Source organism: Paenibacillus mesophilus, from assembly GCF_005938385.1.
Classification (GTDB): domain Bacteria; phylum Bacillota; class Bacilli; order Paenibacillales; family NBRC-103111; genus Paenibacillus_AB; species Paenibacillus_AB mesophilus.
On sequence record NZ_VCRA01000006.1, the window covers coordinates 168,873 to 226,543 of the forward strand.

Sequence of the window (57,671 nt, forward strand, 5' to 3'; positions counted from 1 at the left end):
CAAGCCGTACACGATCAATCCGACGGCGGTTCCGACGAATAAAGCGAGTCCCATTCTCGAATAAAGCATCTCCGGGCGATTCCGGAACGCCATGAAGGTCGCCGCATAGACGATCGGATTGACGATCGGGCCTACCAGTATAAAGACGACGCCGATATAAAGCGGCATTCCTTTGGCGACCAGCCTGCGGATGACCGGAATCATGCCGCATTCGCATATAGGGAACAAGAAGCCGAGTACACAGGCGAACAAGATGCCAAGCAGCGGGTTTTTCGGAGCAAACCGCCGGATCCAGTTTTCCGGAATGAATATTTGCACGAACGACGATACGAGCACTCCGAGCACGATAAACGGCAATGCTTCCAGAACGATGCTGACGAACATCGTCTTGAACGACTGTATATTTTGTACCGCCGGCATATTGAAATCCAAGCTGACAAGCACTCCCGGATTCATCGCCATAATGATCAGGAAGCTGATCAGCAGCAGGAAAAAACCGTGAAGCGCCATCTGGGAAATGACCGAACGCAAGCTGCAAGCCTCCCGTTCAAACCGGTTCACAAGAAACGGGTTATCGTTATGTACCACTCACCCCTTCATTCTATCAGTAATATTTACTATTATCCACCACAGAAATACGGCTTTCCGATGAATTGCGGACTTGTACCCTTTTCTGATATGTTTATGTCGTCCGTTCCGATCATGAATCAAGTGTATCATTAGCCATGCTGACGATTAGGGAGGTTGAATATGAACATGCTTGCTTGCGAGGTGCTGTCGGCGGGCTACTCTCATCATACGAAGCCGTTTTATATCCAATCGACCCGGGGCTTGCGCAACTATTTGATCCGGTTCCAAGTCGAAGGCTGCTGCCGGGCGCTCGTGGACGGAGAAGTGAAGCTGATCGTGCCGGGGGATCTGCTGCTGTACAAGCCGAAGGACCAATACGACCTGCGGGTCGAAGCCGAGCTGCAGCAGAACGGGGAGCTCGAAGTGTCGAGCGGGGACTACTATTTCTTCTGCCGCGGCTCCTGGCTGGAGGAATGGTGGGAACGGACGGCCAAGCGCCAGAAGCTGAAGCTGCCGATCAACGAAGACGTGCTGCACTTGTGCCGGCAAACGATTCTGGAGCAGCGCAGGGCGAAAGCGCCGGCCAAGGAGATGGCCGAATATTACTTGCGGCTGTTCTGCTTGACGATCGAACGGGCGAGCCATGAGCAGCAGACCGCATCGGGCAAAGGAAAATCGTTCCTCGCCTACGAGATGAAGCGATATATCGAGGAGCACGCGCTTTCTCCGCTGAAAATCGAGGATGTGGCCGCGTACGTCGACTTGAGCGTTTCCCGTGCCGTCCATCTGTTCAAGTCCGTGTTCAACCAGACGATCATGCAGTATGTGCAGCAAATCCGCCTGTCGGTCGCCCGGGAACGAATCCTGTTCAGCAAAATGTCGCTCGAGCAAATCGCCGAAATGTCCGGCTTCAACAGCTACACGTACTTCTTCCGCGTCTTCCGCGCGCGCTACGGCCTTAGTCCGAAGGAATATCGTGAAGGAGAGACGAACTTGATCGATTAGCCCTGTCCAAGAAACGGAGAAAAAAAAACGCTCCTCCGAACGAATCGGAGAAGCGATTGACTTACACCCACCACATTTGTCCGAGCGGCTCCCGCAGCAGCACCTGCTGCAGGTTGGCAACCGCCTTCGTAAAGCCTTCGTCGACCGACATGAGTCCGTCCTCGTGCTCGATGCTGACCACATAGTCGTAGCCGACAAGACGAAGCGCGCTCAAGATGTCCGCCCACGTCTTCAAATCGTGGCCGAAGCCGACCGTGCGGAACTGCCACGCCCGATCCAGCATCAGCGCGTACGACTGCATGTCGGTTACGCCGTGCTTGTTGACGTTGATCGGATCGATCGTCGTGTCCTTCGCGTGGAAGTGATGGATCGCGCCGGCGCGGCCCAAAATGTGAACCGCTTGAACCGGGTCGATTCCTTGCCACCACATATGGCTCGGATCGAGGTTCGCGCCGATCGCTTCGCCCGCCGCTTCGCGCAGACGGAGCAGCGTGCCCGGACTGTGCACGGAAAATCCGCCGTGCAGCTCGAGCCCGATCTTCACATTGCGGTCGGAAGCGTAACGCCCCCACTCGCTCCAGTACGGAATGACTTTCTGCTCCCACTGCCATTTCAATATTTCTTGATATTCGTTCGGCCATGGCGCAACCGGCCAGTTCGGATATTTGGCATCCTCGTGATCGCCCGGGCAGCCGGAGAACGTGTTGACTACCGGCACCTCAAGCCGCTCGGCCAAATCGACGGTTTTCACGAACGCATCGTGAAATTCCTTGGCGATTTGCTTCTGCGGATGAAGCGGATTGCCGTGGCAGCTCAAAGCGCTGATCGTCAGCCCGCGGGACTCGACCGCCTGCTTGAACGCCTTCAGCTTGGACGCGTCGCCAAGCAGCGTATCGGGGTCGCAGTGCGCGTTGCCCGGATATCCGCCCGTACCGATCTCGACCGCCTCCAGCCCTTTGGATGCGATGTAATCCAACGCTTCCTCGAGCGGACGACCGGCGAACAACACGGTAAATACACCCAGTTTCATGGCAATTTCCTCCTTCCGGATATAGGTTTTCTTTAAAGCGATTATTGTATTATTGATTCAAGTAAACCGTTTTACCGGTCCGGCCGGACTCGTACAGAGCCTCGAGAATTTCCGTTACGACAAGCGCTTGCTCTGGCTTGACGAGCGGATCGGTATCGTTCAGGATGGCGTCGACCCACAGGCGCGCTTCCATATCGCCGCTCGATTCTTTCTTGCCGGCATAGAAGTCCACGCCGCCCGAATCGGTTTTCACGGTCGTGTCGTACAGACGGCTGAATTGCTCGCCGTTCACGCGCAGACCGTTCTCCATGTCGGCTCCGCCCTCCGTACCGCACAGTACGGCTTTAGCTTCGCCCACTTGCAGCGTATTCAGCGCCCAGCTCGATTCCAGCACGATCGTCGCGCCGTCCTCCATTTTGATGAAGCCGAATGCGGAATCCTCCACCGTAAACTTTTTCGGGTCCCACGGTCCCCAGGCGTTAGCCGCATTTTCCCTCTTGCCGAGCTTATGGAATACGGAGCCCGTAACGCTGACCGGCTTGTAGTTGTCCATCATCCACAGCGTCAAATCGAGCGCATGCGTGCCGATATCGATGAGCGGTCCTCCGCCTTGCTTCTCTTCGTCAAGGAATACGCCCCATGTAGGAACAGCACGGCGTCGGATCGCGAGCGCCTTGGCATAGTAAACTTCGCCAAGCTGTCCGCTCTCGGCGACCTTCTTCATGTGCAGGCTGTCCGGACGGTAGCGGTTGTTGTAACCGATCGTCAGCTTCTTGCCGGTCCGTTTAGCCGTTTCGACCATCCGGCGGGCGTCGGCTGCCGTTTTCGCCATCGGCTTCTCGCACATGACATGCTTACCGGATTCCAGAGCGGCGATCGAGATTTCCGCATGGGAATCGTTCGGTGTACAAACGTGCACGACATCGAGCGTTTTGTCTTCAAGCAGCTCGAGATAGTTCGTGTACACTTTCGCCCCTTCTACGCCGTATTGCTTGGCGGCCTTGTTCGCGCGCTCTTCGTCGATGTCGCAGAATGCGACCATTTCTACTTGTGCGAGCTTGGCCAATGCCGGCATATGCTTGCCATTGGCGATACCGCCCGTTCCGATAATGCCGACTCTCAATTTTGCGTTTGCCATGGAAAAGAACCCTCCTACTATTTGCTTGCTCGAATGGGCATGACTGTATAACTTTCAGTTCTATGTAATCATAAAGCGTATTCTTTGAACATGAAGTATATGATAATAAAATGAACTATTTGGCTACGATTATTTCATCCAATTATTTCTATCCGAAGCGTAAAGCAGCCTGCGCAAGGAGTTCGGCGGTCCCGATGCTTGCTGGCTAGCGGCTGCAACGTCAAAATATTACGAAATTCGATACGAATTGCCGGCGTTCGATCCCGGATGGAGAACCCGTTTTCTCAATATGGGGATACTTTCCATTTGAATTCCATAAATAAACTATTATACCATATTTTTTTCGAGCAAACTGATACGATTCGACTGTTTATTTTTTACTTCATAGTTCTATCGGCATATAGTATAATGAAAGCAATTTCACAGTATGACTTCGATTGGGGATTTTTGTATGAATGTGTTGTTGTTTTTGTTCTTCTCTTCCTTAGAGTGGTTTTCTCTCATTATTTTATCTTTCGCTTTGTTCAAGTTCGAGATTCGATGGTACCGGGGACAGATCGTATTATCGGCGTTTTTGCTTTCCTTGCTATCATACATACTGTTCGAAGTGCTTAATTTGACTGCAATTGCATCGCTTCTGCAGCCGCCTATCGTCTTTTTATTCTTTTGGCAAATTTTCAGGGTAGCCTTGTTCTATGCCGGACTTATGGCAATCAACGGATACTTGGGATATGTAGTAGTCAATGCGCTTGTTTTCAATGTTTTCAGAATTTTCGACATCATGCTTGTACCGGGAACGCAGCATATGTACGAGGCCCAAGCGATATCGGCCTTTATTGCATTGGTACTCTCTTGGCTGGTTCACAAATACCGCATCGGCTTCACTTTCGTTCCTCACGGAGATCGTGCGAACGTCAAGTTGTCCGGCATAAATTTGAGGCTGTTGTTGTTTACGATAGTCGGTTACATAGTTATTTCCAGTGTAAATTACTTGTATTTTCTCGGAGACTATACGTTCTTGTTCCTGTTAGTTGCCATGGTCGCGCTAGCATTGTTACAATATTGGGTCTTCAGGAGGGAATATTCCGATGATCATTGAGGCATGGTCGGAGAAAATTGCCGTTTCCATCAAGAAGGTCAACGAGAATGAAACCGTCAGCGTCGGCGTTATGAAATTTGCCCTGATTATCGTATTCAACTTCACTATACCGTTCCTTATATCGCTATGTATCGGAGCGATTGGAGGAAAGTTTTCCGACACTTTGCTTGCCATAGCCGCTTTCGTCATGCTTCGCATGCTCTCGGGCGGCTACCACTTCAAATCCTCCACCGTCTGCATGCTGTCCATGATCGTGGTAGCCGTCATACCTCCCTACATCCACTTTTCCGAATTGTGGACCCTTATCTTCACTATTACCAGCATGGTTCTCGTTGCCCTGCTAGCGCCCTCCAATATGCGAGGTTATCATAGAATGCCGGAGAAATATTATCCGCTGATGAGAATCGCCTCCGTCCTATTGGTAGCCAGCAACTTGGTAGTAGCCTCCGAGATTATGGCGCTAGTGTATCTGCTCCAAGCCGTTTCGTTATTCGGGTGGAAGGAGGTGTAGTAGATGGCGACATTAGTGGCTAAACTTGCTTCATCGATCCTGAACGGAATTGCTCGTTTTTTTGTACAAACTGCTTCTCCGGTAGGTCACCAACCAGAAATTCCTGAAGAGCTGAAGAAGTAATGATTCAATAGGCTGTCAGGGTGTTCTGGCAGCCTTACCCTTTTTTGGAGTTGACTGAATCGTGAAATACCCCGTTACCCCCGATCCGGATAACTTTCAACAAGTCGTCATGTTGGATCTGCAAGACATTGTGAAAATAGAGGTGAACGATCGGAGCGTCACCTTTCATACACTGGAACAAGTTTACTATCCGCTTGTGTGGACAATTTCCACATTAGAACCACATTTGCAGCAATTCGGATTTCACCGGTTGGATCGAAACAACCTAGTGAACCTTAATAAGGTTACCTATTTCGATGAAGAGCGCGCGCTCGTTTTTTTTGACTCCGAAATTACAAATAATAGCAAATTTGCTACAATATCGAATCGGGAGAAGATAAAAGTTAAAAAGGAAATGAGTAGCCGGCTCGAACAAGCTAGGAAAGATGATAACGCTAAAATGTAACTAATTTATACGCAAATCCAGCCGCTCGCAGGAGTGACTTTCTTATAATTTATTACAAATAATTTTGATGCCATTTGAATCAATCTGTAGTATGATAGTCTTTACTATTACGGACTTCAGGAATTACGGAGAAGATTCATGAGCGTTTTAATTTTCCTTATATTTTCCATGTGGGAATGGTTTGCTCTCATCATGCTGGCTTTTGCACTATACAGATTCGAAATCCGCTATCATTTAGGCCAGATTGTATTTGCCTCATTTCTGCTAGCCTTGTTTTCCTATATGGTGTTTAATGTGTTTGAGCTGAAGTTATTCGCAACTCTCATTCAGCCTGTTGTCGTTTTTTTATTTTTTTGGCTTTTGTTTAAAATCCCTGTATTTTATGCGGGAATTGTTGTGGTAAACGGATACTTAGCCTATTGTTTGGTAACGTCGTTGATTTTTTATACAATTCATCAATTCGGAATTACCTCTTACCCTTCGACCCTTACGAGTTATATTACTCAAACGGTTAGCGGGCTGCTCGTTTTGCTGCTTGCGCGAGTAGCAGTCAAGTATCGAATAGGATTTTCATTCGTTCAGCACGGACGCGAAATTGTAATGAAAAACATTTCAGGGACAAACCTAAAGCTCCTTTTGTTAACCATTGTCGGGTATATAGCTCTTTCCAGCTTTAACATTTTATATTATGGAACCAACAATACCTTATTCATACTCATATCCGCGATCGTCGCCTTCAGTTTGTTGCAGTATTGGGCATTCAAGAAGGAGCATGAAGCCGCTTTTTGGCGAAGAAACAAGAAATATAAGATCGATGCATGAACAAACCCCCGACATTGTCCATTCCGGACATCATCGGGGGTTCTTCGTATCGCTAACCAATGATCAAAATCAGTCCTTCGGCAATCGAATCCAGTTGCCGCCAAGCCACGTATCGATTAGGTACCATTGCCCGGCCTTCTCGCGGGCTGTGACCGTCTGCGGCCCCAAATACGCTCCTGTCGGGATGAGCTTGCCGCCCGAGCGATCGTATAGATCGACGTTCCCTTTCAATGCAAACGTTTCGTGATGCGGTTGCGGATTCCATGCCGACTTGCCCGCAATTTCCGTAATATAGCGATTTACGCCATCCGCTATGCCTTCCGCCATCTTCTCCTGGTAATCATCCGTCGAGAGCAGCCGGTCTTCCTCGGGGTTCGTCATGAACCCCATCTCGATCAGCACATTCGGCACGGTTGACCAGTTGAACCCGGACAAATCGTCCCGGGCTACCGTTCCGCGAGATTTCACACCGGTCGCCGCGACCATATCCGCCAACACGATGCCTGCCGCCGATTTGCTCAGCCTGTACAACTCGGGCGTTGCCGAGACGGATTCCGCCGGGTACAGCACAGACGCTCCCCGCGTCTTGGACGACGTATCCCCGTCTGCATGAATCCGTACAAACAAGTCGGCGCCGGCGGCATTCGCGGCCTCGGCCCGCTCCTTGTTGCTGATATCGACATCGTTTCTTTCCCGGGTCATAACGACGGTATACCCTCTCGCCTCCAGTTTATCCTTGAGGCGCATGGACACTTCCAAAGTGAGTACGTATTCCGGTTTGCCCGTAGCGACGCCGCGCGTACCGGAAGCTACCTTCCGCTTCATCTCTTCGGAACCGGGCCCGACCGGCTCCAATTCGTTATTGCCTTTCTCCTGATGTCCGGGATCGATGCTGATCACAGGCGGGGCGTCCGCACGATGCACATCTGCGGCGGCAGGAGCTTTCACGGTTATGATCGATACGGCCAGCAATGCCGTCAATAACAGAGCGGCTGTTTTTCCTTGGCGGACCGCTTTGGCCCGCGATGCCGTTTGGTTCATGTTGTTAATCGTTTCCTTGCTGTCCATCTGCCATTCATCGTTCGCACCGGTCCTTTACGGGATTAATAAGTAACGGAAATATGCCCCATCTTCATCGATACGCGATCTACCATCTCGACCAGAATGGAGGCCAGTTCCCGCTCGCGTTCCGCCAAATTCATCTTCGACAGCGCGCCGGAGATGCTGATGCCCGCTACCACCTTGCCGGTCCGTCCGACGACGGGCGCAGCCAGACAAGCGCGGCCGAGGGCCAGCTCCTCCTCTTCCACCGCGTAGCCTTTCTTGCGTATCTGGTCGAATTGCTCGTACAGCTTCGCTTTGTCCGTAACCGTCCGGTCCGTATAGGCCTTCAAAGGCTCGTTCGACAGCAGCTCCTCAGTTTCCTCCGCATTGCCGTAAGCAAGGAGAACCTTGCCGATCGCCGTACAGTGGAGCGGATTGCGCCGACCTATGAACGTGTACATTCTGGGGGACGTGTAGCTGTCCACATGCGCCAAGTAAAACAAAGTGCCCCGGTCAAGTATCGCCAGGTTGGCGTCGAAGCCGGTTTTCTTCTCCGTTTCGTAAAGCTCGGGCAGCGCTTGCTTGCGGATTTCGTAATGATTCAGGGCGATGCCGCCCAGCGTAATGATCTCGTTGCCAAGCCGGTAGTAGCCGGTGGACTCATCCTTGATCACATAGCCGAGCGAGACCATCGTAGTCAGCAGACGGGATACGTTGCTTTGCGTCAAATTGAGCATTTTGGCAAAATCGATCACCCGCAGCTCGGGATATTCGTTCGTAAAGCAAGACAATATTCCTAACGCCCGCGTTACGCTTTGCGTCAGCATCGCGGTTGATTGTTCCGATTTCAAGAGGATCCTCCTCAAATAAAAATCCAATTTCATATTGCACATTTCCATTCTAAATGATTCACCCATTTATTTCTACACACCGTTGAATTGTGTTGTCAAAAACGCAAAGAAACCTTCGCGAATGCGAAGGTCAGAACACTTTTCCGAATCAAACGAACTCAATCCGCGTCTCGCGTGCGAACCGTCCTGCACCACGATACAAACGTTTCCGGCAAGAAATGCTTGTAACTCCCGTGCAGGCACGTCTCCCCGTCTTGATCGACCCGGATATCGTCCACGGCGATGCCACGAGCCCGAAGCAGCGCGGCATACTTGACCGCATGCTCCTCCATCGGCAGCACCTGATCCGTCGAAGACCAGACGAGCAGCGTCGGCGGCCACTTGCTAACGGCGTCGTCTTCCGTACCGGAGACCGGAGCGCGGCACGGATCGGCGTCCTCCGCTTTGGACTCGAATTCGGCGATATCGTCGGAGGCTATCCCAAACGCCCGCTTTATTCCTTCCCGGTGAGTGTGCATAAACGCATGGCGCAAATGGCAAAGCGGATACTGTCCGATTATGCCAAGCACCCGATCGGCTCCCAACGTCCGGACCGCTCCTACGGTCGTCATAAATCCGTTGGACGCCCCGAGTATGAAGCATTTCCGCTCCACCCGGTACGTCTCCACCATATGCTGATAAAAAGAAGCGCATGCGCGAGTGCAATTGTCGTTGCCGTAGAGCAGATCCCCATCATTTTGCGCACCGCATACGACATAGCCGGCACGCAAAAAAGCTTCGATCGTCGGGTTGGAATACCTCCGGTATCCGGGCGCATCCATGTGCAAATAAGCTCCGTCGTTTTGCGTATCGACGCCGTACTGCGTCTTCTCGGACCAATTCGCTTTACGCTCCGTCCCGTCCATCACCCATCCGTTGCCGTGGTTGCATAGGATCCATGGATGCGGCTTTCCGTCCGGATCGTATTGATACGGCAATCGCACGAAGCACCAGTCGTTACCCTCTCCTCCGAACCGGTAGACGAGCGCATCGCCGGCTTTCCCATGCGGTCGTACGGGCATCTCTGCGCATGCTGCCTGCAACCCTTCATCCGTCGACATGGGCCATATCCCCAAGCCGGCGCGTCAGCTCGGCCCAATCGTACTCCAGCCTGACGATGTCCGGCTTATGTCCGGTCGCATCGGGAGCATACGTAATGACGTTAAACATCGTCCGGCCGTTCTCGTTGATGAAATAAGGCTCGGGGTAGTAGGAGTCGCCCGCCTCATTATCATTCGTGTCCAATAGTACGTTCGACCGGAGCTCCAGACTGTCGGGGTCGAACCGGTACAGCTCGAGCGTACCGCATGACTGCCCGGCGGGAATATTGCGACAGAGCAGGTACGTTTCGCCGTCGTGCACGAACAGCTTCGGTCTGCCGACATATTCGATCGAATCGTAACGATCGGATAGAACGGCCGATGCCGTCATGTTGAACTGCAAATCGGTTCGAAATGCCATTGTCTTCTTATTATAGCCCCGCGCAATAAGAACGAAGCCTTCCTTATAAGGAAGCAGCGTGCTTTCGTTGAAGTCGAATTGAAATTCCGTATTCAAATTTTTCAAATACGTCCACGTTTGTCCCGAATCCGCCGTTCGAACGGCATGAACCGCCCTGATGCCTCCGGTTAGCTCGACGAACGACATGACGAGCATACACACCGATCCGTCGGGACCGGTCTCATCATCGAACGAGTAGCCATACCGATAGCCGCCGACTTCAGGAAAATCGCCTTCGTCCGCGAACGTCTCCCCTTCATCCACAGAGCGATATAGCCGCAGCCCCAGCCGTTCCTTGGAGCCTCCCTGCTGCACGTCCACATACATATGGATCGAGCCGTCCGGCATGCGCATCAGCTCCGGATTTTGGTTCACTTTGCCTGCTCCCTCGTCCACGATGTACGGCGACGACACTGTTTTCGTTACGGCGTCCAAAGTGACGACCTCGAGCGGCGCGCTCGCTTCCCGGAAATGCTTCTCCCCGTTTTTGTAGGCGATCAGAATGCGGCTCCCGTCTCCTTTCAGCTCCAGCATGGACGGAAATGCATAATACCGCTGTTGCTCGACGGGCCCTTCGCTGCCGACCAATACTTGCTTCCGCTTATGCTCAATCATCCGCGTTCTCGTCTCCTCTCATTTCGTATATAACCGCTAAACTGGCAGTCCTTGTTACGTAACGCTCGGCTCGCATTCCCGAACGTGCTTCATGATCTTCTCATAAATCTCGCGGATGGCCGGCCCGTCGGACAGTTTTGCGGCAGGCAGCGGCAAGCGCGGTGTGCCGCAGTCGATTCCGCGAAGCTTGACTAGCTCTTTGACGGCTGCGAACAAGCCGATCGCGCGAATATCGGTAATGATCTCGTTGATGACGAATTGCAGCCGCTGCGCTTCGTCCACGTTTCCGGCCCGGAATTCGCGCTCCAGCCGGACGAACAGCTCCGGCATCGCCCCGTACGTCCCGCCGATTCCCGCGCTCGCTCCCATAATTCTTCCGGCCAAATATTGCTGATCCGGACCATTGAACAAGAGGAACCGATCGCCGCCGATCGCTTTAAACTGCTGCAATTCGTAGACGTTGAACGTTGTCGTCTTCATGCCGAGCAGCTTCTCATTGCCGAGCATTTCCTTCAGCATGGTGTTAGACATATGGAAGCCGGTCGCGGCCGGGATGTTGTATATAATAAACGGCAGCGAGCAGCTATCCATCATCGAGTTCCAATACGCTTTAACCGCCTCTTCGGTATAGGAATAATAAAACGGCGGGATCGAGGAAACGGCGTCCGCTCCGGCTTGCTCGGCATGCCGGGCCAGCTGCACGCTGTCCTTCGTCGTATTGGCCCCGATATGAGCGGTTACGGTTACGCGTCCGTCGTTCGCTTCCAATACCGCCTCCAGCATCATTTTCCGTTCATCGACGCTCTGCAGAATGCCTTCCCCGGTTCCTCCTCCGACATAAAGCCCGTCGACGCCCTTCCCAATGAGGAAACGGGTCAGCTGTCCGGCCGCTGCAGGGCTGACCTCGCCCTTATCGTCATAGCAGGAATTCATCGCGACGTGTACGCCCGAGAATTTGTTCAAACTTAGGTGTGCCATGGAAAACCTCCAAGCTCATTTTGAATGAGATGATTGCAATGTGGTATTTTTTAAGCAAACAACATGTTTATGTATCAAATTATAGTATTTAATTTCATAATACACAATACAATTTTACACTAGGCTTTACATTTGCTTTGGATACCCGTCCTCAATAAGCTGTCATGACTGTTCAGGATCTCAATAAGCTCTACCCTGTAAAATCTCTCGAATTTGCAGTTATTCCGCATATAACGCGGACATAAGTATCTTATTAAAGCGCTTTCAATCGAAGCGTTTGTTATGAGGCTGTCGACGGTTTCAACATTCCCTTAAAAGGAGAGGAAACGCGTGCACGTACTCGATTGGGTTGTCATGGGACTCTATTTCCTTCTGATGATCGGCATCGGCGTCTGGTCATACCGCCAGGTAAAAGGAACCGGCGATTTTTTCACCGCGGGAGGCCGGATGCCGTGGTGGCTGTCCGGCATCTCGCACCATATGTCCGGATACAGTGCGGCCGTCTTCGTCGCATACGCGGGAGTCGCCTACAAGTACGGCTTCACGCTGTACATATGGTGGGCCGTTCCGGTGGCGGTCGCCGTCTTCGTCGGAGCGCGATGGATCGCTCCCCGCTGGTCCCGGCTGCGGCAGCGGTTGAACATCGAGTCGCCGACGGAATATTTGGCGAAACGGTATAACGTTCCGACCCAGCAAATTATGGCTTGGAGCGGTGTGCTGCTGAAGCTGTTCGACGTCGGCGCGAAATGGGCGGCGATCGCCGTCATTCTGAACGTATTCGCGGATGTGCCTCTGACGACCGGCATTATCGTCTCCGGCGCCTTGTCTCTGCTGTACATTACGATCGGCGGTCTGTGGGCGGACGCCTTGACCGACTTCGCGCAATTTGTCGTGCAATTGGTCGCCGGGCTCGCCATGTTCATTATCGTGCTCGTCAAGCTCGGCGGCATCGGCTCGATCTTCGACGTCTGGGACCGGCTGCCTCCGACCCATAACGATGCGCTTGCCGGGCCGTACACGCTCGGATTCGTGCTCGCCTATTTGCTGATCGATTTCCTCAGCTACAATGGCGGCACTTGGAATCTCGCCCAGCGGTACATCGCTTCGCCGAACGGCAAAGAAGCGCGCAAGGCCGCTTACTTGTCGTCCGCCCTTTATTTGGTTTGGCCGCTCATCTTATTTTTCCCGATGTGGGCCGCCCCCATCTTCTATCCGTCGCTCGCCGACCCGAACCAATCGTACTCGATGATGGCGATGGACTTGCTTCCGCCCGGATTGATCGGACTCGTCCTCGCCTCGATGTTCGCCCATACGATGGCGATGACGACGTCGGATGCGAACGCGATCACGTCCGTCGTCACCCGCGACATCCTGCCGAAGCTGTTCGTCCGGTTCCGCGCCATGAAGGGCAAAGGATCGCTGCTCGCCGCACGCGTCACGCTCGTCGTCTTCACCTCGCTTACGCTTCTCGTCGCGGTCAATCAGAGCAACTTCGGCGGCATCCTCGGCCTGCTCATCACCTGGTTCGGAGCGCTGATCGGACCGATCTCGATCCCGATGCTGCTCGGCCTGCTTCCCGCGTTCAAGCGCAGCGGATCGATGGCGGCTATCGTCTCCTGGGCGGGCGGGCTGCTCACCTTCGGCTACGTGAAATATATAATGGAGGCGGCCTCTACCGCCACGCTCGTCGCTTCGCCCGTCGTCGTATCGGCCGTTCTGTTCATCGGTATCGGGCTGGCGACGCACAAGCACAGCGTGCCGGCAGAAGTCGACGAGCTGGTCGATTCGCTCAATGAAGACTTGACTTGACGGCGCAGGCGGATAGGATAAAAAAGGGACGGTAACCGCATACTTATGCGGCGACCGTCCTTTTATTTGCCTGCAGGCGATCCGAAGATGGGAGAGGTCGTCGGTTGGTTGGCAGAGAAGCTGCGCCGACGCGTGCCGCCCAGCCTCCGGCTGTTGTATAATAAATAGATCCGAATCATCCGAAGGAGAATGTACCGATGCCGACCGATTTCCAACATTTGTCCGAACAATTGCCCGGCTGGGTGCAAGAATGCCGTGCCTATGCCGCAGAAGGCCGCGTCGCCACCTACATACCCGAGCTCGCCCACGCGCCGCAGCAAGCGCTCGGTATTATACTGCATCACAAGTCCGGCCGCACCGTGTCCGCAGGCGACTGCGGGATGCCTTTTACGCTGCAGAGCATATCGAAGGTGTTCACGCTGCTCCTCGCCCTGATGGACCGCGGCGAGCAAGCCGTATTCGAGAAAGTCGGCATGGAGCCTACGGGCGACGTATTCAACTCGATGCTGAAGCTGGAGCTCGTCCAGCCGGGAAAGCCGTTCAATCCGCTAATTAACGCCGGCGCGATCGTCATCTCCTCGCTCATACGCGGAGATACGCCCGAACGGAAGTCCGAGCGCATTTTAAGCTTTATCCGCGAGCTGGCCGGAGACGACACCCCTTCGTTCAACGATAGCGTCTACCGCTCCGAAGCGGCTACGGCGAACCGCAACCGTTCGCTCGCCTATTTTCTGAAGGACAACAAAGTCCTCGATGAAGACGTCGAGCCGACGCTCGAGGTGTACTTCAAGCAGTGCGCCATCGAGGTGACATGCGCCCACATCGCCCGCATGGGGCTCGTGCTGGCGAACGACGGGGTAGATCCGTCGAGCGGACGGGAATTGCTTCCGAAACGTTTCGTGCGCATCGCCAAATCGTTCATGGTCACCTGCGGCATGTACAACGCCTCCGGCGAGTTCGCCATCCAGGTCGGCATTCCCGCGAAGAGCGGCGTCGCCGGGGGCATATTGGCCGTCGTTCCCGGGGAGCTCGGCGTCGGCATCATCGGACCGGCATTGAATGACAAAGGCAACAGCACCGCCGGAGTCCATCTGCTGAAGCGGCTGTCCGAACAGTACGATTGGAGCATGTTCTAGCAGCCCTGCACACGCATGGAATCCGCAAATATCGTCCCCTCAAAGCGGCCGGCTTCCCTTAGATGGTCCATTGATCGTGAACGATGCCGACCAGAAGAAGCCGGCTTCCGTCTTTCTCGAAGACGAGTCTCAAGCTTTTCCAATCCATGCCTTCGAACTTTTTGTCGAACCCGCTGTAATGGTACTCGACGAAATCGTACCGTGCGGCCGGATACGCTTCGCTCATATTATTCGCCATATTGCCCTTGCCGATCGTCTTGTTGACCGAGGTCTGCGGCGCTTTGGCGAAATCGGCGTCATAGATAAACTTGGCATAGTATTCGGCGAATTTCAGCTTGATTGGTTCGCCGGAGCCGTCGTACGTTCCCCATTCGTATACGTTGTTATCTTCAAACAGCTTCCCGATGGCGGCCGGCTTGAACGTCAAATCTTTATCCGCATCCACATAGCCGTATGGCGAGAAGCGAATGCCTTTGTCCGGATGCACCATACGGGCCAGCTTGTTCATGTCTTTCTCCTTCAATGCCTGCACGACCGCTTTCCCCTGCTCCTCTGCGGAAGGGGCCGCCGGCTTCTCCGGCGTTTGCTCCGTCGGCGCCTTTCCGTCCGGCCGATCGGTCGGCGGCTTGTTTGCCGGGGCCGCACAACCGGCCAGGAAGACCAGCATCACGGCCACCCCTAATCCGAATAACGTGCTGGAACCGAACCTTCTCATGATCCATTCCTCCCGGATGCGGCAGCGTGCACTGCCGTTACTGTTCTTATAGACGTCTTCGGGCCGCCGAAAGTTGCCGGGCGCTCGCCCAATTGCCGCACCACACGCATCCGCTTGTATGTGCACTATAAAGAGAGCCGAATTGATTTCAGCTCCCGTCACCTCTATACCAGTCTTTACTCCGCATCAAAAGCCAGAGGCCGTTGATACCTACCGAACCGACACCCCATACTTCCACCTTTCTGATACGGCAATATTTATTGTTTCGGCACCCATATGTCGAAAGCCCGCATCGTCGGCTCAATCAGGTCCGGAATCCAAAAAATACTGCAATAATATAAACCGACATTACCTTCAAGTGCACCGCACAAAATGCGGCGGAAATTCGAAACATAATCACATTTTGCACAGCAGCGCCTGCTGATAAGATGGGGTTAATCCGAAGAACCTTTGTCGGATCGCTCACGAGCTTGGGAAGGAGGATAGCCGTAATGCTGCTGGAATGCCCGGCTGAACGAATAGGCATCGGGATAAGAGATCGTCAAGGCGATTTCCGTGAGCGTGAAGGACGTTTCCTTCAGGTAGTGCATTGCCTTTTCCATCCGCAGCTGCTGTAAATACGCCTTCGGGGAGCAGCCCCTTTGCTCGGTAAACACTCGGGTAAAATGGGAACGCGTCATACTCGCATGGCGAGCTACATCGCGAATGCGGATGCCATTGGAATAGTGGGTATTCATAAATTCGATGCTGTCCTGCAGCCAAGAGGTGTTAGGGGCGTTCTCGTAACCGAGCTGCCGGGACTGCGCAAGCAATTCGTCGAACAAGCCTACGAGCAGCAGCACAAAATGTAAGCGGTCCGTTTTTTCCTCGGATGCGAACACACGCTCCATGGATTTCATATGCGGAATAAGTCGCGTTTCGTCCCAACCGGTCAAACAAGGCTGCTCCATGGAAAAGCCGATCCGGTTCAGGAGCGGGAGCGACTGCTTCCCTTCAAATGTGATCCATGACGTTCGTGGCGGTGCGTCGGCCTCAGCGTAATAGTATTGATGAAGAATGCCGGGGATCAGGCAGAACATCGTATTTTTGCGCAAAAGCTGCTCGTTGCCTCGATGATCGATGAAATGGAGGGCGCCTTGCTCCAAATAAATAAGGGCGAAAGACGGAATAGCTCGTGATCCGTTCCGGTATTCCGGCTTCGCTATCGCGTATCCGGTACTGGTCGGCCAGATACCCCACATTTTCTCGAGAGGTGTCGGTCTGTGCAGCCAAAGCGCTTTCGTTTCTGTCGGATATTCGATCATAAGCTACCTCCAGGACATCATTCGCAGCAATCCGAAGTTTTTGAAGAGCGCTTTCATTGTAGCATACCGATTCCAATGGCAATAGAGAGAAGCGCAACAATAACGCTAATGCAATAACCAAGGGGGGATTGGCGCTATGGTCAAACAAAGGATAGTTTCACTAGGTTCGCTAGCATTGTCGATTATGCTAGTCGGCGCGTGCAGTAGCGGGGGTGGCGGAAGCCAGGCCATCGATGGCGAGAAATCGATTGAAGCCGGCAGCGTGGAAACGGCTTTGAAGGAACCGGTGCAAATCACGATTTATTATCCATGGAGCGGTTACCCGAAAGAAACGTTCATGGAGACGTACGGCAATTATATAGTGAAAAAATATCCAAATCTATCCATTAACTATATCCAGAGCGGAACCGGTACTACGATGGATGAATTGATAGCGTCCAAAACGGAGCTCGATTTGATCATGACTACCTCCAACGCTTACCAGAGTTTGCAAGACCGCGGCTTGATCGGGGATATTACAGAGCTGGCCAAGAAGTACAAGTACGATTTTAATAAACTGGACCCGATTGTATACGAATTGACTAAAGCGTTGGAACCGGGAAAGATGGCAGGATTGCCTTTTAAAGTGAATGCCCCCGGACTTTTCTACAACAAAGATTTATTCGACAAGTTCGGCGTAGCTTATGTCAAGGATGGCATGACTTGGGACGAAGTATACGAAACCGCCAAGAAGCTGACACGCGAGGACGGGGGAATGAAATATCGGGGATTTGGCATCCGTACGACCAATTTCATCACCTTTAACCAGCTGTCGCTGCCAAGACTGGATGCCGGCTCGAAAGCGGCGTTTTTTACCGCGGAATGGAAAAGCTTTCTTGAGAACTTCATCCGCTTCTCTCAGCTGCCCGGCTTCGCGCCAACGGAGAAAGGTACGGGGATCGGCGGGCCGTCGCTGGATATGTTTGTGAAGGACAGAACGCTCGCTATGCTTGTGCAAATGAACTCGGATTGGCCAAGGGAAGAGCAAGGAGTCAAAATGAATTGGGACGCGGTAACGTTCCCGGAGTTCAAGTCGCGCCCGGGTGTCGGCCCTCAGCCTGAAGCCGTCTATTTCGTCATGCCGAGTACGAGCAAAAAGAAGGATGCCGCCTTTTTGGCCATGGCCGCTTTGACCGACGAGGAGCTGCAGTTCCAGGCTGCCAAAAGCGGCGCGGCACCTGTGCTGAAGAACACGAAGTGGCGAGAAGTTTACGGTTCGGAAGAACGGAATCTCAAAGGAAGGAACGCGGCCGCGCTAGTACCGGTGAAATATGCGGCGACAAACGGGATCAACCCCTACAATGCGATCGCGGAAACGAATATCGCCGGAGCAGTGAACAGCGTCATATTAGGCACGACCGACATGAATTCCGCACTTCGCGTGGCGGAAGAGAAAACGAATAAGACGATCGAAGAGAAACTAAAGGCGAAGTAACCGTTCATTTCAAGAGAGAAATTTAAAGGAGTGTTTTCGGATGGAGAATATACAGCTTTCGTATCGATATGAATTTGAGCCAAGCGAGCTGCAAAACATTCGGGACTGCAAGGAAAAGCACGGCTTTGCGATCGTCAAACAAATGCTGTCCCGCCACAATGTAGAGCGGTTAAAGGACGAAGTGCGCCGGGTAATCGGGCCTATGTTTCAAGACGACACCACGTTGTCCATTACCGATCCGTCTTTTATCGAGAAAAGCCCGGTAATGGCCGAGCTGCTGGCCTACGAACCGCTTATGCACCTTGCAAGCTTCCTTAACGGCAATCAACCGATCACGTTGAATCGAAGCGCGGGCATCTACAAGAAACCGGGTGCGGCGGGGGATGCGGCGAGGTCGGGAGTACATGCCTGGCATACGGATTGGGACCCGCTCGAGCATCCTTATGGGGCAAATGCCGTATTAAACAACAGCGGCGCCCCTTCTCTCTGGTTTTATTTGACGGGCAGCACCCCGCAGAACGGCGGTCTGGCGATCGTGCCGGATTCGCATACGGACGATTGGTCCGGACCTGCCGGATTTGAATTTACACCGGGACGCAAGTCGTTTTACCCAACCGGGTCGGAGCCGGTTTCCTATTGCGGCATGGATGTTCCGGGGATGCTTCCTGTTGTAACCGAACCGGGAGACCTCGTCATATTTGCCGAGCGCACCTATCATGGCGTATATGCTCATCGAGGTTCGGAAGCCCGGTTAAGCTGCGGACTCAGCTTCCGTTCCTCGGCTCGCGAGCTAGGCCCGCGCTGGCCTGTGACCGAATCTGCGCGCCGTTTTATAGAAGTATGCTCTTGCGAGAGGAAACACCTAGTGGAAGGGTATACCGGTTTTGACGGATCGTGGCGTTCGAGCCCGACTTCGCAAGCTTGAGCCAGGAGCTGCACTTCATCTATCTGATAGCCCAGAAAAAGGGACGTCCCGAAAGTAGCTTTCAGCTACTGAGAGACAGCCCTTTTTTCTTCATATGTAGATGGCGATGCTCCTCACTTTGATCCGTGCAGATTCCGTAAACCGCATCGGCAAGCCGACCTTTACGGCAGCTCGCGCATTTCCAGATCGTCTACCCATGCCGAAAAGCGTCTTGTCTTTCAGGCCGGTCGGTCATGGTATCCCCACGATCCAGACGCCGATTCGTTCAGCCGGCATTCAGCCACACTACCACCCTCCCTTCCCAAGCCGGTGATTGATTCGCCAGATGTTTCTTCGGGGATTAACGCCTTACCGGAAGTTTGAGTTCCGCTATCGGACAAAATAACAGTATTTCTACTAAACCGGAGCGAATAACGGAACTGAAAGTTCCATGTACGATGCATTTACTCTCTTTCTGAACCTATAGAGGAAATAATAGTTCCGCCCCTCTCTCCATCAGGCCTTTCGCCTGAAGAGCGTAAACATAGAAGTGAAGATCTGCTTCGTATTCCTATTACTTCTGGGGGAGCCCCCGTTATCCACAGAAACTAGCTTCATATAATTTCCTATACAAAAAAAAGACGACCACACAAGGCGGACGTCCTTCTCCTTCCAGCTTCAGCTTGCCATTTCGCCCGGCTCGCTCTTCCCTCCGGCCGAATCGGGCGACCGCTTCAAGAGCGGGAGCATGATCACGATGCCGACGATGAACAGCGCCACCGCAATCTCGTAAATCGTGACGAGCGAGAACGCTTTTTTCAATGCTCCCGCTGTACTCATCGTTATGACCATGGCTCCCATAAACAGCGGGGTCAGCGTACCCGAGACGCGCCCTACGTAATCGGCTTCCGTATTGCGCAGAATCATCGTGTTGATTCCGATTTGGATGCAAGGCATGACGAGTCCGCTCACGAATTCCGCCGCGAGGGTCAGCCATAGGTTGGTGGACAAACCCATTACCAATATGCCTACCGCGCTGACGGACATTCCGAGGACGAGCAGGTTTTGAGGGGCCGCCTTTCTGGCCAGTGCCATGACAAGCCCGCCGCCGATAATCATGGCGATTCCGTTCGCCGCCATCAGCCATTGAAACTGCTCCTTCGGCAAGCCCAGCCGTTCGGTGACGAGAAACACCGCGAGCGGCTGAGTCAACCCGAGCGCGAGTCCGGCTGCCGCGAAGCATCCGCCGAGAGAAGTCAGCGAGCGGCTTCTCAGCACATAGCGGATCCCGTCCTTCATTTCCTGCCACACCGTAGTCTTCTCCTTGCGCGTATCCTCACGCCGGTCCGGCGGAAGCATGACGAGCACGACTGCCGACAATATAAAGGCGATGCCCATAATCGCGATCGAAGTATTAATGCCGAAATGCTGGTAAACGAACGTCCCGATAACCGGGCCCAGTATCATAAACAAGGCAAACAGCGTCTGATACACCGACATCCCCATCTGCATCAGTTCGTCCGATACGTGCAGCTTGAACAGCTTCATCCCCGAAGGCTGGGAAAACTGCGATAAGATCGACGAGACGAGCGTCGCGAAGAAGATCACTTTCCAGCTGCCCAGCATAAGCGTCAGCAGCACGACGAAGATCGAAGCGGCGCTGAGCAAATCGCACCATACCATCGTCAGCTTCGGCCGCCAGCGGTCGGCGAACGTCCCTCCTATAAAGGAGAACAGAAAAATCGGAGCGAATTCGGCCACCGAAATAAGCGATACGGCAACCGGATCTTCATTCGTTTGTTCCATCACATAAAGTAAAATCGAGTAATTGCGTACCCATATGCCGATCTGTAAAAACAAAGCCGACATGAGGATAGTACGGACGACCCGATTGCGGAATATATCCGCCATCGTAGTTTTTGGTACCGAAGTTGTCATCATATCCCCCATTTCGCGTAGATCCGTCTATGCGGAAAGTCACACTTTCCAGCATACCCGATCATTTCCGTATTGCGCAAATGAAGGTTCCGTTAAAATCAATTTATATGAAACGTCATAACCGACGTCGTTCGATCTCGTCATATACATGCTCTATAAGACTAGAAGCCTCTTACTAGCCCCCTCTATACCGTGGTTAGTTCCATGCTAATCGTTTATCGTTTCATTCGCCCTCCTATCCAGCCTTTACTGTTTCCGATTTTGGGGCTTCTGCCTCGGGATATGACTTAATTCCCATCTGCACCAGAATGACCCGAATATCAAGAAGCGCTTTACCCCCTGCTTCCCTCATTCCAAATAATCCCTCCATTCCCACGGCAAAAATTACCATGCATTAGTTATCGCATGAACCCGGTGTAAATACTGTAAAACCATGTCGAAGTCCAGTTTAAATTTTCATATAAAATTCCACTAAGAATTCATTAAATTTTGCGCTCCAAGCCCCATAGGATCGGAAATCGGAGGCGGGCGGAACTAGCGCCGCCAGATCGAATTACAACTAAAGAACTAGGATCATAGGGGGATATTTGTCTAATAGTAGCGGTTTCGCTCGTATTGCCTTCCTGGCGGCACCCGTATTCGACAACCCGTTCCGAATTGGAAATTCTCCACTTTCCAAGATCCAACGCAAAACGCAGGAATCACTCGATCCATGTCGAATATTCCCATTGTTGAAGATTCTTCAATATGCCGGAAACACCTCTGCACAGCGGGTGTCAAGATCGCCGACCGGTCCCTCGGAGTATTCGGATTCGACATTCCCGGTTTCCGTTACTGTCGAACTATTTTTTTGCAGGCCGAAATACATTGTCGGAAAATAGGCCCGGACCGTCGTAACTTGCACAGTCATGGAAGTTTTTTCCTATTTCTTATATTATTGAGGAAGAAGAGAGGGAGGATGGCCATGTCTCGTAAAACAGTGCTCGTAACCGGCGCCAATTCCGGAATGGGGCTTGCTGCCGCAACCGAGCTGGCGCGCCGGGGATATCGCGTCGTCATGGCATGCCGAAGCTTGGAGCGCGGCGAAGCGGCCCGCCGGGTAGCGATACGCCAAAGCGGAGCGGCGGATATCGAATTGATGCTTTGCGATCTAGGCTCGCTGCGCGGCGTCCGGCAATTTGCGGAGCAATTTCTCGCCCGGCACGACGCGCTTGACGTGCTGATCAATAACGCGGGAGTCATCACGATCAAGCGGCATACGACATCGGACAACTTCGAAGCGATGATGGGCGTCAACCATCTGGGCCATTTTCTGCTCACGAGTTTGCTTTTGCCGGCCATCCAACGTTCGCCGCAAGGTCGTATCGTCGTCGTGTCCTCCGGGGCTCACAAGGCCGGGAGAATTCATTTCGAAGACCCCCATCTTACGCGAGGGTTCAATGCGGTCAAAGGATACGCCCAATCGAAGCTCGCCAATGTGCTGTTCGTGCGCGAGCTGGCCGAGCGGCTGAGGGGCGGAGGCGGGACCGTGACGGTCAATGCGGTTCATCCGGGAGCCGTCGCCACCGATTTCGGTGTGGACCGCCGAACCGGATTCGGCCGGTCGGTTTACAGGCTGCTCCGTCCTTTTTTCCGGACCCCCGCCGAAGGTGCCGCGACCGCCGTATACTTGGCTACCGCGAACGAAGTCGCCGGAGTGACCGGGCAATATTTCTACGACAATAAGCCGGCTCCCGTATCGGCACTCGCCCAAGATGCCGTAACTGCCAAAAGGCTGTGGGAATGGAGCGAGCGCGAGGTCGGCCTTTAGGCCGAGACGAATGACGGGACCCTGGGTACAGGGTCCCGTCGACGCGTCGCTGAACGAACGCATTCGCGCTATGCTTTGCTTGTATGGCGATGAAGCAGGTTCATTTTCAATTCCCAGGCAGCTACGCTCAAATCGACCGGATACGTCTCCGGATTCAGCTTGCGCAGATGCTCCGGCCAGAACAGCTCCAGCTGCTTCGCGTGATGGTTGCGGATCTCGGCAAGCGTCGGCAGCTCCCGGACAAGCTCCCCACCTGCAAAAACAGGCTCCAGCAGCGGAATCGCGTCATAATCTTCCACATACTTGTGAATGTACGGATGGACCGGATCGAACAGCTTGATCCGTTTCCCCTGCGTTACGTCCTGTTCGCCGTGCAGCACGATATAATCGGCTTCGGCTTTGCCCGTCTGCCGGTTGATGATACGGTATACTTGCTTCAATCCCGGCGTAGTTACTTTCTCCGGGTTGCCGGATATTTTGATAACCGGAACGTATTCCCCGTCCTTTTCCCGTGCGACGAGCTTGTATACGCCGCCGAGGGCCGGCTCGCTGCCCCCCGTGATCAGTTGCGTGCCGACGCCCCACGTATCGATCTTCGCGGCTTGCGCCTTCAGGTTGAAGATGAGCGTTTCGTCGAGATCGTTGGAGGCGACAATTTTCACATACGGCAGTCCGGCAGCATCCAGCATTTCCCGCGCCCGCTTGGACAAGTAGGCGAGATCGCCGCTGTCGAGCCGGATCGCATTCATCCGTTTCCCCCGCTCCTCCAGCTTCTTCGCCGTGCGGATCGCGCTCGGAACGCCGCTCGCGAGCGTGTCGTACGTATCGACCAGCAGCGTTACTTGATCCGGCAGCGCCTCCGCGAACCGGTCGAACGCCTCCTGCTCCGTATCATGCCCCTGTACCCACGCATGGGCATGCGTTCCTTTCGTCGGAATGCCGAACTTCATCCCCGCGAGCAAGTTGGACGTAGCATCGAAGCCGGCGATGTAAGCCGCTCTCGCTCCCCACACCGCCGCGTCGGCTTCCTGCGCCCGCCGTGACCCGAACTCGAGCAGCACGTCGCCTTCGGCTACCCGCTTGATCCGGGCCGCTTTCGTCGCGATCAGCGTCTGGTAGTTCATGAAGTTGAGCAGCGCCGTCTCGATCAGCTGCACTTCGAATATGCGCCCTTCCACGCGGATAAGCGGCTCGTTCGGAAACACGATCGTGCCTTCGGGTACCGCGTACACATCCCCGGCAAACCGGAACCGGCACAGCTCCTCCAGAAATTCGGGCTTATATTGTTCCTCCTGCTCGCTCAGGTATGCAATCTCGGCATCTCCGAACGCCAGGCTCCGGATATAGTCCGCGATCCGCTCCAAGCCGGCGAATACCGCATAGCCGTTGCCGAAAGGCAGCTTGCGGAAGTAGACGTCGAATACCGCCCTTTCGTTCTGCGTCCCGTTCACCCAATGCGCGTACATCATATTGATCTGGTATTTATCCGTATGCAGCGTCAAATTGCCGTCAGCCATCGCTTTTCATCCTTTCTTCAAACGCGTACCGGTTGCCCTCCGCTCAACAGCTGGGCGCCAAGCGAGTTTTGGAAATGTCCCAACGCCCAATCATGTCCGGGAGGATTGAACGTCGCCACCGCATCCGTATGCAAGGCGATCCGGAATCCTTTGTTATAAGCGTCCACCGCCGTATGCAGCACGCAAATGTCGGTGCAGACTCCGACCAGGTGCACCTCGCCGATTCCCCGCTCCCTGAGCCGCAGCTCCAGATCGGTTCCGCAGAAGGCGCTGTACCGGGTCTTATCCATCCAGTAAATCCGCTCCCGCTCCCGCCGGTAAGCTTCATCCAGCTTGCCGTACAAGCTCCGTCCGTCCGTTCCGCGTATGTTGTGCGGAGGGAACAGGCCGTACTCCGGGTGGTGCGCATCGTTCTCCTCATGCAGATCGACGGCCATGACGACCCAATCTCCCTGTGCCGCGAACGATTCCGTCAGCTCGGCGATGCGCGTCTCGATGTCGATCGCCGGCTGTCCGCATGGCAGCTTCCCGACTACAAAATCGACGGTATAATCGATTACGATCAATGCTTTCATCGTTATAACCTCCCCAATCGTTTAGCCGTATATCGACAGCTTGGGCACATAATCCGTAAACCGGTACAGCTGGGCCGACCGCTGGGAGTAGCGGTTCGACATTTTCCGCTCGCCCCTTTCGTCCGCTGCCTCCTCCAGAATGCCTTGCCTGCTGCGGGTGGACGTAATTTTGCGTATAAAGTTCTGCTCCTCGAAGTCCGGCACTACCGTCCTTATCACCTGATACAGCTCGCCGAGCGTAAACTCGTCGGGCAGAAACTGCTTCGCGATCGTCGTCGTCATCATGCTCTCGCGAATTTTGTCCAGTGCATCGCGCAGGATACGGCTATGATCGAACGCAAGCTTCTGCTCCAACGCCTCCCTTATCGGGAACAACCGCACGTCGGCCGCGTCATCCCGAGCCTCCCGGTCAGCCAAATACCGCTCATGCACGAGAGCGAAGAAAGCGTGGGAGATGATCCATCCCCGCGGATCGCGCCCCGGCTCGCTGTATACGTTGAAATATTCGAGGTGAACGTCCGCCACCCCGGTTTCCTCCATCAGCTCCCGTCTCGCGCAGTCGTACATGCTCTCCTCCTCGCCGCAAAAACCGCCGGGCAGCGCCCACTGTCCTTCGAACGGCCAGTTTTTCCGCTTGATCAGCAGCACCTGGAGCTCGCGCTCGGGCAAAGCCTTCTTGCCGGCCGCCCTCTCGCGGGTGGTAATCGTGAAGATGACTATATCGCTGGGCGCCCCATCGGGCGTCCGGTATTTGGCCGCCGAGTAATTGGACGCGTTCTCGATTTCGTTCGGTTCGTTTTCCATGGCGCCTCCTTCATATATGTCATTTTGATAATATCATAATGACATATATGAACTTGTTTGTCAATACAAAAAAAGCCGTCCCGGAGGAAGCTCCCCCGAAACAGCCGTTCCTGCGGACATCGGATATTACTTGGACGGAGCGCCGGCGCCGCCATCCAGAATTACGACTTCCTTCGCTTCCGCCTGTACCGGATAAGACTCCTGGACCGGTCCCGTGAATACGATCTCCACCCGCTGGCCGGATTTCAAGTCGCTTACGGACGCCTTTTTCTTCTTCCCGTCCGCCATCGCGTACATTTTCGCGCCTTTCGGAACTCTCACGCTCGCTTTGTCGTACTGGGTGTCGCTTTTCTTGGTTCCTTCCACGAGGATCAGCCTGCCTTCCCCCTCCTGGTAATCGCCTACCGCTATAACAGCACCCCTTATGGACACTCCTTGATCTTTGCCGTTTCCGCCGCCGTCTCCGCAGCCTTGAACCATGAGCAAGCTCCCGAGCAGCACAATGGCAGCCGCTAACGTTTTCATACGATTCCTCCTTCGTTCATAGAGCTGTAAGGCATTCCTTATTCCAGACGGGAAAAGTCCGGCGAAAGTTGCACCAGAGTGAGTACCGCACTATCATAAACCGGACGCATCGTATAGGGAGTCGGTTGACCTATGCCTCGTTTCCCGCTAGCATAGAAGAAAACAAGACGATAGGAGCATGTCCGATGGAACGAACGAAGCAGCGAATCGCGATCGATATGGACGAGGTTATGGCGGACACGCTCGGCAAAATGCTGGAATGCTACAACCGGGACTACGGCGATACGATCACGCTCGATCATTTGCATGGCAAGAAGCTGCGGCATGTAGCCAAATGCGGCGGCGAAGTGTCCAAGTACTTCGACGATCCTTTGTTTTTGCGGGATTTGAAAGTGCTGCCCGACAGCCAGGAAGTGATCCGCGAGCTGCAATCCCGATATGAAATCTTTATCGCCTCGGCCGCCATGGAAGTTCCTGCGTCGTTCGCCGCCAAGTATGAATGGCTCAAGGAGCATTTCGATTTCATTCCAAGCTCTCACATCGTCTTCTGCGGAGACAAAAGCATTATTAATGCGGACTATTTGATCGACGACCACGCGTACCAGTTCGACCGCTTCCCGGGACAGGGCATCCTGTTCACCGCAAGCCACAACGTCGAGGAAACCCGCTACCCGCGCGTCAACAATTGGCGCGAAGTAGCCGAGATGTTCCTGACATGAATTGCCGCATCGGGTGTGCGGCATGCTGCATCGTCGTCTCAATCTCGTCGCCGATTCCCGGAATGCCGGAAGGGAAGCCGGCCGGCGTCCGCTGCGTACAGCTTACGACCAACAACAAGTGCAGCCTGTTCGGCAAGCCCGAACGCCCCGCCGTATGCGGCAGCCTGCGGCCCACGGAAGAAATGTGTGGGCAATCCGACGAGGAAGCCTACGCTTATTTGGCTGCTCTCGAACAGCTTACCAAGCCCGCACGACCGCTGCCGTAGTATACTCTTACCCCAAAAGGTGAAGCTATCCTTCGAAGATTACGCCGGGTACTTTTCGGGGACCCCGAACACCGGAAGTTTTCTTGGTATACAATAAATTGTATAACGTTTAACAAAAGAAGGCTCAGGCATGAGAATGCCCGGGCCTTCTTAGCTTTCCACAATATGCCGATCTCATTCCGCCGCACTACTTGCTTTACTTGGCATCCGGATCTGTCTGCGAGATACCGAGGATCATCCCTGCCGGATCATCTTGATCTCCTCTCACTTCACGCCTATAACAGAATAACGTCGTGCTTATACTTCTCATAGTCGGCGCGCTTGCATTCCAGCGACAGCTTCGTGCCGTTCTCCTCATAGCTGGTGGACATAATATGCGCGTTCTCGTTGAAATAGGAGATGAGCCGACCCTGCTCGAAAGGAATCAACAGCTCGCATTGGATATAGTCGTCAAAGATGCGGTCCCGTATTCTCGCGACCAGCTCGTCGATCCCGATTTTTTGCCGGGCGGATACATAGACGATATCCTGCTCGTTCTCGGGCCATTCGCTGCCGGTCAGCTCCGCCTTATTGTAGGCGTAGACGACGGGAATATGGTCTGCCCCCAGCTCCTTTAACGTTTGGTTCGTCACGGCGATCAGCTGCTCGTATTCCGGATTCGAATAGTCTACTACATGTACGAGCAGATCGGACTCTGCAACCTCCTCCAACGTGGACCGGAACGCCTTGATCAGATGGTGGGGCAAATTCCGGACGAACCCTACCGTATCGGTCAGCAGAAACGATTTGTTGTCCGGCAGCCGAATGCTTCGGACCGACGTTTCGAGCGTGGCGAACAGCATATCTTTGGCCAACACTTGCTTGTGAGAGGTCGGATGGTACGTCTCCATCAGCGCATTCATCATACTCGACTTGCCGGCGTTCGTGTACCCGACCAGACCGACGACCGGAATTTTATTTTTGTGGCGCTGCTTCCGTTGGATTTGACGCCCGGATACTAGCGTCTCCAGCTCTTTATTCAGTGCCGTTATTTTTTCCTCGATTCTGCGGCGGTCCAGCTCCAGCTTCTTCTCGCCGGCTCCTTTATTCTTCGTCCCTACCCCGCCGCTCTGCCGGCCGAGCGACTCGCGAAGCCCGATCAAGCGAGGGAGCATATACTGCAGCTCGGCAATCTCCACCTGAAGCTGGGCTTCCCGGGTCCGGGCCCGTTCGGCGAAAATATCCAGAATGAGGATCGTCCGGTCGATCACCTTGCACTGCAAGGACGACTCCAGGTTGCGAATTTGCGACGGGGACAACTCATCGTTGAATATGGCGATGTTCGCTTCATGCTGCGCAAGCAATGCTTTCAATTCCTCGATTTTACCGGTTCCGATGTAATGGGATACGTTCACCCGGCTTGCCTTCTGGGTTAATTCACCCACGACCAGCACGTCGCATGCCGCCGCCAAATTGCGCAGTTCCTCCATCGATTCGTTGAAATCGGGCTGGTTGTTCAGGTTGACGCCCACTGTTATCGCTTTTTGTTCCATCATATATTCATCATCCTCCTTAGTGAAAAAACAAAAAAACACAGACGACTTGGCCGTTGCCTGTGTTAGGCGCGATCAAAAGACCAACATTTTTTGATCGCGCCTTATCGGTTAAGAGGACGCAAGAAACATCCGCAAGGCAGCTTAAGATCACGCTTGCCGGATCGCGTTGGTCTTCCATAGGGGAAAGAGGGCGCGAATCGCCCGCTGCACGGATAGAACGACGGCTTCCCGTCGCAACCCGTTCAGCGGCATCCGCCGCCATCATCCGATATGAACTTGTATCTTTTTAAAGGCGAACAACAAATAAATCCGATTCGGGTTACCTTCAAAAAGGACAGACCAATCCTTGGGAGCAGCTGCGAGGTACGAATCCGTACGCATCAACTCCTGAGTCCTCCGCACACAGGCAGAGAGCCTTTGGCACTATTCAATTAGCCGCGCAAAGTCCTGACTCGGATAAAGTCTATCACACGTAACCCTCCGTTCCTGAAATTACGTTGATTCTACCATAGGTTCTTACCCCGCCGCAACCGATGAAACGATTAAAACCAAAATATAAGGGACGGCCGGAGCCGTCCTATTTCGCTTGCCGCACCCAGCGGAACGGCATCGTATCGAAGAACAGGTTCGGATTCGTCGGAACGTTGTGCGCCCAGAACGTAAAGTGCAGATGGGGTCCGGTCGAGAATCCGGTCGTGCCGACAAGTCCGATAATGTCGCCCTTCTTCACCCGGTCCCCCGTCTTCACCCGCAGCTCGGACAAATGCGCATACTGCGAGAACAGCCCCATGCCGTGATCGAGATAGATCGCGTTGCCGGTCAAGTACAGGCTGTCCGCCAAAGCTACGATGCCGTCGTTCGTCGCCTTGATCGGTGTCCCTTCCTTCGCGGCCAAATCGAGAGCCGTATGGGAACTGTCCCATTTGCCGTTGACGTACCGGGTATACCCGTACGGAGTGGTCAAAATGCCCTGAATCGGTTGTATGAACGCGGACGAGAACAGAAACTCCGGCTCCGACTTACTGCGCGCCGCATCGATTTTTTTCTGGTCGGCCTGAATGCGGTCGGTATCCTGTCGCATGCTCTCCATCTGCTGGGACACTTGCAAATATTGCGTCTGGAACTTCTTGTCCTTGACCGTAAGCGTCAGCCCTCCGATCGGATACTCGCCCGGCTTCACCTGCATCGATATCGGAAGATACGTGTAATAACCGGAGCCGAACGGCTGCAGCTTGTACGTTTTCCCTTGCCAGCTCACTTCTCCCGGCTTGTCGTGCCGAACGAGAACGATGTCTCCGACAAACGCCTGATCCGGCAGCAGCGTCCACTTCGAGCGTATCGCGAGCCTCGCCTGCTCGGGCGTCTCGTACAGCGCGGCTTCCTGCGCGGCTTGCGCTTCGCGCTTCTTCTCCGCTTGCACCGCTTCCCTGACGTCGGCCGTCACTTCTCCGCGCCACGTCTCCCCGCCGTCGGTCGTCACGAGCAGCGGCAGCGCGAGCCCCGAGCCGCTGTCGAGCAGCGCCCAGCCGATCCGGTCGGTCAGAAACTGCGATTGCTTCACCGGGTACGACTTCGCTTCGTAAAGAATCGTCGCCGGCTTCGGCTCCTCGGCAGGCGCCAAGCTCCATTCCCCGCGAACCGGCGCCGCGCCTCCGGCTCCGCCGCCCGATAAAGTCTGAACCGGCAGATCCGATGCCTCATCCCGCCAAACCGCGCCTCCATCGTTCGTAACCTTCGTTTTCCCGTCCGAATAGCGCAGCCAGCCATTCTCGAAATCGGTCATCCGGAACTCGACCGCCTCCGGAGCGGGCTTCTTCACCGGCAGCGATTCGATCACGGTATCGGGCGAAGGCGCCTGCGCCGGACGCTGCTCATAGACGAGCACGGCAAGGCACGCCGCGAGCGAAACCGGCAGGATAAGCCATAACCCGCGCTTGCGGGAGTTGCGGGAATTCATAGGATGTCCTCCTGAGAAGATGTTCTCGATTACTGTTCTTCTTCTATACTAATCAAGAGTTTCTTCTTTTTCCAGACTTCATACGAAGATTCCGCCGCAGCAGGCCAAATATGATGCTCAAATTCCGTACTTTTGCCGCAGCAAACATGCGGTCAACGCCGCCGTCCAATGATAATCCCGAATGGAATCGACTTTGACGCGAATATCGTACCGTTCGCCGACCGGACCTTTGCGATCGCAAGCGACCGGCGGGCGTTCATCTTTGGAATCGTAGTATTCGAAGGTAACCCCATACTGTCTGTAATACTTGTCAACCAGCTCGATGCTTTGGTCCGTCAGTCGGTCGGCTTCCTCTTCCCGCCCGTGAAGCCGCAGTCCCTTAATAATCAAATAATTGAGATTGATCCACGTCGGCCCCCTCCACATATCCGTACCCCACTTCGGCTCGGAAACAGCCAGGCTCGGCACCGGGTAAGCCGTACCGAAATGCTCCGGATCGCGCAGCATGACCGTCAGCCGTTCCGTCTGCGCTGCAGGCAGCTCTTTCAGCAGCAAGGGCAGGAAGCCGCTGACCGCCTTTACTCTCGAGAACGTTCCATCCATATGCTTATCGTAGAAAAAACCGTCCCGCTCATCCCAAAGCTCCGAGACGATCCGTCCGCTCAGCTCGCGCGCCCGTTCGGACCATGAGGCCGCTTTATCGTGCAAGCCCAGCTCCAAAGCGATTAGCGCCACATAGCCCATTTCCTGTGCAAGAAAAGTAGAGAAATCGACGGCATCCAGCGTCAAAGCCTCGTCGAAGCGGCTGGAATTGTCCATTCCCGACTCCCCCGAGCGGCAGTTGACGTTGCCTTCGATATGCCATTCCGGCAGCCCGTTGCCGTTAACGTCCCTGTTGTTCAAATCCCACTCCAGATACTTCTCCAATATCGGCAGCGCATAAGCAAGCTTATCGGGTGCTTCCCGCTTCCTGTAGTTCTCCCATACTCCCCAAGCCAGCACAGGCGGCTGCGTTATGCGGCTGAGACGGCCTTCGACGGTGATCATGTGGACAATCATGCCGTCTTCCTTCTGCGTATCGAGCATCGTCTTCAAGCACTGCCACGAAATATCGGGGGACACGTCATTCATGGCGAGCGAATGAAATACCGTATCCCACAGCCACATATGTTTATGGGGTACCCGATCCGGCGTAGACCACATTTGCTTCAATTCGCCTTCCGGCGACAGCGTGTTTACTTTCATTACACTGAGGCATTTGCCGAGCAGCCGCTGATGACCTGCATCCGGCAGATCCGGGGCTTCCTCCAATGTCCGCAGCCGCTGCCGCAATATCGAATCCAAATCGCCGCGATACCGATGCCCTCCGCTGCGCGATCGGCGGCCTCACCGATCGTTGATCCGTAGCAGACGGCATAACGTTCGCCGCTCAAGCGCAGCACGATGCAATCGCCTGTCTTCGAATCCCGGGTTACCCGCAGGCCGTCCGACATCTCGTCACAGTCCGTCCCGTCTTCGAATTGCAGTTGCAGTCCGGCCCCTTCCGGCAAGCAGCCCACAATCGTATGCCATGCCGTATATGCTGCCGTGAAATTTCCGGCAGGCGTGGCGATTTTGCAGGCATCGCCCGTTACGTAAACCACTTCGGCTTGAGTACCAAGCTCCACGCTCAACGTACGTCGTCTCGCCGTATGAAACAGCAGCGAGAAACCGCTCCCCCATGTGGCGATAAACCCGGATGCGGTCTTCGTCTCGCCATCCATACCTGAAAAACCGAACAGACCTCCTTCCCCCAAGATGTCGGGCAGCTTAGCGTTCTGCTCCATTACGGGTCACACCCTATCTTTTTTTGTATATAGCCGGCACCTTAACCTCCGAAACTATTAACAATATAAAGGATTGTTCGGCCCGGTTCTACGTAACTTTCTTGGAGATAATTATGTGTTTTTGTGATGGATTTGAAGGGAGAACAAGGCGGCTGCTTTCCCTTTCCGACCCGTTCACCAAAGCGTCCGTTCGCCCATATGCTGTAGGCAAATACCTATTGCACGATGACGGAAGCAATCGACCGCGATGTTGGCAATCCGAACCGCGGCCATGGCGCCATCGCGCACTAACGCAAAGGAGTTTGACCAGCATGACGAACGGTTTTTACGCGGAAGCCGGACGATCACCATGGATCGGCGACGGCCGCTGGCACGGACGCGCGTATGGGCTTGTACCCGTATTCGGCGAAAGCCGGTGGGCGCCGGTGACCGTCGTATTCGGACAGCCGCGCGAGGCGGCTCGTTTCGCATGGCCGCTTATGCGCGCCATCACCCTTTACCCCGTAGTCGTCAAGACCGCCCACGGCAACCTGTGGGGCTACATCGACGAACGCGGACGCATGGCTATAACGCCGCAATTCAAGTATGCGCTCAACTTTCAGGACAACGGGCTCGCCGTCGTAGAGTCGGGCAGCAAGCAGGGCGTCATCGACACGTCCGGGCGATTCGTCGTCCCGCCGATTTATGATTCGGTTTCCGAGTTCTCGGAAGGTCTCGCTACCGTGATCGACAGCCAAGGCTTCCGGGTCATAGACGATATGGGACATATCCTTACACCGAAAGCTTACGACTATATCGGCACCTACAAGAACGGAAGAGCCGTCTTCTCCGCATCGCATGCCGAAGGTCAAAGCCTTTACGGCTATTTGGACTTTCAAGGGAAAGAAGCGATCCCCGCCCGATTTCTGGAAGCGGGCGAATTTGCGGGCGGCAAAGCGGTAGTGAAAGTGAAGGAAGGGGAATACGCATTAATCGACACGAACGGCAAGGCGATTGCCGTTTATCCTTACGCGTTTGTCGGCGCCTTGGGGGACGGTCTCCTGGCCTTTCAGAAGGAAGCCTCGGGGAAATACGGCTACATTGACGAGAAGGGGAATGTGGTCATCACTCCCCGCTATAGCGGTGCTCTGCCTTTCGATGGCGGCAGAGCCGTCGTGAACATGGCCGAGGATTACAATAACCGTTATGGGTTAATCGATAAGAAAGGCGACTTCGTCATCAAGCCCGAGTACAACGACATCAATCCGGTACGCGAAGGGCGGTTCGCGGTCGGCAAGGCGATCGATCCGACCCGGCCTTACATCGGCTCCGTCTATGCACTGGCGGACAGCGGCGGACGATTGCTGACCGAGTTCAAGTTTACAGGCATTTCCGAATACGCCCGCGGCTATGCCTCGGTCTCGGACGGCAAGACGACGTACTGGATCGATCGGGACGGTCGCCCCGCCCCGAGCCTCCCTAAGCTGGAAGGCAGCGGAACGATGTCGTTCATCGGCAATTTGATCAGCGCCAATATAGATTTGCGGCAGTCCTATTACGACTTGACGGGGAAACTCGTCTGGCAGCCGAGCACGATCATTCCGCTTGCGCCGCCTTACCGGGTCCGGGAGTTGAAATACAAGCCCAACAAAGATTATCTCGTCTATTACCCGCAGGTGGAAGGAATGACGGACTCGGAAGCCGAACGGAATGTCAACCGGAAGCTGAGAGAGCTGTCGGCGGTAAAGCCGGTTCCCCCCGACACCCAATTGGAGGCCAGCTATACGGGCGACTTCGCCGTAACCTTTTACCGCAATCATCTGCTCGTGCTGGAACTGGAGGGGTACAACTTCCCGTTCGGAGCCGCTCACGGCATGCCTTCCCGGGAGTATGTCCATATCAACCTCGTACTAGGCGAAACGTATGCGCTGAAAGACTTGTTCAAGCCGGGCAGCCCGTATGTCCAACGCATAAGCGACATCATCAGCAAGCAAATCGCGACCGACCCGCAATATTCTTATGTATTCCCGGGCAGCTTCAAGCAAATCAGTCCGAACCCGTTGTTTTATGTGACCGAGCATGATTTGCACATCCTCTTCCCGCCCTATGAAATCGCTCCTTATGCCGCCGGCTTCCCGACCTTCACGATCCCTTTCGCGGAGCTTTCCGACATCATCGATAGGGACGGCCGGTTCTGGAAATCGTTTCATTGAAACTCGTCGGGCGCTTACCGTCCAAAACGGGAAAATCGCCCGGCTCCGTCAAGGTGCCGAGGCGATTTTTTTGTATGGAGCGAGCTATGGGGACGAAGACTTAGTCGGCGAAATAATCGCCGAGACCGGCTGCGATCGCTTGCGCCGCTTTTCTCTGGTAATCGTCCTTGCGGACGGTCGCTTCGTCCCGGGCATCGGTCAAGAAGCCGAGCTCGAGCAGGACGGAAGGTCTGTCGTTTTCCCGCAGCACGTGGTAATCGCCGAACGAGATGCCGTTGCTCTTCAAGCCGAGCCCTTTCGCGAGCCGCGCTTCGATGCTGCGGGCGAGCGGCCGGTCCTTCGCTTCGGAGTAATAGTAGGTCAGCGTGCCGGATACTTTTTTCGGAGAAGCGTTGTAATGAATGCTTACGAAAGCGTCCGCCCGCTGCTTGTTGCTCGTCTGAGCCCTGCCGGACAGTTCGGGCTGCTCGTCGTCGTTCGTGCGGGTCAAGACGACCTGTGCTCCTGCGCGGCGAAGCTCTTCCGCCACATACCGCGCGGTCGTCATGTTGATCGACTTCTCCACCGTCTTGTGGGCAAGCCCGATTACGCCCGGGTCGCCGCCTCCGTGTCCGGGATCGATGACGATCACTTTTCCCCGCAGTCCTCCCTTGGCCGAATTGCCCGCAATCTGGACGCTGCCCGTCTCGCCCACATAACGTTCGGACACCCAGCCGGTCCCGCCTCCGGACACCCGGACTTGAACCCAGCCGTTCTGCTGCTTCAACACAGTAAGCCGGGTTCCTTTGGCCAACACTTCGGTTGCTTTGCTGTCCGTTCCCGGACCGCTGCGCATGTACAGCTTGTCCGCCAGGACGGTTGCTTCTTTGCCGGACGGCTCTTTGTCGGCCGCTGCTTTGGGAGCGGCGTCCGCTTTGCCCGGTTCCGTTTTCCCTGCGGCCGACTTGACCGGCTTTCCGCTTCCCGCGGTATTTCCCGGCTTAGCGTCATTATCCCGGTTGGAGGAACCGCTTGATTGGATTAAATAATGTCCGGCTACCCAGCCGGTCTTGCTGCCCGAGTTTATTTTGACCCAACCGTACGATTCGTCGGAAACGGTAACGATCGAGCCTTTCTTCAAAGAACCGACTATGTCCGACCGGGCGGCCGGTTCGCCGCGAATGTTCAACACTTCGGCGGCTACCTTGGCCGTGTACGTATCAGCGGCGCCCGCTTTATCCGTCATCAGCATGAAGCTGCCGAGCATGACGCCGCAAATCAGAACCGCTCTCCGCGCAATAGGTTTCATAATAGTCCTCTTGATTCTAGAAATAGTCATGTTTTAATTTACCATTTCCGACACGTGGAAACAAATGCCGACAGAACCGTTTTTCTGGACCGGAAACCAAAAACAGCGTCGAATTCCGCCGCGAAATCATGTAGAATAATCTCGAAATCTAGTAAACTTTCATTGCCGACCGTGCGTCTAATTAGTATGGAAACGAAACGAATTTCATAGGCACCATGGAGTTGCGGGGAGAGGAACCATATGGGGAGAAAGAAGCTGCTTCGATTGGCGGTCGTCACTGCGGTCATGCTGCTCGGCTTCGGTATTTATTCGAGTGAAAAGGCGATGCTCACCGACGAGCGCCAGTTGACGGTTAACGCGCAAGACATGTCCGCCGCGGCGGAAGTTCCCGCTATGATGGCGGAGAAGAGCCCCACCCCCGCCAAAGAGACCGCTCCGGACAAGAAAGCGCCTGCCGGGGAAACGGCAGTGCTCAAGCCGGAGCCGGAAGGCAACGCCGATGCAGTCAAGTCCGCCTCGCAGAAAACTTCCAACGGACAAGGCGCCGCGCCGCATAAGCAGGGAGTAAAGCGAGTCGCGCTCACGTTCGACGACGGCCCGGACAAGAAGTATACGCCGCTTATTTTGGATGAGCTGAAGAAGCGCGAAGTCAAAGCGACTTTTTTCGTCGTAGGCATTCAGGTGGCGAAATACGGAGACGTGCTGAAGCGCATTACGGCGGAAGGCCACGCGATCGGCAATCATTCGTGGGACCATGCGGATTTGACGAAGCGGACGCCCGAGCAAGTCGCGGAGCAAATCGGCAAGACGGACAACGCGATTCACAAGGCGCTCGGCACCGGGACCGATCTGTTCCGCCCGCCCTACGGGGCTGCCGACGACAAAGTGAAGAAAGCGGCAGCGGCCGCGCACCGGCATCTGGTTCAATGGACCGTAGATACGCGCGACTGGGCCGGCACTACGCCGGAAGAGATGCTGGAGAAAGTCAAGAAGCAGACGAAGCCGGACGGCATTATTCTCATGCACTGCTTCGGCGGCAAAAACGGCAAGCTCGACAATACGGTCGAGGCGCTGCCGAAGATGATCGACTATTTGAAGGAAGAAGGCTACACGTTCGTCACCGTGCCCGAGCTGCTGGCCGAGCAGGTATAATCCTGAATCCATACATGCGGGCCGGGCTTCGAGGCCCGCTCCGAAACGACCCGGCGGAACGATCAGTTCCGCTTTTTGCTTTTTATTGCGGCGTGAACGGACAGCCCGGAACAACGATGCTTTCCGCTAATTCGATTTCCCGCTCGTTCACCGCCTTCTCGAAGGCTTCATGCGGCCGGTCTTGGTAGAAGAAATTCGGCGTAACGGTACGATCCTCATAGTGCTTATGGAATATCGGCGTCGTCGCGGGCGAAACCGGCGGAATGAGCCATGTCCAATCCCCGGTTATAGAGCGGTCGTTCCGTTGCTCCCTCTCTTCGAAGCGCGTAAACTGCCGGGCGGCCGTATGGTGGTCGACGATCATGACGCCATGCTCCTTGTAGGAATGCAGAACGGCCACATTCAGCTCCACTAGAGCCTTGTCACGCCATAGATACGATTCCCGGGACGTATCGAGCCCCATCAGGGACGCCACCCGGGGCAGCATGTCGTACCGGCGCTCGTCCGCCAAATTTCTCGCCCCGATCTCCGTACCCATGTACCAGCCGTTGAACGGGGCCGCCGTGTACGAGAGCCCTCCGATTTCGAGCCGCATGTTGGATACGATCGGCACCGCGTACCATTGCAGCCGCAAATCCGCCAAGCCCGGCAGCTCCGGATGGGACAGCGGCACCTCCATGACGATATCGCGGGGAATCGGGAACATTCGCGGCGCACGGTCTCCGATCCGCACGACAAGCGGCAGCACGTCGAAAGCCGTTCCTTCCCCGCGCCAGCCGAGCCGCGTGCATAAGCTTGTGAAGGCAACCGAGTCGGGATCGCCGACAATGCCGCGCCCGGTCTCGTAGCCGGCATAACGGATCAGCTGGTTGTTCAAGATGCGAACCTGCCTCCCGGCATCGACCGCAGGCCGGAAGACGGTAAGTACCGGGCGGATTTTGCCGCCGTTCGTGGCGTACGCGATATGGTCGACCAGCGCCCCGGCGATCTCCTCCTCCGTCTCCAAGCTGCGGGCATCCCGCACCTCCAGCGTCTCCCAGAACAGACGTCCGATGCACCGGTTGCTGTTGCGCCAAGCGATCCGGGCGCCGTGCCGCAGCTCGTCCTCCGTATGCTCGTACCGGCCTTGCTCCGCGATCGTCCGCTTCACTTCCACGAGACGCCGTTCCGTCTCCTCCTCGCTTCGGCCCAATTCCCCGTAACACATTCGGATGAATCGTTCCGCTTCCTCCAGCAACGCTTGATGTCGTGACATTGTCGTTCGTTCTCCGTTTCACTTATGATGCTAGCCGCCGGTTCCCCGGCAAATTCAATATATCTCGAATGATCGGATTCGACGGTTGTTCGGTTCCACCGAAATTTCAATGTTTCCGTCGAAATTAGCTGTATGTTTTCCATTTAAAGTGTCGATCTTGGCCGCTCCCTTGGAAAATAACTGCATATTTGAGACTGTCGATTAACTGAAAGCGAAGCGAAAGCACGCCGTTCCAAGTGAAAAGATACCTTCTTTTACTCAGACAGCTTGTTTTAAAGTCCTTGATTTATCAAAGATTTAGCGGTTGGAATTTAAATCCAAAACTCGCCAGAAGGTATCCTTTTCACTTTCCACTCCTTTACACACGAGTTAATCGACAGTCTCTATTTTCCATTTCGGCTTCGAACGGAGCTTTTGAGGAATGCCGCGATTGGCTCTTCCAGCTTACACCGGGGAAAACAAACGCGCGCCTGGACAGGCGCGCGGCGGGATTTCCATGTGCGTAATCCGATCTGAACCGCGCCAGCCTCATTATAAGGCATGCGAGCGGCGTGCCACAAATGAGCAGTGTGTGAACACGTGCTGCCGTTACGGCAATGGTGCCGTTACTGCCGACTCGCGGTACCATTGCGACTGCAGCGACCATAGCCGGGCGTACTCCCCGCCGGCGGCGAGCAGCTCGTCATGGCTTCCGAGCTCGAGCAGCCGCCCTTCCCGCAGCACCATGACGCGGTCGCATAGTCTCGCCATACCGAGCCGATGCGAGACGAGAATAGCGGTACGGCTGCCGGCCATCGCGGCGAACCGCTCGAACACATCCGTCTCCGCCTTCGGATCGAGCGCCGCCGTCGGTTCGTCCAGCACGACCAGCGGAGCGTCGCGCATGAATGCGCGCGAGATCGCGACCCGCTGCCACTGGCCGCCGGACAATTCCGTCCCGCCCGTAAACTGGCGGGTGAGCACCGTCTCGAAGCCGCCGGGCAGCGTGCCGGCGACCTCGTCCGCTCCTCCGAGCGAAGCGGCCTGCCGCAAAGCCTGTTCGTCGTTTGCCCGGTCCGCCCTGCCTAGCGCGACATTATCCTTTAACGTGAACGCATAGCGGATAAAATCCTGGAAGACGGCCGCGGATCGGTCGCGAAGCTGCCCAAGGTCCATTTTCGCCAAATCCCGGCCGCCGTAGTACACGTGCCCCGCACTCGGCTCATACAGGCCGAGGAGCAATTTGACGAGCGTCGTCTTGCCCGATCCGTTGCTTCCGACAAGCGCGATCCGCTCGCCTTCGCGGAGCGTGAAGGAGATATCGCTCAAACTATCGCGATCGCTTTGCGGATACCGGTACGACAATTGCTCCACCCGGATATCCCCGAGCGATTCCGACGTTTCGCCGCCGGCCGGCTCCTCCGGCCCCAAGTCTAAATAAATGAACAAATCTTCGATTTGCAGCATCCTGTCGCGAAAAAAGCCCATTCTCCCGAAGATGAGTTCCACACCATCTTTCATCGCTTGCAGCGCGAACAGCATGGCGCCGAATTCGGCCGCGGACAGCTTCCCCGCCGCCACCGTCCAAGCAGTCCAGCCGACTCCCGCAGCGAGTCCCAGCGCACCGAGGCCGGACAATCCCGCCCGTGTAAAGTGCTGCGCCCGCTCCTGCCGGTACAACGTATCCGACACGCGCCGATACAGAGATTCCCACCATCCGAGCAGCCAAGGCGCGGCATCGAACGTCCGTACTTCCTTCGCCGCTTGGCGGGCAGCGAGCGTTCTCGCCAAATAGTTCATAACCCGCTCCGGCTCGGTCTGCTTGCGCTTCAGGAAGAACGCCGACTTGGCCTGAATGAACCCCGCGATCGGCTCCGGCAGCGACACGACCACAAGCGCGAGCAGCAGCCACCCGTTCCAGGCGCCGACGAGCACGGCGATGGAAACCATTTTGACGACGGAAGTAAGCATGCGGTAAAACTCCCACAGCAAGTTCAGAAACTGTCCGGGTCCCGCCATCCGGCGCGCCCGCGTCAGCAGGTCGTGGAAATCCGACCGTTCGAACGCCTCCAGGCGAAGCCGGGCAGCCTTATCCTGCAGCCGGCGCTGCAGGCTGTCCTCCATCTCCTGCCGCAGCCGCTCCGTGTAGAGCGCCTCGACCGGCGCGAGCGCTTTCTCCAGCAGCGACACGAACGCCCATGCCGTTATCCATTCCATTAAAGACCGCACACCCGATGTTCCGTCGTACACATGCATCATCTGACCGAATATGCGGGCCGCAAAGTACACCTGAACCGCCGGAAAGACGCCCTTCAGCATATTCAAGACGATCGAGATCAGAGCGCGCCGCGGGTCGGTGACGACAATCCATTTTACGAAACGAAGCAGGGTGACGAATACGCCCAGACGTTTTATCGGTACCAACCGGATTGCACCTCCCACATTTGCGCATAGGCGCCTTTGGCCGCGAGCAGTTGCTCGTGGTTGCCGTCCTCGACGATGCGGCCGTCCTGCAGCACGATGATCCGGTCCGCCAGCCGGGCGGAGCCGAGCCGGTGGCTGATGAGCAGTACCGCCCGATCCCGGGCGTAAGACATGAACTGACCGTATATATCCGCTTCCGCCTTCGCATCGAGTGCCGCCGTCGGCTCGTCGAGCACGAGCAGCTGCGGGTCCCGCATGAACGTACGGCTGATCGCGATGCGCTGCCATTGCCCTTCCGACAGCTCGCGGCTGTCGTCGAACAAACGCCCGATCGGCGTATCGTAGCCCCGGGGCAGCTCTGCTATGAACTCGTCGGCCCCGCCTCTGGCCGCAGCGGCTCTTACCCGCTCCAAGCTAGCCGAGCCTTCGTCCGCTGCCGCCGCACCGGCCGTTTCGCGCATCGCTACGCTTTGGGCCGCGGTGAAGGAGAATTTGTAATAATCTTGATAAGCGGCCGATACATGCTCATGCAGGCTCTCCGGATTAATATCCGCATAGTCGACGCCGTCCGCCGTAATCGTGCCCTCGTCGGGCTTATACAGCCCGAGCAGCAGCTTTACTAGCGTGCTTTTGCCCGAGCCGTTCTCTCCTACTAGCGCTACCCGTTCTCCCGGCTTCAGGTGCAGATCCAACCTTCTTAATATCGGGCGTTCCCTTCCTGGATACGCGAAGGAAACTCCCTGCAGCCTGATGCCTTTGGCGAGCGGAGCGGGAAAAGATGTCTCCCCTCGCTTTTTCACATCGACCGGAACTTGCAGAAATTCTCGAACGTAGCCGACATCGATCGAATTTTTGTGCAGGATGCTGATCCCAAAGCTGATGCCGCTAGCCCCGACGTTCATCTGGCCTACTCCCCGGAACAACGACATGAACACGCCCGGCGTAATGCGCTGCGGGACAAGCCACAAACCCAACACGACGATTACGGTTACCTCCGTTATCCAATACAGCGCATTCCAAGGGATGCCGCTAATCTCCATGCCCTTCTTTACCTTCATCGCTTGAACGCGCTGCTCCCGTCTCAACGATTCCCATCGGCCGGACAAAATACCGGACAGATCGAACACGCGCACCTCCTTCTGCTCGGCTCTCCCCGTCAGCAGTCCGCTCACATAGGAGGCCCGCCGCTGCTCCTCGGTTTGGTCGTACGTGAAGCTCATCCACTTTTTCGAGCTTTTGGCGCCATGAATCGCCCTAGGTACGATGACGGCGACGAGGGCTACGGCAAGCCAGGGCGATACGCCCCAGAAAATGGCCGCTACCCCGATGACGCTAATAGCACCCTTTACTGTAGAAAGCGAATAGAAAAACAAATCGGTCGTTTTTCTTCCGGGGTCGGCGCTGCGGGACAGCTTATCATAGGAAGCGCTTTCTTCAAAAAACGTGAGCGGCAGCTCCGAAGCGTGAATGAGACGTTTTCGTTCCAAATCGAGTTGAAGCCTCTGGCGCATCCGGGTCAGCATAGGCTCGCGGAGCTTATACATCACCTCGTAGCCGAGCAGCAGCGAAGCCGCAAATGCCGCGAGCCACGGCCAAACATCCGCGATTCCTTCCCGTCCCCGGCCGGCCGCCTGGATGACCGTATCGATGAGATGCTGAGTCACATAAATCGAGAACACCGGAGCGAGCCCTTCGAGCACGGTTAGCCCTACCAGCACAGCCGCCTGCATGGGTGCAACTGTACATATGGCTGCCGTCGCCCATTTCAAGCTTGACACGATTTCCTTGGCGCTGCTCGTCCTGCCGAAATTCAGTCCGTTCAATAACAAGCCTCCTTCATCGTAATATTCATACTATATTGGTAAATTCAAGGAGTTTACAAGACTGTTTTTTATTATACTTATCTGTTATAATAAACTCATGGAAATAACCGGAATGTCCGCATTCGAAGCCGCCGCGAGCGGCTTTTTTGCATAGCATTTATAAGTTTCGGGGTCCCCGCAAAGTACATGGATGAGCATCGGAGTGCGGTTTCCCATATGTGGAGCGGGGGATCGTTCGAGCGTGAAGCCGTTAAGGCCGCGGGGTCCAAGTTTGGTCCTCCCCGCCGAGTTCGTTATAATAGAACATGCAGGGGCTTGGCACAACCTAATCAGGCTCCGACAAATGGACTACGGGAGGCGACCTACGATGTTTGTCGTTACGAATACGATCCGGATCAAGGCCGGACACGGAAAGCAAGTGGCGGAACGGTTCGCGGCCGCGAAAAGCGTACAGCAAATGCCCGGCTTCAACCGGATGGAAGTATGGCTCGGCGAGGGCAAGGAAGGCGAAGAAGAGCTGAAAGTATGTACCGTCTGGGACAACGAGGAGTCGTTCAAGCAATGGACCGCGAGCGATTCGTTCCGCGAGTCCCACCGCGGCGGCGGCGACAGCCGGGAAGTGATGCTCGGCGCTTCGTTGAATAAATACGAGCTTGTCGTTTCGCACGGCAAAAAATGACGCCAGAACTCCTTACCCCTGAACCCGCGTCCGACGGGCGCAGGGGCTTTTTGTCATCAATCGTTTCTTGCATTCGTTAACATCTTTGTTACGCCGTTTCATACTGGTGAAGATGGAGGCTTGCGTTACAAGGGCAAGCTTTGCCGTCACGAGGACGAGGTCGTGCAATGGCAGAACGAGCAACCGGATGCGGAACGGGTACTCCATTACAAGAGAACCGCCGGGAATATCGTCCCGGCGGTTTTTCGATTTGCACGGCGCACGGCAGCAAGGTCTTAAATAACCGCCACCATCCATTTGATCCAATAGGCGGCCGGCACCAGCAATATTTGTGCAAGAACGGTTCCCGCCAAGCGGGACACCATAAGCAGCCCGAAAATTTTGTGCAGGGCGGCGGCATCTTGTTCTCCTCTAAGAACTTTGTCCGTAATTAAAGCGATTTGCGGATCGATGAGCACCGTCAGCAAAATAGTGGCCAATCCGTTAATCAGTCCCGAAGACTGGGAGGCGGCGATCGAATGCTCCGTTGTCAGTGTCGAGGCAAGCAGAGCGGCCAACACGCCGATCGTGTAAATGGCGGTAACCAAGCAATTGAGAATAACGAGCCTTTTCGGTATGCCTCCGATTCTAAGACGCGATAGCATGGACAGCTTGGGGCGGCGTAAATGACGGCGGGCGTTGTTGATCTTTTGCAAAGAAACCGAAGAACGAACCATCTGGGGAATCGACCCGGCTACCTCCAGACTGGATATCGCTCTGGAAGCCAGCATGACGGCGGACGGGAACAGAAGCAAAGCCATTAACGTCCCCGCCGTAGCGGCGCCGATCATAATCCGGAACTGGTCAATCAGCTGATAATCCGCGTGTTGTTTGGCGAAGTCTATGATTTTGCCGGTAAGCGGAGCCTGGACCATGTTGGCGGTTCTTGAGACCAAGAGGATGATGCCGGCCAGCGACAAGGCGACCGCCAATTTTCCCAAACGTACTCCCGCCAAGCGAAGGGAATAGGTAAGTGTCTCGGCGAGATGGATGATAAAGGTAAACAATGAAACAATCAGCACTTGTTCTGCCATTTCACACCCCTCTTCTATCGGCAGCCTCTCGTGAAATAGCCGCCTTCCTGGATACCCGTGTCAGGACAGCAGCGGAATCCGCCCTTTGTATTTCGCGATGAGCTCCTCGTTATGCGCATCCGCACCGTCGATATTTCCGCTTAAAAATACCGGCGGCTCTACGCCGCGCTCCGCCAGCAGGGCGACAGCTTGCGCCAGCACGGCGTTAAGTATAGCGGCGCCGACGACTGTCGAGGTCGGCGTAAACGGCACCTTCACCCGTTCATGGGTCAGCACGGCATCGCCTTTCACCGCCTTGTTGTCGATGGCCAGATCGACCGCATCGGATAAACGCTGTCCGCTTGCATGGCGCGAAGGCTGGCTGTGTGAATATTCGATCGAGGTGATTCCGATCGTATACGCTCCCTTCGCTTTCGCCGCCAATGCAACATCGACCGGCACCGGATTGCGTCCCGATGTAGACAAGACGAACATGACCTCGCCCTTGCGGATGTCCTGTTCGTCCATGAACAGGCCGGCCAAACCGTTCCGCCTTTCCAGTTCCGAAGACCGTACAGCCCCTTCATGCAGCATGAGCGGCTCATAGAATATGGGCCGCACCGGAACAAGCCCGCCGGCGCGGTAAAACACTTCCTCCGTCAAAATATGCGAATGTCCGCAGCCGAACAAATGCACGACGCCTCCGTCGGCGATACAATCGGCTACCTTGGCGGCAGCCAGCTTCATTCGTTCCGCTTCGGCTGCCAACACTTTTTGCAGCATCGTTTCAATCGCTTGGAAATACGTTTCAATCACGGCTGTCCCTCATTTCGTCCCTGTCATGCCCGTTTCGCTTGTGATCGTACCGCTATTGTAGCCATGTCTCTATACGTTTGCAAGGTTGAACGTGTTTAATAACCTTACCATAGTCAGTATAATACTTGATACCCATTTTATTTCATGGTAATATATCAATTATCATAACCTGACTACAGTAAGTTAATTCGGTTAAATGAGAATTAGGGGGATCATGATGAGCCGAAGGGAAGAGATCAAGAAGATCGCGGTCGAGCACCTGCTGCAGTACGGCTACGAGGGGACGAAACTTGCGGACATCGCCGATGATGTCGGGATTAAGAAGCAGTCGATGTATGCTCATTTCGAAAGCAAGAAAGACCTCGTGATCGAAATCCACGAGGAAGCGACGAAACAGGAAATTGCGTTCCTGACTACCTTCTTCACCGAACATAAAGGACAGCCGCTTCGGAAGCTGGTCGATCGATTCGTTGTCGAAATGAGAGACCGTTATGCGGAGAACCGCAACGTCAAGCTGATGTTCCTGATGGCATTCATGCCGCCCGAGCAGCTTCAAGAATTGTTCTTAACGATGTACGAGCTGTACTCGCATCATCTGCTTCATCTGCTGGAGCTTGCCTTCCAGCACGACTCCGCGATCAAAGTGAATCCGAAGGATGGCGCATTGGCCGTCCATACGATCTACGAGGGATTGACCGCGAAGCTTATTTTCGGCAGCCCGGACTATTATATTCAAGCCTCGGAAGCGACATTCACCTTATTATGGAAAGGGCTGCTTCACGGGGATTCCTAAGTAGAGGTGTACTATGCTTAAAGAAAACAACAGCTTGCAGTCCCTGGAAACCGATTCCGTGGGAAAAGTATTCGTCCGTTACTTGATTCCGTCGTTGATCGGCATGTTTATGATGTCCGTTAACGTGGTCGTTGACGGAATTTTCGTAGGGCACCGTTTCGGCGAGGTGGCGCTGGCGGGGGTAAACGTCGCGGTTCCGGTATTTTCGATTTTTATCGCGATCTCGTTATGGGTCGGCATCGGTGGAGCGGCTCTGTATTCCAGAAGTATGGGGGCGAAGGAGTACGGGCAAGCGAGGACCGTGTTCACCCATTCGCTCACGCTCATATTCAGCTTGACTTTGCTGCTGGCCGCCGCGGCTTTTCTGTTCCGCGAGAAGCTGGCGGTGTTCCTCGGCGCCAATGACGAGACGATGCCGTACGTCATGGATTATATGAGCGTGTTGCTCGCATGCGGGTTCGCCATAACGGTTCAGAACGCGTTCAGCGTATTCGTCCGCAATGACGGCAATCCGAATCTGTCCATGATCTCCCTGCTCGTAACCGCCGTATGCAATATTATTTTGAACTATGTCCTGCTGTTCATCTTGGATTTCGGCGTGTCCGGCTCCGCCTGGGCACTGGTCGGCGCAGCAGTCGTCGGAGCGTGCGTACTGTTCACGCACTTCCTGCGCAAAGACAGCACGCTCCGTTTCGTCAAACCGCGCTTGTCTTGGAAGCTTGCGAAGAGCACGTTCGCGATCGGCTTTCCGAGCTTTATCGCGGAAATCGGGATTGCCGTCTTCACGGCGGGATATAACATGGCCATGGTACGTTGGGCCGGAACGGTCGGCGTATCCGCCTTCTCCATTCTGAATTACGCGCACAGCGTCATGCTTATGCTGTTCCTCGGCATGGGCTCGGCCGTGCAGCCGCTCATCAGCTACTACCGGGGCGCGAAGCTGTACGCCCGGCAGCGGGAAACGATCCGGATCGCCGTCCTCACGGCGTTCGGAACCGGGCTCGGCCTCTTCCTGATCGGACTGTTCGCGGCCGGCGGCATCGTCTCCTTGTTCGGGACGTTCGCCGATGAAGTCAGAAGGCTGGCGGTCACCGGCATTCGGCTATTCTTCATCGCCTACTTGTTCATGGGCGTGAACTTCGTCATGATGACGTATTTTCAAGCGACCGACCAAGTGAGGATGGCTACCTGGATTACCGTCGCCCGGGAAATGCTGCTGATGGTCGCCCTGCTGTTCACGCTGCCGCACGTGCTCGGCACGACCGGAATATGGCTCGCCATCCCGCTCTCGGAGCTTATCGTACTGCTCACGGTGTACGCGTATATCCGTCGGCGTTCGCGGAGGCGGCTTGCCGCGCAGCCTGTCTCGTGACGCTTCGCAAACACCATCCGCCGAAGACCAGAGACCCTTATTCGGAGCCGCCTCCCGCGTGCGGGGCCGATTTTCTTCAAACTAAGGGTCTCTATAACGGCTGCCAAAGGCTTTTTATTTAAATCAACCTCTCCACAATCCCCCGAATATGCTCGATCGACTGTTTGGCATAGTTGTCATATATCGCACCCGATCCGTTCTGCTCCGCCGCCTTGTACGGATTGGATACCCGCGGCAGAAACTCCATCGTCACGTTCCCCCGGTATCCGAGCTCGATCAGCGTGCGGAACACTTCGGTAAAATCGGTTTGACCGAGACCCGCCGCTTCCCGCGTATTGTCGGCGATATGGACGTGGGCCAAGTACGGGGCAATATCCCGTAAGGCTTCGCTATGATTGCGCTCCTCGATGTTCATATGGAACAAATCCGCCATGACTCCTACGCTGGCGACATTTACGGCTTCCGCCAGCTGCTTGGCCGCCGCCAGTGTGTTCACCAAATACGTCTCAAACCGGTTCAGCGCTTCGATCGCGAGTCGGATTTTTTTCGTATGCGCGTATTCCCCCGCTTCTTGCAGGCTTCGGACCACATTGGCCCACTCGTCCTGACGGGCCGTAATCGGACCGTTCTTGCCGACCGGCGTAGGGACGACGATGACAACCGAGGCTCCCAGCCGTTGCGCCATATCTACGCAATCCTTTACATATTGAATCGCACCCCGCCTTACCTCCGGATCGGGATGCGACAAATCGCGCTCCGCGGTGTAGATGCCGCATATGGAAGTACAGATGAGACCGTGCCGCTTCATTTGCTCCTGAAGCTTATTGAAGTCGAGCTTTGCCGGCTCGCCTGCGAGCTCGACGCCGTCATACCCGAACCGGCGCAGCCGCTGCAGGCTCGTCTCCATCGGTTCATTTCCGAAAATCCATTGTGTCGCGCTATAGGTAAACATATTCCTTCCCCCTCATCCGTCAAAGGCTGCCTACAAATCTTGACTAAGTCGCACCATATCCCGAAGCCGAATGCCGTTCTCGTAAATTTCCTCTTCATAGTGCCGGACGAAGAAGTCTCTGTCGATTCCGGTCATGCGGAAGCCGCATTTTTGATAGAGCGCCAATTGGACGACGCCGGTGCTTCCCGTTCCGACTTCGATCGTCCGATAGCCCTGCGCCCTCGCTTGCTCGACGGCATGCAGCACCAATCGCTTGCCTATCCCTTTCCCCTGCTCATTCTCGCTGACGGCCACATTGACCAGTTCCACCGTCTCGGGCCTTGTCGGCAGCAGTACGTAGACGCCTATAACGCTGTCGGCCTGAACAGCGACGAAGCATTGCCCTCTGGCGGTATATTCCTCGACCAGCGTCCGGGAAGGATCGGCCAGCAGCAGCAGTTCCATCGGAAGCGCTTCGGCCTTAGCCAGCTTTCTAATATGCATTCTATTCTCCCCTTCACCGCTGTTGGGCTTATTCCCTTTTATCCGGACGTTTCAATGCCCATTTTTTGCGGCCTGACAGGTGCCTCTTCAGTTCTACGCTTGGTATCGTTCCAAGCTTCTTGAAACGCCGATCCGCAAGCTTAAAAACCATGTCATCGGAGCGTCGCTCGATGGCCAGAATATATACGATCCGGAGAATATCTACGGTTTCGTTCGTTATTCGGAATATAATGCGAATTCCGGCACTTCGCAGCTTTATTTCTTTGCAGCCCGCCAGTTTCGTATTGGAATGGTTTCCAAGTGATTTTCCTACTTCGTCCGCCCGGTATACCAACTCGTCGATGGCTGCGTTAACAACGCCTAAGACCGAATTATCCAATTGCAAATACTCTTTCTCGGCATCAACATCGAATCGAATGTCAAAACGTTCTTCCATTATTGCGGCTCACGTCGAACAGTTTTCCAAGATTTCGACTTTTCCGGATTGCCATCCAGACGCTCTATACGTTGGAGCAAGATCCGTTCCTCTTCTTGCTGCTCCAGTTGAGACAGACGCTCGTACAGCTCTTCGAAAAGGGGATAGCCGATCAATACGGTTTCCACATTACCATTGTCCGTAATGTATTGAGGCTCACGCTGAGCTTTTTTACGAAGTTCTCCAAATCGTTTAGAGGCGTCCGTCGAGGTAATCAACTGATCGACGTGAAATGTTGGTTTCGCCATGGAATTCCCCATCCTTCGTTCTCCTTTTCCTAACAGTATAGTCGGTCCTTTTTAGATTATACCATGATTATCCGTACTACTTTACGGATCTTAGTCCGCAATCATAAAAAAACGATCTCCATCAAGAAGATCGTTTAAAGCAATTATTTTCCACGATTCCCGGTAGTACGAAGCCTCGAACGCTACCGTCTGCTTTTCAATTCATTGTATAGACCCCGCTCGCCAAATCAATCCTTCGTGAAGCAATTGAAACTTTTATAACAACCGTCAACGGGCGGCCAGGGGCATTCCCATTTTTATGTAACCCCCCGATATGTCATCATAGTGCCAAAAACAGTCATCATCTCACCTATAAGATGCAACCGCTCCCACCTATAATGTAAACGTATTCGAACTAACTACATATGGGAAGGTGAATTATGAGATCGAACGGGTACAAATGGAATGTGCTCCTCATCGTATGCCTGCTTGTTTCGCTGCTTCCGTCTTTCGGAACGGCGGCGCAGGCGGCCGATGCGGTAAGCGCCTCCGTAACCGACGAGGTTTACGCGGTGTCGCTGGACGGGAGCATGAAGCTGAAGGTCGATTATGTCAATTTCAACGTAAACCGGCCTACGCAGAAAACGAATTATGTGGCTCTCTATACTAGTGGGGCCGCGGTTAACTACGGGTACACAAACCATGATGTAGCCGCCCAAGCGGGCAAAGTATTCGTGAAATACGGCAATACGGCTATCATCGTAAATGCGCAAGGAGATATCGTACGCTCGGTTGGAGGTCCTTCTTGGGAGGCCGACCAATATATCGCAATCCCGGATGGCGGTTACATCCTGGTATCCAACGGCACCACACACCGCGCGCTGCTGTACGCGTTTAAAGATGGCACGATCGCCCTCGAACGCGGCGGCGCGAGAGTGACCGCAGCCGATTTCTTGAACGCTCCGTTGCTGCCAAGCCTTCAAGTGACGGCCGCTGCCGTAACGACGGTAACAACGGCTACATACAACGTGCAGGGTAAGGTGCTGAACTATACTTCCGGAACCGGGCTCGCGGTTAAAGTAGGCGACGTCGTCGCGACGATCCAAGCCGACGGAACGTTCAGCCAGACGGTTGCGCTCACCGAAGGGGCGAACAACATTGCCGTCAAGCTGCTGAAAAATGTCGATACCATTCAGGAAACCGCGCTAACGATCGTCTATCAGAAGGCGAGCGGCGATCTGATCGAGATCGAAGCGCCTCCGGCGGACATCACGATTATCGTCGAAGGTCCGAAGAAGACGATCAACTACATCGATAAAGATGTAACCGGCATTCCGAATATTATCGCTTTGTTTACAACCGAATACGGTTCGAAAATTCAAATTGCGGCCACCAACGTCGCCCTTCAAGTCGATGCGAACGGCAAAGTGACCAAGATGATCAATGCCGCGAACGGCAACAGCACGCCGTCGTGGGTTGGCGGAGAGCTGGACATTCCGCAGGGCGGATACGTCGTCATGGCTCAGGACAACAGCTACAACACGTACGACATCAAGAAGTATTTGGCGACGAAATTCAAAGTAGGCGACACGGTCAAGCTGCGCAAAAACGGCAACGTCGTCCCTGTAACCGATCTCATGAGCGGCTCGGGCGCCATTCCTCGCCTGCAGCTCGACGGCATGACGATGTATACGACCGCAGCGGCGAAAACGACGATCGCGGGTAAAATTACGAACCCGCAAGGCGCTTCCGTCAACATCGGCGGACAAACGGTCGTCCTGCAAGCGGACGGCACATTCAGCCACGAGACCGCTCTTGCAGCCGGACCGAACTACATCGACGTCGTGCTATCGAAGAACGGTACGCAGGTCGACAAAAAATCGGTGGTCGTCTACAGCAGACCTTCGCTGACGAACGAGAAGCAAATGATTTTGTGGGTAGACCAAGCTTCGAACGCGAAGAAATTCCAGTCGAGCGACAGCGTCCTGAACTTCCTGAAGCATGCGAAGGATGCGGGCATTACCGACATCGCGTTTGACGTCAAAGGCGTCGAAGGGTTCGTCTCTTACAAGAAGAACGATTTGACCAACCGCCCCTACGTGAGCGAGATGACCGCGGGCGACCGGAAAGGCTCCAACCCCGACCTGGATTTGCTGGAGCTGTTCCTGACACACGGCCATGCGCTCGGTTTGAAAATTCACGCGGCGTTTAACGTATTCGCCGAAGGGTCCATCGCGCTGAAAGACTTCGCGATTATCGACCAGCATCTCGACTGGGAAGAGCGGGTGTACCGCGCGGACGACAACGGAGAGATCAAGCGTCTGAGAGAGAGCGCATACGGCCAGCGCGGGCTGTCCGGCGCTTCGAACGGCGCGGTTGTGCTGTTCGTGAACCCTTCGAACGACGATGTGCGCAGCTTCCAGTTGAAAACGTTCGAAGAAGTTATGAAAAACTATGACGTGGACGGCATCATTCTCGACCGCGGCCGCTACGACAACGAAACCGCGGATTTCAGCGACGTCACGAAGGCAAAATTCGCCTCGTTCCTGCAGCAGCGCGGCAAGACATTAACGAATTGGCCAGCCGATATTTTCAAATACGTGGACGGCAAGCGTGTCGACGGTCCGCTGATCCAGGATTGGTGGGAATTCCGTTCCGGCACGATCGAGAGCTTCGTGAAAGAAACGCGCGATCTCGTCGACCGCTACACCGCTTCGAAAGGGAAAAAGATTCAAACGTCCGCCTATGTCGGAGCTTGGTACGAGTCGTATTATTTGAACGGCGTCCATTGGGGCAGCAAAAATTTCCGTTATGACAGCCGTCTGAAATTCCCTACCGATTCGATTTATACGGACGGATATTACCAAACCGGCTACATTAACCATATGGACTTCCTGATGGTCGGCACTTACTACAGCACGACGCCGGAAATTCAACGTTATATTACGATCGACTCGATCGTCACAAACGGCGAAGTGCCGCTTTATGCGGGCATGGCGCTTGCGGACTTGCAATCTCCCGAGCTGCAGCGGGAAATTTTCCAGACGGCGATGGGCAGCTCGAACGGACTGATGCTGTTCGACGCCTCGCTCGCGAACTGGCCGGTGGTGAAAGCTTCCATCCGCAACGAGCCGTACGTGAAAGATTACCAGATCGGCATGAGCAAGCCCGGCAATCCTTCTTCTTTTATCGAAGGCAGCTTCTATAACGTAAGCCGGAACCTCGGCGATTTGAACGTATATAACGAGGAATTCGGCACATCCACCGGCACGAACCGCTTTGGTGTCGAAGTTGTGGCGGATGCGTCGGGCAAAGTCATTAAGATGGTTAACAAATCGCAGGCGATCAACTGGAGCTGGGGCTCCCCGCAAGACAACAATAGTGCCATCCCGCAAGGCGGCATGGTCATCTCGGCTCTCGACGAGAACGGCGTGCGCACGAAACGGCAGCTGATCGCGAATACGTACAATATCGGCGACGACGTAAGAGCGGCGGCCCTCTCCGGCTTTATGAGCTATGACGGCGCAACGGTATCGACGGCAACCTCTGAACTTCGGGGTAACGTCAAAGTGTTCGGAGCCGGCACGTCCGTGAACGTACTCTTGAACGAGACGGCCGCTGCGATCGACGCAAACGGCGACTTCACCGGCCGCGTCAACCTTACGGAAGGCAGCAACACCGTCACATTCGCCGTATACGTAGACGGCATGAAGACGAATGAGAAGTCGATTCAGATGACGTATGTCGCGGACACGGAAGCACCAGCTTGGGCAGCCGATGCCGGTTTGACCGCTTCGGACGTGGCTCAAACCCAACTCCGCCTGACTTGGTCCGTAGCATCCGACAACAACGCGGTAACCGGATATAAGCTCTATAAAGACGGTCAGTACTTCGCTACCGTAACCGGCAACGTATATGACGTGACCGGCCTGATTTCGAACACCAGCTATACCTTCAAAGTGGAAGCCGGCGATGCTTCAGGCAACTGGAGCGCTAACGGTCCTTCCTATACCGTAAAGACAAGAAGCTATTCGAATGGAGGCTCCGGCACGTCGACCGCTCCGCAGCCGCCTGTGACGAACCCGACCGATACCGGCGTAAAGATCTCGGCGACGGCAGTTCAAACGACGGATGAAAACGGCAAGCCTGCGATGAAAGTGACGCTCGATGCGGATACGATCGCTAAAGCGTTGGCTGCTCTGAAGCAGCAAGGAAATGAAGCGAAGGAAATTGTCGTAGAAGTATCGTCCGAGCAGCCTGTCGCGATCTTATCGCTTCCTGTATCGGCTCTTGCCGGCGCAGCAGTAGACGGCGCTGTATTGGTCATTAAATCCGGCGGAGTCAGCTATTACTTGCCGGCCGATCTGATCGACATCGATGCGCTCGCAAGCGAGATGAGCGTTCCGGCAGGCGATCTTGTACTGACATTCACACTTGAGAAGAAAACAGGGACGGAAGCCGAAGCGCTCTCCGGCGATGTAAAGAAACAAGGCGGCGACATGATCGGCGACGCTTATGATTTCCGCATCACCGTTCAAGCAGGAAGCAAGACGATGGTGATCGACGATTTCGGCAAGCGATATGTGGAACGCTCGATTTCCTTGACGGGCAATGTACCCGGACGCGCAACAGCGGTCGTCGTCGATCCGGCAACCGGCGAGATGACATTCGTTCCAGCCCGTTTCACGCAAGCAGACGGAGCAACGACCGTTGTCATCAAACGGACCGGCAACAGCACATATGCAGTCGTCTCTTTCAGTAAAACATTCAAAGATACGCAAGGACACTGGGCCAAAGACGATATCGAGCTGCTTGCATCGAAGCTGCTGGTGAAAGGCGTGTCGGATAGCGAGTTCGCTCCGAACAAGTCGATCACCCGCGCCGAATTTGCAGCGTTGCTCGTACGCGCCCTTGGTCTCACCGAGCAAAACGGCGGAGCATCGTTCAACGACGTCCGTTCAACCGACTGGTATGCGAGCGTCGCTGCAACGGCTGCCAAGGCCGGACTGATCGAAGGCTACGAGGACGGCACCTTCCGCCCGAATCAAGTGATCAGCCGCGAGGAACTGGCTGTTCTCGCCTCACGTGCGTTCGACTTCGCCTCCGCGAAGTCCGCCACAACCAGCACGACCGCGCTGCAGCCGTTCGCGGACGCCGGCACGATCAGCGATTGGGCGCGCGGCGCGACAGCCCGTGCCGTAAGCGAAGGCATCATGAACGGAATCGCCGATTCCGTGTTCGCGCCGAAAGAACAATCGAGCCGCGCGCAAGCGGTCGTCATGCTGAAACGTCTTGCGATCAAGCTCGGCTTGATGGACAATAACGGTTAACAAGAACAAAGCGGGGGTATGGCGCTGATGCCATACCCCCGTGTTTGTTGAGAAAATCCGTATTTCAATCCTCCCATTTGGACTTTCTCGACTACCTGGGGGCATGGCATAAGCACCATGCTTCCGTTTTAACTTTTGCCGGCTTACTTCAAGGATTCGCCGCTTCCGCCCGTAATCTCGGCAATCGTCTCGCCATCCACCCGAATCTGGATTTTCTGATCGATCAAATAATAAGGATACGGAATGCCGATTTCCGTCTTGTAGCTTGCATCTTCCGCCGGCTTGAAAGGCACGACGATCGGGTCGATCCAAGGTATCTTTAATTCCGCCGTGGGCCATTTGCCCAGCAGCGTCTTGCCATCGGCGTCCTTGAGCCGCAGGCTCAGCTTCAAAACGCGTTCTTTGCCGACGACGGCCGCTTCCTCCACCTTGACGGCAGACCGATAAGCGGATGCACGGGTACGCTCAATCGTTTTCTGGACAACCGGCTTGCCGGTCGAGAAGCTGTTGTACGCGTGACCGAGCTGGTAATAATCGTTTTCTCCCCATACCCACACTTGCTCCTTATCGTCTATCGCCATCCCGTGATCGCGTCCGACCGACACTGTGGAGAAATCCCCGTCATCGGTTAACCGTATCGGCGCGAAACGATCGGGCTCGGTTGGTTTGCCGCCGGCATCGTATGGATAGCTGGCACCCCATACCCAGATGTCGCCCTCCTTGTCCAAGGCTACGCTCGTTCGGTCCCCGGCCGCTGCAGCCGTTAATGTCGGGAGCCCGGTCAACTCGACCGCGTGCAGACTATAGGTCGAGTCGCCGCCGGCGCCAATGCCTAGCTGACCGCTCCTATTCGATCCCCAGGCATACAGCTTGCCGTACCGGTCCAAGGCAAGTGCATGATCGTATCCGGCCGCTATGGAGACGATTTCGCCAAGCGGAACAAGCTTGCCTCCTTGATCCAGCATGACCTGCTGCATGTCGCCTTCCCGTTTCCCCTGGCTGCCCCATGTCCATACTTCCCCGTCCTCATTCAAGGCGTACGAAAGGCCGAAGCCCGCCGCTATCGCCACCACATCGTCCAAAGGCTTGAGCCCCGCCATTACCCGTATCGGCTTGCTGCGGTCGGTCTCGGTCCCGTCGCCCAATTGGCTGTACCGGTTGCTTCCCCAGGCCCAAACCTTCCCATTCTCGGACAAAGCAAGCGTATGATCGTACCCGGCCGCGACGGCCTTGATCCGGTCACCGGCTTCGAAATCGACCTGAACCGCAGCGCCGTACTTTTCGTTATCCCTTTGTCCCAGTTGCCCCGTTTCATTGTCACCCCACGCCCACACGCGTCCATCGGCGTCAACCGCGGCCGCATGGGCGTAGCCTCCGCTTACCTGCGCGATCCGTTCCAGCGCTCCGCCCTTTACCCGTCCTACTTGTGAAGAAGACCCGCCCCCCGGCAATCTCCCGAACGACCAGACCGTACCGTCCGCCTCCACCTGTATGGAGTACTGGTATCCGGCCACCGCCTTCCGTTTGACCTCACCCTCCTTGCTCTCCTCACTCTCCGACGCATAAGCCGAATGCGAGAAAGCAATCAGCCCGGCGATCGCAACAAGACCAACTTTACGTTTCCACATCGGTTCCCTCTCACTCCCCAAAGTCTCTTTACACCTATAAGACGGTCCGGGGCAAGGAAAGGTTTCCTTAAGTTGGAAAAACTTCAAAATAAGTTAACACCGACTACGGGCCACTAAAAAAATAAACCGCTTGGAATGCCAAGCGGTTGCGCGGTTTGCCTATAGCTGAACCAAGAGATAAATGAAATCAACTTCCCCCTTCAACAAACAAACCTGTCGCGTTTCTACAATACGAAAGCCTACAAGCTTCCTATACTTGTAAACAGTTGCTAGATTTCAAAAACCAATATTCAAGTAGAGGTGACCACAATGAGCAGATTCGGCATGTATGTCAAATTTACGGCCAAGCCCGGCCAGCGGGACAACTTGGTAAACATCCTGATGGAAGGCGCAGCTTCCGAGCAATCGACCAAGGAATGCGAGCTGTATATCGTCAATGTCTCGGATACCGAACCCGAAACCATATGGGTAACGGAGGTGTGGAGCGATGAGGAGGCACATAAGGCTTCCCTTGCCAGAGAAGATACGAGAGAAGCCATTCAACGCGCCATGCCGCTTATTGAAGGAGTCGAAGCGACCAAGATCAGACCCGTGGGCGGCAAAGGATTATAATTTGCATGGACCGGCCCGCGGCGGCTATTCATTCCCGCGAAAATACGCTTCCACTTTATCGCTGGCCGCCGGCAGGTCCATTCCTTTTTTCCAGATCAGGATGTTGTCTTTCCGCGTTCCGAAATAGAGTGCGGTAATCTCCCGATCGTCGCCATGCTTCTCTTGATACACGTGCTTCTCGAAGTCTGCAAACGTGTAGTACATATTGAAAAGCCCAACGTTAGCAATCGGTTTTGCTTTAATAACGGGCCGGTATGGAGTCATATAAAAGTTTCCGTTCTCATCCGTTTCGAATCGGATTTCATTCAGATCATAGCCATCCGTCAATTTGACATGATACGCGACCCGGCCATCCACCAGTTTGCTTACGTCGGTAATCTGGATCACATCCGTAGAAACTGTAGTTACGTTCCAACGGAACAAACCGACATACCCTAGAGAAATAACCGTACACATCAAAGCCGTAATGACTGCCCCTTTTATAAAAGCTTTCGTCTTGGACCGGTTCCAGGCCGCGGATATCCCCTTAATGGCATTGCCATCGCTGCTGTCATT

The 57,671-nt window shown here is 54.9% G+C and carries 51 protein-coding genes (2 of these 51 cut by a window edge); 20 read left to right on the forward strand and 31 right to left on the reverse strand.

Going from position 1 to position 57,671, the window contains the following annotated elements; genetic code table 11:
• Nucleotides 1–510: the 5' portion of a permease gene (locus FE783_RS13280; protein ID WP_138880090.1), read on the reverse strand. Its footprint begins 495 nt before the window's first position; only the first 510 of its 1,005 coding nucleotides appear in the window; its start codon is at nucleotides 508–510; the stop codon falls past the left edge of the window.
• A 240-nt stretch (nucleotides 511–750) separates the two neighbouring features.
• Here FE783_RS13280 and FE783_RS13285 point away from each other — a divergent pair, with 240 nt between their 5' ends.
• Nucleotides 751–1,575 carry an AraC family transcriptional regulator gene (locus FE783_RS13285; protein WP_138879850.1) on the forward strand — a complete coding sequence of 275 codons (825 nt, stop codon included), beginning with the start codon at nucleotides 751–753 and terminating at the stop codon, nucleotides 1,573–1,575.
• Between the two features lie 61 nt (nucleotides 1,576–1,636).
• Here the strand turns inward: FE783_RS13285 and FE783_RS13290 are convergent, their stop codons facing one another.
• Both FE783_RS13290 and FE783_RS13295 read right to left on the reverse strand, forming a co-directional pair.
• Nucleotides 1,637–2,605: a sugar phosphate isomerase/epimerase family protein gene (locus tag FE783_RS13290; RefSeq protein ID WP_138879851.1), complete on the reverse strand. Its 969-nt coding sequence runs from the start codon at nucleotides 2,603–2,605 to the stop codon at nucleotides 1,637–1,639.
• 49 nt (nucleotides 2,606–2,654) lie between these two features.
• Nucleotides 2,655–3,743: a Gfo/Idh/MocA family protein gene (locus FE783_RS13295; RefSeq protein WP_138879852.1), complete on the reverse strand. Its 1,089-nt coding sequence runs from the start codon at nucleotides 3,741–3,743 to the stop codon at nucleotides 2,655–2,657.
• 451 nt (nucleotides 3,744–4,194) lie between these two features.
• On the opposite strand from FE783_RS13295, the gene FE783_RS13300 reads away from it, so the two are divergent.
• The 5 genes from FE783_RS13300 (at nucleotide 4,195) to FE783_RS13320 (ending at nucleotide 6,743) form a co-directional block, all read left to right on the forward strand.
• Nucleotides 4,195–4,842, forward strand: coding sequence for a hypothetical protein (locus FE783_RS13300; protein ID WP_138879853.1), 648 nt, complete (start codon nucleotides 4,195–4,197; stop codon nucleotides 4,840–4,842).
• Nucleotides 4,832–5,353: an accessory gene regulator ArgB-like protein gene (locus tag FE783_RS13305; RefSeq protein ID WP_138879854.1), complete on the forward strand. Its 522-nt coding sequence runs from the start codon at nucleotides 4,832–4,834 to the stop codon at nucleotides 5,351–5,353. Before FE783_RS13300 ends, FE783_RS13305 begins: the two co-directional genes overlap by 11 nt.
• 3 nt (nucleotides 5,354–5,356) lie before the next feature.
• Nucleotides 5,357–5,476: a cyclic lactone autoinducer peptide gene (locus FE783_RS13310; RefSeq protein WP_138879855.1), complete on the forward strand. Its 120-nt coding sequence runs from the start codon at nucleotides 5,357–5,359 to the stop codon at nucleotides 5,474–5,476.
• Between the two features lie 61 nt (nucleotides 5,477–5,537).
• Nucleotides 5,538–5,921 carry a LytTR family DNA-binding domain-containing protein gene (locus tag FE783_RS13315; RefSeq protein WP_138879856.1) on the forward strand — a complete coding sequence of 128 codons (384 nt, stop codon included), beginning with the start codon at nucleotides 5,538–5,540 and terminating at the stop codon, nucleotides 5,919–5,921.
• A 138-nt stretch (nucleotides 5,922–6,059) separates the two neighbouring features.
• Nucleotides 6,060–6,743: a hypothetical protein gene (locus tag FE783_RS13320; protein ID WP_138879857.1), complete on the forward strand. Its 684-nt coding sequence runs from the start codon at nucleotides 6,060–6,062 to the stop codon at nucleotides 6,741–6,743.
• A gap of 69 nt (nucleotides 6,744–6,812) precedes the next feature.
• Here FE783_RS13320 and FE783_RS13325 read toward each other — a convergent pair whose 3' ends face one another.
• The 5 genes from FE783_RS13325 to FE783_RS13345 form a co-directional block, all read right to left on the reverse strand.
• On the reverse strand, nucleotides 6,813–7,811 hold the full coding sequence (locus FE783_RS13325) for an N-acetylmuramoyl-L-alanine amidase family protein (RefSeq protein ID WP_202916182.1): 999 nt from the start codon (nucleotides 7,809–7,811) through the stop codon (nucleotides 6,813–6,815).
• A gap of 35 nt (nucleotides 7,812–7,846) precedes the next feature.
• Nucleotides 7,847–8,638, reverse strand: a complete 792-nt coding sequence (locus tag FE783_RS13330) for an IclR family transcriptional regulator (RefSeq protein WP_158301782.1) — start codon at nucleotides 8,636–8,638, stop codon at nucleotides 7,847–7,849.
• A gap of 158 nt (nucleotides 8,639–8,796) precedes the next feature.
• On the reverse strand, nucleotides 8,797–9,738 hold the full coding sequence (locus FE783_RS13335; RefSeq protein WP_138879859.1) for a hypothetical protein: 942 nt from the start codon (nucleotides 9,736–9,738) through the stop codon (nucleotides 8,797–8,799).
• Nucleotides 9,725–10,792, reverse strand: coding sequence for a sialidase family protein (locus tag FE783_RS13340; RefSeq protein WP_138879860.1), 1,068 nt, complete (start codon nucleotides 10,790–10,792; stop codon nucleotides 9,725–9,727). Before FE783_RS13340 ends, FE783_RS13335 begins: the two co-directional genes overlap by 14 nt.
• 54 nt (nucleotides 10,793–10,846) lie before the next feature.
• Nucleotides 10,847–11,770, reverse strand: a complete 924-nt coding sequence (locus FE783_RS13345; RefSeq protein WP_138879861.1) for a dihydrodipicolinate synthase family protein — start codon at nucleotides 11,768–11,770, stop codon at nucleotides 10,847–10,849.
• A 330-nt stretch (nucleotides 11,771–12,100) separates the two neighbouring features.
• Between FE783_RS13345 and FE783_RS13350 the strand changes: the two genes are divergently transcribed.
• Nucleotides 12,101–13,579: a sodium:solute symporter family protein gene (locus tag FE783_RS13350; protein WP_138879862.1), complete on the forward strand. Its 1,479-nt coding sequence runs from the start codon at nucleotides 12,101–12,103 to the stop codon at nucleotides 13,577–13,579.
• Between the two features lie 197 nt (nucleotides 13,580–13,776).
• Complete coding sequence (glsA, locus tag FE783_RS13355; RefSeq protein WP_138879863.1) at nucleotides 13,777–14,715, forward strand: glutaminase A; 939 nt, start codon at nucleotides 13,777–13,779, stop codon at nucleotides 14,713–14,715.
• A 58-nt stretch (nucleotides 14,716–14,773) separates the two neighbouring features.
• Here the strand turns inward: glsA and FE783_RS13360 are convergent, their stop codons facing one another.
• A complete protein-coding gene (locus tag FE783_RS13360) occupies nucleotides 14,774–15,430 on the reverse strand; it encodes a hypothetical protein (RefSeq protein WP_138879864.1) in 657 nt (218 codons plus the stop codon).
• Between the two features lie 434 nt (nucleotides 15,431–15,864).
• Nucleotides 15,865–16,734 carry a helix-turn-helix transcriptional regulator gene (locus FE783_RS13365; protein ID WP_138879865.1) on the reverse strand — a complete coding sequence of 290 codons (870 nt, stop codon included), beginning with the start codon at nucleotides 16,732–16,734 and terminating at the stop codon, nucleotides 15,865–15,867.
• Between the two features lie 136 nt (nucleotides 16,735–16,870).
• On the opposite strand from FE783_RS13365, the gene FE783_RS13370 reads away from it, so the two are divergent.
• Together FE783_RS13370 and FE783_RS13375 are read left to right on the forward strand one after the other, a co-directional pair.
• The gene (locus tag FE783_RS13370; RefSeq protein WP_138879866.1) at nucleotides 16,871–18,208 is read left to right on the forward strand and encodes an ABC transporter substrate-binding protein; all 1,338 of its coding nucleotides are present in this window, start codon (nucleotides 16,871–16,873) and stop codon (nucleotides 18,206–18,208) included.
• Between the two features lie 40 nt (nucleotides 18,209–18,248).
• On the forward strand, nucleotides 18,249–19,133 hold the full coding sequence (locus FE783_RS13375) for a phytanoyl-CoA dioxygenase family protein (RefSeq protein WP_138879867.1): 885 nt from the start codon (nucleotides 18,249–18,251) through the stop codon (nucleotides 19,131–19,133).
• 657 nt (nucleotides 19,134–19,790) lie between these two features.
• Here FE783_RS13375 and FE783_RS13380 read toward each other — a convergent pair.
• Nucleotides 19,791–21,050, reverse strand: coding sequence for an MFS transporter (locus tag FE783_RS13380; RefSeq protein ID WP_138879868.1), 1,260 nt, complete (start codon nucleotides 21,048–21,050; stop codon nucleotides 19,791–19,793).
• 964 nt (nucleotides 21,051–22,014) lie between these two features.
• On the opposite strand from FE783_RS13380, the gene FE783_RS13385 reads away from it, so the two are divergent.
• Entirely contained in the window at nucleotides 22,015–22,860 is an 846-nt protein-coding gene (locus FE783_RS13385) for an SDR family oxidoreductase (RefSeq protein WP_138879869.1), read from the forward strand.
• A gap of 68 nt (nucleotides 22,861–22,928) precedes the next feature.
• Here the strand turns inward: FE783_RS13385 and FE783_RS13390 are convergent, their stop codons facing one another.
• The 4 genes from FE783_RS13390 to FE783_RS13405 form a co-directional block, all read right to left on the reverse strand.
• Nucleotides 22,929–24,377 (reverse strand): nicotinate phosphoribosyltransferase, encoded by a 1,449-nt coding sequence (locus FE783_RS13390; RefSeq protein ID WP_138879870.1) that lies wholly within the window; start codon nucleotides 24,375–24,377, stop codon nucleotides 22,929–22,931.
• Nucleotides 24,378–24,394: 17 nt separating this feature from the next.
• Complete coding sequence (locus FE783_RS13395; RefSeq protein ID WP_138879871.1) at nucleotides 24,395–24,952, reverse strand: cysteine hydrolase family protein; 558 nt, start codon at nucleotides 24,950–24,952, stop codon at nucleotides 24,395–24,397.
• 21 nt (nucleotides 24,953–24,973) lie between these two features.
• Entirely contained in the window at nucleotides 24,974–25,756 is a 783-nt protein-coding gene (locus tag FE783_RS13400; RefSeq protein ID WP_138879872.1) for an NUDIX domain-containing protein, read from the reverse strand.
• Nucleotides 25,757–25,882: 126 nt separating this feature from the next.
• Nucleotides 25,883–26,281 carry a DUF3221 domain-containing protein gene (locus tag FE783_RS13405; protein WP_138879873.1) on the reverse strand — a complete coding sequence of 133 codons (399 nt, stop codon included), beginning with the start codon at nucleotides 26,279–26,281 and terminating at the stop codon, nucleotides 25,883–25,885.
• 185 nt (nucleotides 26,282–26,466) lie between these two features.
• Between FE783_RS13405 and FE783_RS13410 the strand changes: the two genes are divergently transcribed.
• The gene (locus FE783_RS13410) at nucleotides 26,467–27,000 is read left to right on the forward strand and encodes a 5' nucleotidase, NT5C type (protein WP_138879874.1); all 534 of its coding nucleotides are present in this window, start codon (nucleotides 26,467–26,469) and stop codon (nucleotides 26,998–27,000) included.
• Nucleotides 26,997–27,266 (forward strand): YkgJ family cysteine cluster protein, encoded by a 270-nt coding sequence (locus FE783_RS13415; protein WP_138879875.1) that lies wholly within the window; start codon nucleotides 26,997–26,999, stop codon nucleotides 27,264–27,266. Before FE783_RS13410 ends, FE783_RS13415 begins: the two co-directional genes overlap by 4 nt.
• Before the next feature lie 275 nt (nucleotides 27,267–27,541).
• Here the strand turns inward: FE783_RS13415 and hflX are convergent, their stop codons facing one another.
• From hflX to FE783_RS13435, 4 genes are all read right to left on the reverse strand, one after another.
• Entirely contained in the window at nucleotides 27,542–28,801 is a 1,260-nt protein-coding gene (gene hflX, locus FE783_RS13420) for a GTPase HflX (protein ID WP_420799737.1), read from the reverse strand.
• 577 nt (nucleotides 28,802–29,378) lie between these two features.
• Nucleotides 29,379–30,758, reverse strand: coding sequence for a M23 family metallopeptidase (locus tag FE783_RS13425; RefSeq protein WP_138879876.1), 1,380 nt, complete (start codon nucleotides 30,756–30,758; stop codon nucleotides 29,379–29,381).
• Nucleotides 30,759–30,875: 117 nt separating this feature from the next.
• Nucleotides 30,876–32,102, reverse strand: coding sequence for an amylo-alpha-1,6-glucosidase (locus FE783_RS13430; protein WP_158301783.1), 1,227 nt, complete (start codon nucleotides 32,100–32,102; stop codon nucleotides 30,876–30,878).
• Nucleotides 32,003–32,584, reverse strand: a complete 582-nt coding sequence (locus FE783_RS13435) for a hypothetical protein (protein ID WP_138879878.1) — start codon at nucleotides 32,582–32,584, stop codon at nucleotides 32,003–32,005. Before FE783_RS13435 ends, FE783_RS13430 begins: the two co-directional genes overlap by 100 nt.
• 311 nt (nucleotides 32,585–32,895) lie before the next feature.
• On the opposite strand from FE783_RS13435, the gene FE783_RS13440 reads away from it, so the two are divergent.
• The gene (locus FE783_RS13440) at nucleotides 32,896–34,776 is read left to right on the forward strand and encodes a WG repeat-containing protein (protein ID WP_238403050.1); all 1,881 of its coding nucleotides are present in this window, start codon (nucleotides 32,896–32,898) and stop codon (nucleotides 34,774–34,776) included.
• A 100-nt stretch (nucleotides 34,777–34,876) separates the two neighbouring features.
• Here the strand turns inward: FE783_RS13440 and FE783_RS13445 are convergent, their stop codons facing one another.
• The gene (locus tag FE783_RS13445; protein ID WP_138879879.1) at nucleotides 34,877–36,064 is read right to left on the reverse strand and encodes an N-acetylmuramoyl-L-alanine amidase family protein; all 1,188 of its coding nucleotides are present in this window, start codon (nucleotides 36,062–36,064) and stop codon (nucleotides 34,877–34,879) included.
• Nucleotides 36,065–36,304: 240 nt separating this feature from the next.
• On the opposite strand from FE783_RS13445, the gene FE783_RS13450 reads away from it, so the two are divergent.
• Nucleotides 36,305–37,216: a polysaccharide deacetylase family protein gene (locus tag FE783_RS13450; RefSeq protein WP_138879880.1), complete on the forward strand. Its 912-nt coding sequence runs from the start codon at nucleotides 36,305–36,307 to the stop codon at nucleotides 37,214–37,216.
• A gap of 82 nt (nucleotides 37,217–37,298) precedes the next feature.
• Here the strand turns inward: FE783_RS13450 and FE783_RS13455 are convergent, their stop codons facing one another.
• The 3 genes from FE783_RS13455 to FE783_RS13465 all read right to left on the reverse strand — a co-directional run bounded on the left by FE783_RS13455 (nucleotide 37,299) and on the right by FE783_RS13465 (nucleotide 42,697).
• Entirely contained in the window at nucleotides 37,299–38,471 is a 1,173-nt protein-coding gene (locus tag FE783_RS13455; protein ID WP_138879881.1) for a nitric oxide synthase oxygenase, read from the reverse strand.
• 588 nt (nucleotides 38,472–39,059) lie between these two features.
• Nucleotides 39,060–40,874 carry an ABC transporter ATP-binding protein gene (locus FE783_RS13460; protein ID WP_138879882.1) on the reverse strand — a complete coding sequence of 605 codons (1,815 nt, stop codon included), beginning with the start codon at nucleotides 40,872–40,874 and terminating at the stop codon, nucleotides 39,060–39,062.
• On the reverse strand, nucleotides 40,862–42,697 hold the full coding sequence (locus FE783_RS13465; protein WP_138879883.1) for an ABC transporter ATP-binding protein: 1,836 nt from the start codon (nucleotides 42,695–42,697) through the stop codon (nucleotides 40,862–40,864). The genes FE783_RS13460 and FE783_RS13465 overlap by 13 nt, the downstream gene beginning before the upstream one ends.
• Before the next feature lie 367 nt (nucleotides 42,698–43,064).
• Here FE783_RS13465 and FE783_RS13470 point away from each other — a divergent pair, with 367 nt between their 5' ends.
• Nucleotides 43,065–43,376, forward strand: a complete 312-nt coding sequence (locus FE783_RS13470) for an antibiotic biosynthesis monooxygenase (RefSeq protein WP_138879884.1) — start codon at nucleotides 43,065–43,067, stop codon at nucleotides 43,374–43,376.
• A 275-nt stretch (nucleotides 43,377–43,651) separates the two neighbouring features.
• On the opposite strand, the gene FE783_RS13475 is transcribed toward FE783_RS13470, so the two are convergent.
• The gene (locus FE783_RS13475) at nucleotides 43,652–44,449 is read right to left on the reverse strand and encodes a lipid II flippase Amj family protein (RefSeq protein ID WP_138879885.1); all 798 of its coding nucleotides are present in this window, start codon (nucleotides 44,447–44,449) and stop codon (nucleotides 43,652–43,654) included.
• A 60-nt stretch (nucleotides 44,450–44,509) separates the two neighbouring features.
• Nucleotides 44,510–45,244 carry an SIS domain-containing protein gene (locus FE783_RS13480; RefSeq protein ID WP_138879886.1) on the reverse strand — a complete coding sequence of 245 codons (735 nt, stop codon included), beginning with the start codon at nucleotides 45,242–45,244 and terminating at the stop codon, nucleotides 44,510–44,512.
• A 217-nt stretch (nucleotides 45,245–45,461) separates the two neighbouring features.
• Between FE783_RS13480 and FE783_RS13485 the strand changes: the two genes are divergently transcribed.
• On the forward strand, nucleotides 45,462–46,037 hold the full coding sequence (locus FE783_RS13485) for a TetR/AcrR family transcriptional regulator (protein WP_158301784.1): 576 nt from the start codon (nucleotides 45,462–45,464) through the stop codon (nucleotides 46,035–46,037).
• A 13-nt stretch (nucleotides 46,038–46,050) separates the two neighbouring features.
• The gene (locus FE783_RS13490; RefSeq protein ID WP_138879888.1) at nucleotides 46,051–47,409 is read left to right on the forward strand and encodes an MATE family efflux transporter; all 1,359 of its coding nucleotides are present in this window, start codon (nucleotides 46,051–46,053) and stop codon (nucleotides 47,407–47,409) included.
• 118 nt (nucleotides 47,410–47,527) lie between these two features.
• Here FE783_RS13490 and FE783_RS13495 read toward each other — a convergent pair whose 3' ends face one another.
• From FE783_RS13495 to FE783_RS13510, 4 genes are read right to left on the reverse strand one after another with little or no spacing between them, the layout of a single operon-like run.
• Nucleotides 47,528–48,361, reverse strand: a complete 834-nt coding sequence (locus tag FE783_RS13495) for a sugar phosphate isomerase/epimerase family protein (protein ID WP_138879889.1) — start codon at nucleotides 48,359–48,361, stop codon at nucleotides 47,528–47,530.
• Between the two features lie 30 nt (nucleotides 48,362–48,391).
• Nucleotides 48,392–48,844 (reverse strand): GNAT family N-acetyltransferase, encoded by a 453-nt coding sequence (locus tag FE783_RS13500; protein WP_138879890.1) that lies wholly within the window; start codon nucleotides 48,842–48,844, stop codon nucleotides 48,392–48,394.
• A 28-nt stretch (nucleotides 48,845–48,872) separates the two neighbouring features.
• Nucleotides 48,873–49,280 carry a type II toxin-antitoxin system RelE family toxin gene (locus tag FE783_RS13505; RefSeq protein ID WP_202916183.1) on the reverse strand — a complete coding sequence of 136 codons (408 nt, stop codon included), beginning with the start codon at nucleotides 49,278–49,280 and terminating at the stop codon, nucleotides 48,873–48,875.
• The gene (locus FE783_RS13510; protein WP_202916184.1) at nucleotides 49,280–49,567 is read right to left on the reverse strand and encodes a type II toxin-antitoxin system Phd/YefM family antitoxin; all 288 of its coding nucleotides are present in this window, start codon (nucleotides 49,565–49,567) and stop codon (nucleotides 49,280–49,282) included. Before FE783_RS13510 ends, FE783_RS13505 begins: the two co-directional genes overlap by 1 nt.
• A gap of 419 nt (nucleotides 49,568–49,986) precedes the next feature.
• On the opposite strand from FE783_RS13510, the gene FE783_RS13515 reads away from it, so the two are divergent.
• Nucleotides 49,987–54,876 carry an S-layer homology domain-containing protein gene (locus FE783_RS13515; RefSeq protein WP_138879892.1) on the forward strand — a complete coding sequence of 1,630 codons (4,890 nt, stop codon included), beginning with the start codon at nucleotides 49,987–49,989 and terminating at the stop codon, nucleotides 54,874–54,876.
• Nucleotides 54,877–55,019: 143 nt separating this feature from the next.
• On the opposite strand, the gene FE783_RS13520 is transcribed toward FE783_RS13515, so the two are convergent.
• Complete coding sequence (locus tag FE783_RS13520) at nucleotides 55,020–56,504, reverse strand: RCC1 domain-containing protein (protein ID WP_138879893.1); 1,485 nt, start codon at nucleotides 56,502–56,504, stop codon at nucleotides 55,020–55,022.
• A gap of 309 nt (nucleotides 56,505–56,813) precedes the next feature.
• On the opposite strand from FE783_RS13520, the gene FE783_RS13525 reads away from it, so the two are divergent.
• Nucleotides 56,814–57,116 (forward strand): putative quinol monooxygenase, encoded by a 303-nt coding sequence (locus FE783_RS13525; protein WP_138879894.1) that lies wholly within the window; start codon nucleotides 56,814–56,816, stop codon nucleotides 57,114–57,116.
• Nucleotides 57,117–57,140: 24 nt separating this feature from the next.
• Here the strand turns inward: FE783_RS13525 and FE783_RS13530 are convergent, their stop codons facing one another.
• Nucleotides 57,141–57,671, reverse strand: the 3' portion of a protein-coding gene (locus FE783_RS13530; protein ID WP_138879895.1) for a zf-HC2 domain-containing protein. The gene runs 177 nt beyond the window's last position; only the last 531 of its 708 coding nucleotides appear in the window; its start codon lies beyond the right edge, outside the window — the gene reads right to left on this strand; its stop codon occupies nucleotides 57,141–57,143.

Excerpts from the sequence above, each read along its gene's own strand:
- FE783_RS13285 (WP_138879850.1), top strand. The coding sequence starts at position 751 with ATGAACATGCTTGCTTGCGAGGTGCTGTCGGCGGGCTACTCTCATCAT.
- FE783_RS13290 (WP_138879851.1), bottom strand. The coding sequence starts at position 2,605 with ATGAAACTGGGTGTATTTACCGTGTTGTTCGCCGGTCGTCCGCTCGAG.
- FE783_RS13295 (WP_138879852.1), bottom strand. The coding sequence starts at position 3,743 with ATGGCAAACGCAAAATTGAGAGTCGGCATTATCGGAACGGGCGGTATC.
- FE783_RS13300 (WP_138879853.1), top strand. The coding sequence starts at position 4,195 with ATGAATGTGTTGTTGTTTTTGTTCTTCTCTTCCTTAGAGTGGTTTTCT.
- FE783_RS13305 (WP_138879854.1), top strand. The coding sequence starts at position 4,832 with ATGATCATTGAGGCATGGTCGGAGAAAATTGCCGTTTCCATCAAGAAG.
- FE783_RS13310 (WP_138879855.1), top strand. The coding sequence starts at position 5,357 with ATGGCGACATTAGTGGCTAAACTTGCTTCATCGATCCTGAACGGAATT.
- FE783_RS13320 (WP_138879857.1), top strand. The coding sequence starts at position 6,060 with ATGAGCGTTTTAATTTTCCTTATATTTTCCATGTGGGAATGGTTTGCT.
- FE783_RS13325 (WP_202916182.1), bottom strand. The coding sequence starts at position 7,811 with ATGGACAGCAAGGAAACGATTAACAACATGAACCAAACGGCATCGCGG.
- FE783_RS13335 (WP_138879859.1), bottom strand. The coding sequence starts at position 9,738 with ATGTCGACGGATGAAGGGTTGCAGGCAGCATGCGCAGAGATGCCCGTA.
- FE783_RS13340 (WP_138879860.1), bottom strand. The coding sequence starts at position 10,792 with ATGATTGAGCATAAGCGGAAGCAAGTATTGGTCGGCAGCGAAGGGCCC.
- FE783_RS13345 (WP_138879861.1), bottom strand. The coding sequence starts at position 11,770 with ATGGCACACCTAAGTTTGAACAAATTCTCGGGCGTACACGTCGCGATG.
- glsA (WP_138879863.1), top strand. The coding sequence starts at position 13,777 with ATGCCGACCGATTTCCAACATTTGTCCGAACAATTGCCCGGCTGGGTG.
- FE783_RS13360 (WP_138879864.1), bottom strand. The coding sequence starts at position 15,430 with ATGAGAAGGTTCGGTTCCAGCACGTTATTCGGATTAGGGGTGGCCGTG.
- FE783_RS13365 (WP_138879865.1), bottom strand. The coding sequence starts at position 16,734 with ATGATCGAATATCCGACAGAAACGAAAGCGCTTTGGCTGCACAGACCG.
- FE783_RS13370 (WP_138879866.1), top strand. The coding sequence starts at position 16,871 with ATGGTCAAACAAAGGATAGTTTCACTAGGTTCGCTAGCATTGTCGATT.
- FE783_RS13375 (WP_138879867.1), top strand. The coding sequence starts at position 18,249 with ATGGAGAATATACAGCTTTCGTATCGATATGAATTTGAGCCAAGCGAG.
- FE783_RS13380 (WP_138879868.1), bottom strand. The coding sequence starts at position 21,050 with ATGACAACTTCGGTACCAAAAACTACGATGGCGGATATATTCCGCAAT.
- FE783_RS13385 (WP_138879869.1), top strand. The coding sequence starts at position 22,015 with ATGTCTCGTAAAACAGTGCTCGTAACCGGCGCCAATTCCGGAATGGGG.
- FE783_RS13390 (WP_138879870.1), bottom strand. The coding sequence starts at position 24,377 with ATGGCTGACGGCAATTTGACGCTGCATACGGATAAATACCAGATCAAT.
- FE783_RS13395 (WP_138879871.1), bottom strand. The coding sequence starts at position 24,952 with ATGAAAGCATTGATCGTAATCGATTATACCGTCGATTTTGTAGTCGGG.
- FE783_RS13400 (WP_138879872.1), bottom strand. The coding sequence starts at position 25,756 with ATGGAAAACGAACCGAACGAAATCGAGAACGCGTCCAATTACTCGGCG.
- FE783_RS13405 (WP_138879873.1), bottom strand. The coding sequence starts at position 26,281 with ATGAAAACGTTAGCGGCTGCCATTGTGCTGCTCGGGAGCTTGCTCATG.
- FE783_RS13410 (WP_138879874.1), top strand. The coding sequence starts at position 26,467 with ATGGAACGAACGAAGCAGCGAATCGCGATCGATATGGACGAGGTTATG.
- FE783_RS13415 (WP_138879875.1), top strand. The coding sequence starts at position 26,997 with ATGAATTGCCGCATCGGGTGTGCGGCATGCTGCATCGTCGTCTCAATC.
- hflX (WP_420799737.1), bottom strand. The coding sequence starts at position 28,801 with ATGATGGAACAAAAAGCGATAACAGTGGGCGTCAACCTGAACAACCAG.
- FE783_RS13425 (WP_138879876.1), bottom strand. The coding sequence starts at position 30,758 with ATGAATTCCCGCAACTCCCGCAAGCGCGGGTTATGGCTTATCCTGCCG.
- FE783_RS13435 (WP_138879878.1), bottom strand. The coding sequence starts at position 32,584 with ATGGAGCAGAACGCTAAGCTGCCCGACATCTTGGGGGAAGGAGGTCTG.
- FE783_RS13440 (WP_238403050.1), top strand. The coding sequence starts at position 32,896 with ATGACGAACGGTTTTTACGCGGAAGCCGGACGATCACCATGGATCGGC.
- FE783_RS13445 (WP_138879879.1), bottom strand. The coding sequence starts at position 36,064 with ATGAAACCTATTGCGCGGAGAGCGGTTCTGATTTGCGGCGTCATGCTC.
- FE783_RS13450 (WP_138879880.1), top strand. The coding sequence starts at position 36,305 with ATGGGGAGAAAGAAGCTGCTTCGATTGGCGGTCGTCACTGCGGTCATG.
- FE783_RS13455 (WP_138879881.1), bottom strand. The coding sequence starts at position 38,471 with ATGTCACGACATCAAGCGTTGCTGGAGGAAGCGGAACGATTCATCCGA.
- FE783_RS13470 (WP_138879884.1), top strand. The coding sequence starts at position 43,065 with ATGTTTGTCGTTACGAATACGATCCGGATCAAGGCCGGACACGGAAAG.
- FE783_RS13475 (WP_138879885.1), bottom strand. The coding sequence starts at position 44,449 with ATGGCAGAACAAGTGCTGATTGTTTCATTGTTTACCTTTATCATCCAT.
- FE783_RS13485 (WP_158301784.1), top strand. The coding sequence starts at position 45,462 with ATGAGCCGAAGGGAAGAGATCAAGAAGATCGCGGTCGAGCACCTGCTG.
- FE783_RS13490 (WP_138879888.1), top strand. The coding sequence starts at position 46,051 with ATGCTTAAAGAAAACAACAGCTTGCAGTCCCTGGAAACCGATTCCGTG.
- FE783_RS13495 (WP_138879889.1), bottom strand. The coding sequence starts at position 48,361 with ATGTTTACCTATAGCGCGACACAATGGATTTTCGGAAATGAACCGATG.
- FE783_RS13500 (WP_138879890.1), bottom strand. The coding sequence starts at position 48,844 with ATGCATATTAGAAAGCTGGCTAAGGCCGAAGCGCTTCCGATGGAACTG.
- FE783_RS13505 (WP_202916183.1), bottom strand. The coding sequence starts at position 49,280 with ATGGAAGAACGTTTTGACATTCGATTCGATGTTGATGCCGAGAAAGAG.
- FE783_RS13510 (WP_202916184.1), bottom strand. The coding sequence starts at position 49,567 with ATGGCGAAACCAACATTTCACGTCGATCAGTTGATTACCTCGACGGAC.
- FE783_RS13515 (WP_138879892.1), top strand. The coding sequence starts at position 49,987 with ATGAGATCGAACGGGTACAAATGGAATGTGCTCCTCATCGTATGCCTG.
- FE783_RS13520 (WP_138879893.1), bottom strand. The coding sequence starts at position 56,504 with ATGTGGAAACGTAAAGTTGGTCTTGTTGCGATCGCCGGGCTGATTGCT.
- FE783_RS13525 (WP_138879894.1), top strand. The coding sequence starts at position 56,814 with ATGAGCAGATTCGGCATGTATGTCAAATTTACGGCCAAGCCCGGCCAG.